The organism is Dactylosporangium maewongense (assembly GCF_039531485.1).
In the GTDB taxonomy this organism is placed as follows: domain Bacteria; phylum Actinomycetota; class Actinomycetes; order Mycobacteriales; family Micromonosporaceae; genus Dactylosporangium; species Dactylosporangium maewongense.
In genome coordinates this window covers 67,770-123,583 of record NZ_BAAAQD010000001.1, presented here as the reverse complement: position 1 = coordinate 123,583, position 55,814 = coordinate 67,770, and the positions used below count along the sequence as shown (strand labels likewise).

General features: G+C 72.7%; 53 protein-coding genes and 1 pseudogene (1 of these 54 only partly in view). 26 read left to right on the top strand and 28 right to left on the bottom strand.

Translation table 11 applies throughout. The annotated features are described in order from the left end of the window. A protein-coding gene (locus tag ABD332_RS00590; RefSeq protein WP_344498301.1) for a hypothetical protein crosses the window boundary here: on the top strand, positions 1 to 246 show its 3' portion. It extends 42 nt beyond the left edge of the window; 246 of the gene's 288 nt are visible here — the last part of the coding sequence; its start codon lies beyond the left edge, outside the window; the stop codon is at positions 244 to 246. Between the two features lie 310 nt (positions 247 to 556). After that, entirely contained in the window at positions 557 to 826 is a 270-nt protein-coding gene (locus ABD332_RS00585; RefSeq protein ID WP_344498299.1) for a hypothetical protein, read from the top strand. Here the strand turns inward: ABD332_RS00585 and ABD332_RS00580 are convergent. Continuing rightward, positions 781 to 1,407 (bottom strand): maleylpyruvate isomerase family mycothiol-dependent enzyme, encoded by a 627-nt coding sequence (locus ABD332_RS00580; RefSeq protein WP_344498297.1) that lies wholly within the window; start codon positions 1,405 to 1,407, stop codon positions 781 to 783. The two genes, ABD332_RS00585 and ABD332_RS00580, sit on opposite strands and share 46 nt — an antisense overlap. A 95-nt stretch (positions 1,408 to 1,502) precedes the next feature. Here ABD332_RS00580 and ABD332_RS00575 point away from each other — a divergent pair, with 95 nt between their 5' ends. From ABD332_RS00575 to ABD332_RS00565, 3 genes are all read left to right on the top strand, one after another. Beyond that, positions 1,503 to 1,826, top strand: a complete 324-nt coding sequence (locus ABD332_RS00575; protein WP_344498294.1) for a hypothetical protein — start codon at positions 1,503 to 1,505, stop codon at positions 1,824 to 1,826. A 79-nt stretch (positions 1,827 to 1,905) separates the two neighbouring features. Beyond that, complete coding sequence (locus ABD332_RS00570; RefSeq protein ID WP_344498292.1) at positions 1,906 to 2,268, top strand: DUF1304 domain-containing protein; 363 nt, start codon at positions 1,906 to 1,908, stop codon at positions 2,266 to 2,268. Between the two features lie 102 nt (positions 2,269 to 2,370). Next, complete coding sequence (locus tag ABD332_RS00565) at positions 2,371 to 4,101, top strand: ABC transporter substrate-binding protein (RefSeq protein WP_344498290.1); 1,731 nt, start codon at positions 2,371 to 2,373, stop codon at positions 4,099 to 4,101. Here the strand turns inward: ABD332_RS00565 and ABD332_RS00560 are convergent. From ABD332_RS00560 to ABD332_RS00550, 3 genes are read right to left on the bottom strand one after another with little or no spacing between them, the layout of a single operon-like run. Further along, positions 4,079 to 4,687, bottom strand: coding sequence for a GNAT family N-acetyltransferase (locus ABD332_RS00560; RefSeq protein WP_344498288.1), 609 nt, complete (start codon positions 4,685 to 4,687; stop codon positions 4,079 to 4,081). The genes ABD332_RS00565 and ABD332_RS00560 overlap by 23 nt on opposite strands. Further along, positions 4,684 to 6,225, bottom strand: coding sequence for an APC family permease (locus tag ABD332_RS00555; RefSeq protein WP_344498286.1), 1,542 nt, complete (start codon positions 6,223 to 6,225; stop codon positions 4,684 to 4,686). The genes ABD332_RS00560 and ABD332_RS00555 overlap by 4 nt, the downstream gene beginning before the upstream one ends. A gap of 35 nt (positions 6,226 to 6,260) precedes the next feature. Further along, positions 6,261 to 6,893, bottom strand: coding sequence for a GOLPH3/VPS74 family protein (locus tag ABD332_RS00550; protein ID WP_344498284.1), 633 nt, complete (start codon positions 6,891 to 6,893; stop codon positions 6,261 to 6,263). Positions 6,894 to 7,088: 195 nt separating this feature from the next. Here ABD332_RS00550 and ABD332_RS00545 point away from each other — a divergent pair, with 195 nt between their 5' ends. Further along, positions 7,089 to 7,997, top strand: a complete 909-nt coding sequence (locus ABD332_RS00545) for a Vgb family protein (protein WP_344498282.1) — start codon at positions 7,089 to 7,091, stop codon at positions 7,995 to 7,997. 16 nt (positions 7,998 to 8,013) lie between these two features. Here the strand turns inward: ABD332_RS00545 and serA are convergent, their stop codons facing one another. Together serA and ABD332_RS00535 are read right to left on the bottom strand one after the other, a co-directional pair. Beyond that, positions 8,014 to 9,234 carry a phosphoglycerate dehydrogenase gene (gene serA, locus ABD332_RS00540; protein ID WP_344498280.1) on the bottom strand — a complete coding sequence of 407 codons (1,221 nt, stop codon included), beginning with the start codon at positions 9,232 to 9,234 and terminating at the stop codon, positions 8,014 to 8,016. A gap of 29 nt (positions 9,235 to 9,263) precedes the next feature. Further along, positions 9,264 to 9,455, bottom strand: a complete 192-nt coding sequence (locus ABD332_RS00535; protein ID WP_344498278.1) for a hypothetical protein — start codon at positions 9,453 to 9,455, stop codon at positions 9,264 to 9,266. 20 nt (positions 9,456 to 9,475) lie between these two features. On the opposite strand from ABD332_RS00535, the gene ABD332_RS00530 reads away from it, so the two are divergent. Further along, complete coding sequence (locus ABD332_RS00530) at positions 9,476 to 10,108, top strand: hypothetical protein (RefSeq protein ID WP_425552097.1); 633 nt, start codon at positions 9,476 to 9,478, stop codon at positions 10,106 to 10,108. 30 nt (positions 10,109 to 10,138) lie between these two features. Here the strand turns inward: ABD332_RS00530 and ABD332_RS00525 are convergent, their stop codons facing one another. The 3 genes and pseudogenes from ABD332_RS00525 to ABD332_RS00515 form a co-directional block, all read right to left on the bottom strand. Further along, positions 10,139 to 10,387 carry a hypothetical protein gene (locus ABD332_RS00525; RefSeq protein WP_344498276.1) on the bottom strand — a complete coding sequence of 83 codons (249 nt, stop codon included), beginning with the start codon at positions 10,385 to 10,387 and terminating at the stop codon, positions 10,139 to 10,141. Between the two features lie 140 nt (positions 10,388 to 10,527). After that, positions 10,528 to 10,971 (bottom strand): SMI1/KNR4 family protein, encoded by a 444-nt coding sequence (locus tag ABD332_RS00520; protein WP_344498274.1) that lies wholly within the window; start codon positions 10,969 to 10,971, stop codon positions 10,528 to 10,530. Between the two features lie 330 nt (positions 10,972 to 11,301). Continuing rightward, positions 11,302 to 12,180, bottom strand: a pseudogene (locus tag ABD332_RS00515) (phosphatase PAP2 family protein); the annotation flags it as partial. A 101-nt stretch (positions 12,181 to 12,281) separates the two neighbouring features. On the opposite strand from ABD332_RS00515, the gene ABD332_RS00510 reads away from it, so the two are divergent. Continuing rightward, a complete protein-coding gene (locus ABD332_RS00510) occupies positions 12,282 to 12,506 on the top strand; it encodes a hypothetical protein (protein WP_344498272.1) in 225 nt (74 codons plus the stop codon). Here the strand turns inward: ABD332_RS00510 and ABD332_RS00505 are convergent. The 6 genes from ABD332_RS00505 to ABD332_RS00480 form a co-directional block, all read right to left on the bottom strand. Further along, complete coding sequence (locus tag ABD332_RS00505) at positions 12,470 to 13,921, bottom strand: GGDEF domain-containing protein (protein ID WP_344498270.1); 1,452 nt, start codon at positions 13,919 to 13,921, stop codon at positions 12,470 to 12,472. The two genes, ABD332_RS00510 and ABD332_RS00505, sit on opposite strands and share 37 nt — an antisense overlap. A 22-nt stretch (positions 13,922 to 13,943) precedes the next feature. Continuing rightward, the gene (locus tag ABD332_RS00500; RefSeq protein ID WP_344498268.1) at positions 13,944 to 15,107 is read right to left on the bottom strand and encodes an ArsB/NhaD family transporter; all 1,164 of its coding nucleotides are present in this window, start codon (positions 15,105 to 15,107) and stop codon (positions 13,944 to 13,946) included. A 61-nt stretch (positions 15,108 to 15,168) separates the two neighbouring features. Further along, the gene (locus ABD332_RS00495; protein WP_344498266.1) at positions 15,169 to 16,383 is read right to left on the bottom strand and encodes an EAL and HDOD domain-containing protein; all 1,215 of its coding nucleotides are present in this window, start codon (positions 16,381 to 16,383) and stop codon (positions 15,169 to 15,171) included. A 38-nt stretch (positions 16,384 to 16,421) separates the two neighbouring features. Continuing rightward, positions 16,422 to 17,651: an EAL and HDOD domain-containing protein gene (locus ABD332_RS00490; RefSeq protein ID WP_344498264.1), complete on the bottom strand. Its 1,230-nt coding sequence runs from the start codon at positions 17,649 to 17,651 to the stop codon at positions 16,422 to 16,424. Positions 17,652 to 17,711: 60 nt separating this feature from the next. Then, positions 17,712 to 18,374, bottom strand: coding sequence for a GNAT family N-acetyltransferase (locus ABD332_RS00485; RefSeq protein WP_344498262.1), 663 nt, complete (start codon positions 18,372 to 18,374; stop codon positions 17,712 to 17,714). Between the two features lie 63 nt (positions 18,375 to 18,437). Then, positions 18,438 to 18,968, bottom strand: coding sequence for a snapalysin family zinc-dependent metalloprotease (locus ABD332_RS00480; RefSeq protein ID WP_344498260.1), 531 nt, complete (start codon positions 18,966 to 18,968; stop codon positions 18,438 to 18,440). 63 nt (positions 18,969 to 19,031) lie between these two features. On the opposite strand from ABD332_RS00480, the gene ABD332_RS00475 reads away from it, so the two are divergent. Then, on the top strand, positions 19,032 to 19,508 hold the full coding sequence (locus ABD332_RS00475; protein ID WP_344498258.1) for an HAD domain-containing protein: 477 nt from the start codon (positions 19,032 to 19,034) through the stop codon (positions 19,506 to 19,508). Here ABD332_RS00475 and ABD332_RS00470 read toward each other — a convergent pair whose 3' ends face one another. Beyond that, complete coding sequence (locus ABD332_RS00470) at positions 19,509 to 21,920, bottom strand: GcvT family protein (protein WP_344498256.1); 2,412 nt, start codon at positions 21,918 to 21,920, stop codon at positions 19,509 to 19,511. It lies immediately after the preceding gene. Between the two features lie 17 nt (positions 21,921 to 21,937). Here ABD332_RS00470 and ABD332_RS00465 point away from each other — a divergent pair, with 17 nt between their 5' ends. Continuing rightward, positions 21,938 to 22,858: an NAD(P)/FAD-dependent oxidoreductase gene (locus tag ABD332_RS00465; protein ID WP_344498254.1), complete on the top strand. Its 921-nt coding sequence runs from the start codon at positions 21,938 to 21,940 to the stop codon at positions 22,856 to 22,858. 147 nt (positions 22,859 to 23,005) lie between these two features. After that, the gene (locus ABD332_RS00460) at positions 23,006 to 23,299 is read left to right on the top strand and encodes a DUF4193 domain-containing protein (protein WP_344500656.1); all 294 of its coding nucleotides are present in this window, start codon (positions 23,006 to 23,008) and stop codon (positions 23,297 to 23,299) included. Positions 23,300 to 23,321: 22 nt separating this feature from the next. Here ABD332_RS00460 and ABD332_RS00455 read toward each other — a convergent pair whose 3' ends face one another. After that, complete coding sequence (locus ABD332_RS00455) at positions 23,322 to 24,233, bottom strand: ribonuclease Z (protein WP_344498252.1); 912 nt, start codon at positions 24,231 to 24,233, stop codon at positions 23,322 to 23,324. A gap of 23 nt (positions 24,234 to 24,256) precedes the next feature. Here ABD332_RS00455 and ABD332_RS00450 point away from each other — a divergent pair, with 23 nt between their 5' ends. Beyond that, positions 24,257 to 25,105, top strand: a complete 849-nt coding sequence (locus ABD332_RS00450; protein ID WP_344498250.1) for a patatin-like phospholipase family protein — start codon at positions 24,257 to 24,259, stop codon at positions 25,103 to 25,105. Between the two features lie 50 nt (positions 25,106 to 25,155). Here ABD332_RS00450 and ABD332_RS00445 read toward each other — a convergent pair whose 3' ends face one another. After that, positions 25,156 to 26,928, bottom strand: a complete 1,773-nt coding sequence (locus ABD332_RS00445; RefSeq protein WP_344498248.1) for a VanW family protein — start codon at positions 26,926 to 26,928, stop codon at positions 25,156 to 25,158. Between the two features lie 218 nt (positions 26,929 to 27,146). Between ABD332_RS00445 and ABD332_RS00440 the strand changes: the two genes are divergently transcribed. Then, entirely contained in the window at positions 27,147 to 27,917 is a 771-nt protein-coding gene (locus tag ABD332_RS00440; RefSeq protein WP_344498246.1) for an ATP-grasp domain-containing protein, read from the top strand. Between the two features lie 46 nt (positions 27,918 to 27,963). Here ABD332_RS00440 and ABD332_RS00435 read toward each other — a convergent pair whose 3' ends face one another. Next, positions 27,964 to 29,184: an MFS transporter gene (locus ABD332_RS00435; RefSeq protein ID WP_344498244.1), complete on the bottom strand. Its 1,221-nt coding sequence runs from the start codon at positions 29,182 to 29,184 to the stop codon at positions 27,964 to 27,966. A gap of 86 nt (positions 29,185 to 29,270) precedes the next feature. Here ABD332_RS00435 and ABD332_RS00430 point away from each other — a divergent pair, with 86 nt between their 5' ends. The 11 genes from ABD332_RS00430 to ABD332_RS00380 all read left to right on the top strand — a co-directional run bounded on the left by ABD332_RS00430 (position 29,271) and on the right by ABD332_RS00380 (position 43,064). Continuing rightward, on the top strand, positions 29,271 to 30,206 hold the full coding sequence (locus tag ABD332_RS00430; RefSeq protein WP_344498242.1) for a GlxA family transcriptional regulator: 936 nt from the start codon (positions 29,271 to 29,273) through the stop codon (positions 30,204 to 30,206). Positions 30,207 to 30,567: 361 nt separating this feature from the next. Then, entirely contained in the window at positions 30,568 to 32,205 is a 1,638-nt protein-coding gene (locus tag ABD332_RS00425; protein ID WP_344498240.1) for a SidA/IucD/PvdA family monooxygenase, read from the top strand. Positions 32,206 to 32,208: 3 nt separating this feature from the next. Further along, a complete protein-coding gene (locus ABD332_RS00420; RefSeq protein WP_344498238.1) occupies positions 32,209 to 33,558 on the top strand; it encodes an NAD(P)/FAD-dependent oxidoreductase in 1,350 nt (449 codons plus the stop codon). Continuing rightward, the gene (locus tag ABD332_RS00415; protein ID WP_344498236.1) at positions 33,548 to 35,260 is read left to right on the top strand and encodes a class I tRNA ligase family protein; all 1,713 of its coding nucleotides are present in this window, start codon (positions 33,548 to 33,550) and stop codon (positions 35,258 to 35,260) included. The genes ABD332_RS00420 and ABD332_RS00415 overlap by 11 nt, the downstream gene beginning before the upstream one ends. Further along, positions 35,257 to 37,311: an ATP-grasp domain-containing protein gene (locus ABD332_RS00410; RefSeq protein WP_344498234.1), complete on the top strand. Its 2,055-nt coding sequence runs from the start codon at positions 35,257 to 35,259 to the stop codon at positions 37,309 to 37,311. Before ABD332_RS00415 ends, ABD332_RS00410 begins: the two co-directional genes overlap by 4 nt. Next, positions 37,308 to 38,003, top strand: coding sequence for an HAD family hydrolase (locus tag ABD332_RS00405; protein WP_344498232.1), 696 nt, complete (start codon positions 37,308 to 37,310; stop codon positions 38,001 to 38,003). The genes ABD332_RS00410 and ABD332_RS00405 overlap by 4 nt, the downstream gene beginning before the upstream one ends. Continuing rightward, positions 38,000 to 39,166 (top strand): SDR family oxidoreductase, encoded by a 1,167-nt coding sequence (locus tag ABD332_RS00400; RefSeq protein WP_344498230.1) that lies wholly within the window; start codon positions 38,000 to 38,002, stop codon positions 39,164 to 39,166. The genes ABD332_RS00405 and ABD332_RS00400 overlap by 4 nt, the downstream gene beginning before the upstream one ends. Before the next feature lie 26 nt (positions 39,167 to 39,192). After that, the gene (locus ABD332_RS00395; protein ID WP_344498228.1) at positions 39,193 to 40,410 is read left to right on the top strand and encodes an ATP-grasp domain-containing protein; all 1,218 of its coding nucleotides are present in this window, start codon (positions 39,193 to 39,195) and stop codon (positions 40,408 to 40,410) included. A gap of 46 nt (positions 40,411 to 40,456) precedes the next feature. Further along, the gene (locus tag ABD332_RS00390; protein WP_344498226.1) at positions 40,457 to 41,710 is read left to right on the top strand and encodes an MFS transporter; all 1,254 of its coding nucleotides are present in this window, start codon (positions 40,457 to 40,459) and stop codon (positions 41,708 to 41,710) included. A gap of 39 nt (positions 41,711 to 41,749) precedes the next feature. Further along, on the top strand, positions 41,750 to 42,505 hold the full coding sequence (locus ABD332_RS00385; protein ID WP_344498224.1) for a class I SAM-dependent methyltransferase: 756 nt from the start codon (positions 41,750 to 41,752) through the stop codon (positions 42,503 to 42,505). A 4-nt stretch (positions 42,506 to 42,509) separates the two neighbouring features. Continuing rightward, a complete protein-coding gene (locus tag ABD332_RS00380; protein ID WP_344498222.1) occupies positions 42,510 to 43,064 on the top strand; it encodes a phosphoribosyltransferase family protein in 555 nt (184 codons plus the stop codon). Here ABD332_RS00380 and ABD332_RS00375 read toward each other — a convergent pair. Further along, on the bottom strand, positions 43,052 to 43,747 hold the full coding sequence (locus ABD332_RS00375; RefSeq protein WP_344498220.1) for a nucleotidyltransferase domain-containing protein: 696 nt from the start codon (positions 43,745 to 43,747) through the stop codon (positions 43,052 to 43,054). The two genes, ABD332_RS00380 and ABD332_RS00375, sit on opposite strands and share 13 nt — an antisense overlap. 60 nt (positions 43,748 to 43,807) lie before the next feature. Then, positions 43,808 to 44,992 carry a hypothetical protein gene (locus tag ABD332_RS00370; RefSeq protein ID WP_344498218.1) on the bottom strand — a complete coding sequence of 395 codons (1,185 nt, stop codon included), beginning with the start codon at positions 44,990 to 44,992 and terminating at the stop codon, positions 43,808 to 43,810. 420 nt (positions 44,993 to 45,412) lie between these two features. On the opposite strand from ABD332_RS00370, the gene ABD332_RS00365 reads away from it, so the two are divergent. Further along, complete coding sequence (locus ABD332_RS00365) at positions 45,413 to 45,610, top strand: hypothetical protein (RefSeq protein ID WP_344498216.1); 198 nt, start codon at positions 45,413 to 45,415, stop codon at positions 45,608 to 45,610. Between the two features lie 63 nt (positions 45,611 to 45,673). Here the strand turns inward: ABD332_RS00365 and ABD332_RS00360 are convergent, their stop codons facing one another. Together ABD332_RS00360 and ABD332_RS00355 are read right to left on the bottom strand one after the other, a co-directional pair. Further along, complete coding sequence (locus tag ABD332_RS00360; RefSeq protein WP_344498214.1) at positions 45,674 to 47,890, bottom strand: terpene synthase family protein; 2,217 nt, start codon at positions 47,888 to 47,890, stop codon at positions 45,674 to 45,676. A 7-nt stretch (positions 47,891 to 47,897) separates the two neighbouring features. Beyond that, positions 47,898 to 48,548 carry a bestrophin-like domain gene (locus ABD332_RS00355; protein ID WP_344498212.1) on the bottom strand — a complete coding sequence of 217 codons (651 nt, stop codon included), beginning with the start codon at positions 48,546 to 48,548 and terminating at the stop codon, positions 47,898 to 47,900. Between ABD332_RS00355 and ABD332_RS00350 the strand changes: the two genes are divergently transcribed. Continuing rightward, on the top strand, positions 48,523 to 49,683 hold the full coding sequence (locus tag ABD332_RS00350) for a hypothetical protein (protein WP_344498210.1): 1,161 nt from the start codon (positions 48,523 to 48,525) through the stop codon (positions 49,681 to 49,683). The genes ABD332_RS00355 and ABD332_RS00350 overlap by 26 nt on opposite strands. A 70-nt stretch (positions 49,684 to 49,753) precedes the next feature. Here ABD332_RS00350 and ABD332_RS00345 read toward each other — a convergent pair whose 3' ends face one another. The 5 genes from ABD332_RS00345 to ABD332_RS00325 form a co-directional block, all read right to left on the bottom strand. Continuing rightward, complete coding sequence (locus ABD332_RS00345; protein ID WP_344498208.1) at positions 49,754 to 50,683, bottom strand: 4-hydroxy-3-methylbut-2-enyl diphosphate reductase; 930 nt, start codon at positions 50,681 to 50,683, stop codon at positions 49,754 to 49,756. Positions 50,684 to 50,694: 11 nt separating this feature from the next. After that, positions 50,695 to 51,744: a family 2 encapsulin nanocompartment cargo protein polyprenyl transferase gene (locus tag ABD332_RS00340; protein ID WP_344498206.1), complete on the bottom strand. Its 1,050-nt coding sequence runs from the start codon at positions 51,742 to 51,744 to the stop codon at positions 50,695 to 50,697. A 4-nt stretch (positions 51,745 to 51,748) separates the two neighbouring features. Continuing rightward, positions 51,749 to 53,149, bottom strand: a complete 1,401-nt coding sequence (locus ABD332_RS00335) for a family 2B encapsulin nanocompartment shell protein (RefSeq protein ID WP_344498204.1) — start codon at positions 53,147 to 53,149, stop codon at positions 51,749 to 51,751. After that, the gene (locus ABD332_RS00330; protein ID WP_344498202.1) at positions 53,124 to 54,551 is read right to left on the bottom strand and encodes a family 2B encapsulin nanocompartment shell protein; all 1,428 of its coding nucleotides are present in this window, start codon (positions 54,549 to 54,551) and stop codon (positions 53,124 to 53,126) included. Before ABD332_RS00330 ends, ABD332_RS00335 begins: the two co-directional genes overlap by 26 nt. A gap of 272 nt (positions 54,552 to 54,823) precedes the next feature. Further along, positions 54,824 to 55,204: a VOC family protein gene (locus ABD332_RS00325; RefSeq protein ID WP_425552096.1), complete on the bottom strand. Its 381-nt coding sequence runs from the start codon at positions 55,202 to 55,204 to the stop codon at positions 54,824 to 54,826. Positions 55,205 to 55,814: the final 610 nt, after the last annotated feature.

The window sequence follows — 55,814 nt, the reverse complement described above, 5'->3', positions numbered from 1 at the left end:
GAGGGACGCGGCGTCGTCGAAGCCCAGCAGGCAGCGCATCAAGTTCGTCTTGGAGATGCGCAGGCACTCCTGCTTGAGGTCGAACGGGTCCCCGCCCGGCGCGGCGAACCGGGACCGCGCGAACGTGTCGGCGAACACCTCCCGGTTGTGCGCCATCGCGGTGCGGTGCACGGCCGGCATCAGCAGCTTCCGCCGGCGGGTGTGCTCGGCGCCGTTGGCGGTGATGACCGCGTCGAACATGCCTGACCACGGCCGGCCGGGCGGCAGGTCGAAGAGCCCGTCGGCCCGGTGGAACGCGGTGTTGTCGGTGAACACCTGGCGCACGCCGTCGCGGCCGCGGACCACGACGACGGATCCGTTGCCGGCGGTGACCGGGTCCACGCGCAGGAGCTGCGGCTGGGGCAGACGTGGTGCTGGAGCCCGGGTTCTGGGTCAGGGCCGAGCGCGACGAGAAGCGGCTCGCCGCCAGCGCGCTCGGCGCCGGGACCTCACCGCGCCGGTCGACGAGCTGGCCCGCCGGATCGCGACGCGGGCCGCGGCGGGCGAACCGGGTGCGGTGCCGATCAGCCGCGAGCTCCTCGACACCCGCGTGCCGCTGTTCGAGGCACCCGACGTGCCGCCGTTCGAGGCACCCGACGTGCCGCTGTTCGAGGCACCCGACGTGCCGCTGTTCGAGGCACCCGACGTGCCGCTGTTCGAGGCACCCGACGTGCCGCTGTTCGAGGCACCCGACGTGCCGCTGTTCGAGGCACCGACGGCCGAGGAGCTCGCGCTGTTCGATCAGCCGGCAGACGTGAACCGGGCGGCCGGCTCGCCCGACAGATGACCCGGAGGCAACCGCCGCCCGCAGACGACGAGGAGCAGGTCCTGCGCGAGGCCTCGCAGCGGCGTACCGCCGCCGCCGAACCGCCAATCGAGATCCGTGGCCTCCAGCGTGACGCCGCTCAGGTCCACGCCGAAGTATTCGACGTTGCGCGGCCGCATCGCGTCCAGGACCAGCCGGAGCCGGTCGAGCGGCACCCGCCGGTCGAGCCCGAGCGCGACCGTGCTGTCGAGGCCGTGGATGATCTCGTGCGACAGCGCCCCGGTCGCGCCCCCGCCCGGCGGCGCCCACGGGTGCTCGATGTTGTCCCGCAGCGACCGCAGCAGCGCCTCGGCCGGCATCCGGGCGGCGTCCCGCCGGGCGACCCGGTCCGACATCGCGTTGAACCGGCCGCCGGAGCGCACCATCTCCCACACGAACCCGCCCAGCCCCATCCGGAACGGCATCGTGGTGTGCGCCACCACCTCCCGGACCCGCCACCCGGCGCACAGTGACGGCGCGTCCCATTGCGCCGGGGTCAGCGCCCCGAACACCTCCGCCAGCTCCGACCGCTCCGCCACGACCGCGGCCCTCTCCTGCGACATGCGACATCCTCCTCGTTCGGCGTTTCCGGAGGGTGTACGAACGGAGCGGGCGAGACTCATCGGTCACGAGCATGGGTTGGCTACACTGCCGAGTCATGATGACCTTGACCCGCCGCCTCGCCACGGTCGCCGCCGCGCTGGCCATCGGGCTGGGCGCGCTGACGGCGTGCAGCTCCGACAACGTGACGTGCTCGACCAGCGCGTGCACCGTCACCTTCGACCGCGGCGTGGACGCCGAGTCCAAGGTCCTCGGCATCAAGGTCAAGCTGATCAGCGTGGACAACGGCAACGTGAAGGTCGACGTCGGCGGCACCACGGTCAGCGTCCCCGTCGACGGCAGCGCCGAGGCCCAGGGCTTCACCATCGCCGTGCAGAGCGTCACCGACTCCAACGTCGTCGTGCGGGTCACGAAGAACTGACCGGTGGCCGGCGGCCGGTCTGCGGACCGGCCCCCGCCGCATGGCAAGCGGGCGGATACCGACCGGTAGGGTGTCCGGCGTGAACATCGCCGCTCTGGTCCTCGTCGGCCTCGTCGCCGCGCTCCACGCCTACTTCCTGGTGCTGGAGATGTTCCTGTGGACGGCCCCGCGCACGCGGGCGGCGTTCGGCACCACGGCCGAGTTCGCCGAGTCCAGCAAGGCCCTGGCCGCGAACCAGGGCCTGTACAACGGCTTCCTCGCCGCCGGCCTGGTCTACGGCATCGTCGCCGACGACCCGGTCGGCTTCGCGATGCGCGTCTTCTTCCTCGCGTGCGTGATCGTCGCCGGCCTGTACGGCGCCGCGACCGCCAGCCGCCGCATCCTCCTCGTCCAGGCCCTCCCCGGCGCCCTGGCCCTGATCGCCGTCGTGCTCGCCCACTAGGCCGCGCCAGGCCGCGCCAGGCCGCGCCACCCTGAGCCCCCGCGCCGGCGGGCTGAGCCGAACCACCGCGCGCACGTCGCACACGGGCCTACGCTGAGTTAAGTGAAGATCACTCGCTGTGCACTGGTGCTGTGTCTGAGTCTCGCCGTCGGGGCCTGTGCCGACAAGGACAAGCCGGGTGGCGAAGGGACGGCCACGGCGGCGTTCAACGCGGGGCTGACCGAGGTCGTGAACCCGTCCACGGCGACCGGCGGCACGTTGAAGCTGGCCAGCGCGCACGACGTGGACTCGTGGGACCCGACGCGGTCGTACGTGACGGCGGTGTACAACCTGCAGCGGCTCTACGTCCGGACGCTGCTGACGCCGGACGCGAAGCCCGGGGCCGACGGGCTGAAGCTGGTCCCGGACCTCGCCACGGCGGCGCCGGAGATCTCGGCGGACAAGCTGACGTACACGTTCAAGCTGCGCGACGGGATCAGGTTCGAGGACGGGTCGGCGATCACGGCGAAGGACGTGCGGCACGGCATCGAGCGGCTGTTCGCGCAGGAGGAGCTCAGCGGCGGGCCGACGTACCTCATCGACCAGCTCGACCAGGGCCAGCACTACCCCGGTCCGTTCGCCGACAAGAACGGCCTGAAGAGCATCTCGACGCCGGACGACAAGACGATCACGTTCAAGCTGGCGGAGCCGTTCGCCGACTTCCCGTACCTGCTCGCGATGGGCGTCGCCGCGCCGGTGCCGGCGGCCAAGGACACGGGCGCGAAGTACGGCGACAAGCCGGTGTCGAGCGGGCCGTACCGGTTCGAGACGATCGACCCGGGCAAGGAGGCCGTGCTGGTCCGCAACGAGCAGTGGGACCGGGCCACGGACACGGTGCGCAAGGCGCTGCCGGACCGCATCGAGCTGGCCGTCGGCACCGCGCCCGACGAGATCGACCGGCAGCTGCTGGACGGGGACCTCGACGCGGACGCCGGGCAGGGCGGGGTGCAGTCGGCGTCGCAGCCGAAGGTCCTGCTCGACCCGGTGCTGAAGGCCCGCGCCGACGAACCGACGACCGGGTTCGTGCAGTACGCGGCGATGAGCACGGCGGTGAAGCCGTTCGACGACGTGCACTGCCGGCGGGCCGTGCAGTACGCCGTCGACAAGACCACCGTGCAGACCGCCCGCGGCGGGCCGGACGCGGGCGGCGACATCGCCGGCGCGATGCTGCCGCCGGGCATCCCGGGGCACGACCCGTCGCTGGACCCGTTCCAGACGAGGAGCGGCAAGCCGCAGCCGGACAAGGCCAAGGCGGAGCTGACCGCGTGCGGCAAGCCGGACGGCTTCGAGACCGTCATCGCCACCACCAACAGCCCGAAGGCGTCGAAGACCGCCGAGGCGATCCAGGCGGCCCTGGCGACGGTCGGCATCAAGGCCCGCATTGACGCGTCGGACCCGTCGATCTACGCCCGGTCGGTCGTGGGCTCCCCCTCGAACGTGCACACCAAGGGGTACGGGCTGATCATGGGTGCCTGGTCGGCGGACTTCCCGACGGGCTACGGCTTCTTCCCGACGCTGATCGACGGGCGGCTCATCCTGCCCAGCGGCAACAACAACTACGCGGAGCTGTCCGACTCGGCGATCAACGCGCTCATCGACCGGGCCCGTGACACCACGGACCCGGCCGAAGCGGCGAAGCTGTGGTCGCAGGTCGACGCCGCGGTCATGGACTCCGCGACGATGTTGCCGCTGACGTACGACAAGGTGCTCAACTACCGCAACCCGCGAATGACGAACGTGTTCGTGAACCAGTACTACGGCATGTGGGACGTCACGGCACTCGGGGTGGCCTGAGCATGGCGTAGAGGGGCGGCCCGTCGCCGATGTGGAACGGCTGGGTGTCCGCGTACCCGTGCCGGCCGTACAGCGCCGCGTTGCGCCGCCCGGTCGCCTCCAGGTAGGCGGGCAGCCCGGCCTCGTCGGTGATCCGGTGATGCTCGCGCAGCAGCCTGCTCCCCAGGCCCTGCCCCTGCCGCTCCGGCCGGACGCCGAGGAACGCCAGGTAGTCGTGCGCCAGGCCGTCCGGGTGCGCGGCGAGCATGTCCTCGTCGAGCTGGACGAACCGGCCGGTCGCCTCGCCGCACGCGGCCGCGAGGCGCCGGTCGTAGTCCGCGATCTCCGGCTCGAACTTGCCGTCGAGGCGCACCCACGCCGCGACCGCCGCGCCGTCGGCGGTGACGTACACCGTCCCGTGCTCGACGAACCACGGCGTCACGAGGTCGAAGTACCGCCGGTACACCTCGATCCGCTCCGACCGGTCGGGCACCAGCCAGTGCGCGATGTCGGTGTCGTCGAGCGCGGTGGCGAGCACCGCCGCGACCGTGCCGGTGTCGCCGGCCCCGGCGACGCGGATCGCCGGGGCCGTCGAGGTCGACGTCATCGGGACGGACCGGCCCGGTGCGCGGCGGTGTCCTCGGGCTGGACCGTGAGCAGCGCCGCGCTCACGCCCTGGCCGATGCCGCGGTACGTGTCGGGGTTGCCGGCCCGCAGGAACGCCGCCCACGCGGCGCCGACCAGGGCGGCGGCCAGGAACAGGCCCGGGAACAGGTACCGCGCCAGGTCGGTCGGCTTGACGCCCAGCAGCGTGTCGAACTCCAGGATCGTCACGATCAGTACCCCACCCAGCAGCACCGCGCCGATCGCCGGGGCGATGAACCGCCGCCACGGCGACACCTGGGCGACCTCGCCGTCGCGGGTGCGCAGGAAGAACGCCAGCACCGCCACCGACGTCACGGTCATCAGGATGAGCACGCCGAAGCCGCCGGTCACGGTCCACCAGAAGAACAGGTGGACGAACGGGTCCAGGCCGTCGCTCGCGGCGAACACGGCGAGGACGACGGCGGCCAGGATCGTCTGCGTGAGCGAGCCCCACAGCGGCGCCCGGAAGCGGCGCCCGGTGGTGCCGAAGAAGCTGAACAGCACCCGCTCCCGGCCGAGCGCGAACGTGTAGCGGGCGGCGGTGTTGTGGAACGCGAGCAGCGCCGCGAACAGGCTGGTGATGAACAGCGCGTGGCCCAGGGTCAGCCAGATCTCCGCGAGGTGCGGGCTCACCAGCACGAACATCGTCTCGCTGGAGTTCTCCGTCGACAGGCCGATGATCTTGTCCGGTCCGGCGGCGACCGACATGGCCCACGAGCAGAACGCGTACAGCAGGCCGATGATGATCAGCGACAGGTAGGTGGCGCGGGGGATGTTCCGCTTCGCGTTGCGGGTCTCCTCGCTGTAGACGGCGGTCGACTCGAAGCCGACGAAGCCGGCCACGGCGGTGGCGAGCGCCGCACCCGTGCCCGCGCTGAACAGCTGCGACGGGTTGACCGTGTCGAAGGTGACCGTGCCGCCGGCGGGGTGCGCGAGCTCCACGACCGAGAAGATCAGCGCGATGATGACCTCGGCGCCGAGCAGGACGCCGAGCACGATGCCGCTGAACTCGATGCTCAGCACGCCGAGGACGGCGATGACGGCCCAGGCGATGAACGCGCACGCCCACCACTTCAGGTCGATGCCCCACTGGTCGGCGAGGAAGCCGCTGAGCACCGGGCCGAACCCGCCGTACAGGCCGATCTGCATGAAGTTGTACGCGAGCACGGCGACACCGGCGGCGCCGAGGCCGGTCACGCGGCCCAGGCCCTGCGCCACGTAGGCGTAGAACGCGCCGGAGTTGACGATGTGCCGGGACATCTCGGTGTACCCGACGCTGAAGATGCCCAGCATGGCGGCCATGGCGATGTACGCGACGGGGATGCCGAGCACGCCGGTGACGGCCCAGCCCGCGGTCGCGCCGCCGGCGATGACGGTGAACGGCGCCGCCGCCGCGATCACCATCAGGATGACGGTCAGGACCGTCAGCTTGTTCTGGTCGAGTGCCGAGTCGACCTTGCTGGTGTAACCGCCTGTTGGCGGCGCGGTGCTGACAGGCATGACATCCTCCGGGGGAAGCGGGGGTGGGGGGTGTTTCAGCGTCCGTTCATCACCTTGTTGCCGATGACGACCCTCGTTTCCTGGATGAGGGTCTGCACATCCGCGTGGGACTGCTGGATGAGGTGGTCGAAGTATGCGTACGCGGCCTGACCACCGCCGTCGAGAATGCTCGGGAGCAGCCCCGTCGCATCGGCGATACCCAGCAGGTGGACATCGATCTGGTCGACCGGTCTGCGCTGCGCCAATGCCGTCCCCAGCCGCACCCTCGGCCACACGAACTCGTTCGTGTCGGTCGGCTGATAGAACGTGAAGCGGCGCAGCAGCCGCCGGCCCTCCTGGGGAATGACATGATTCCCGGCGACCATCCTGCGGGCGACCCGTTCATAGGCCTCCATCGACAGATATGCCAGCCAGGTGCGCACGTCGCGGGGCGTGCGCTCGCCGCGGATGTCGTCCAGGACCGCGTGCGCGACGGAGTCGCCGGGCGTCGACCCGCTGCGCACGAACAGCAGCCCGTCCTCGACGGTCAGGATGCCGGCCCAGCCCAGCTCGCCGATCAGCGCGGAGGCGAGACCGATCCGGGTGGCGTCGTCGGACAGCCGCAGTGTGCCGCTGCGGTCGTCATGACAGAGCCGGAAGAAGTCGTCGGCGAGCGGCTCCCGGCGCATGCGGTCAGCCAACAACCGCGTGCCATTCCCGCTGGTGCCGCACAGTCGTCCCCCGTGAATGAATGGTCCGTGACCGAGTCCGCACAGCACCGTAGCGGTTGGTCACGACACACTTCAATCCCGAACGACGTTTTAACGACTTGGAAACGGATCGGTCCAAGCGCGCGTGACCCGATTTGCGAGGTCAGCACCACTATGACGAACTTCGATCGCGAAGATTTCTTTCGTTCCATACGGGTAAAATGGATCTTCATGGACGTGTTCACGATCGCCGCACCAGGTGACGGCCCCTACGGCATCACGACCGGCCCCGACGGCGCGCTGTGGTGCACACTGGTCCACGCGGGTGCGGTAATGCGCATAGCCCTGGACGGGACCACGACGCGCTTCAATGTGCGGGACGGCGGCGGGCCCGCGCTGATCACGCCCGATCTCTGGTTCTCGTTGCTGCACACCGGCGCCGTGGGGCGGATCTCCCCCTCCGGCGAGGTGTCGCTGGTACCGCTGCCGGGTGTCCAGGGGTCGTACGGCGTCGCCTCCGGCCCGGACGGGGGTTGCACGTACACCACGATGCAGCCGCCACACATCGGATTCATCGGAAATGACGGATCTGTCGCGACCGTGTCCCTGCCGGAGGGGTCGATGCCATCAATGGTGACGGTCGCCGGCGGCTCGACCTGGTGCACGCTGAACCAGGCCGGCGCGGTGGCTCAGGTCGGGCCGTCCGGTGCGCTGACGATCCACCCGCTGCCCACGCCGGACGCCGGGCCGGTCGGCATCACCACCGCGGGCGACGGCGCCGTCTGGTTCACGGAGATCGCCGCCGGTCAGATCGGCCGTTTCACCGCCGACGGCACGATCACCGAGTTTCCGCTCCCGGACCGCGCCGGCCGTCCCCACGCGATCACCGCCGACCCGGCCGGGGGCTGCTGGTTCACCGAATGGGCGGGCAACCGCATCGGCCACATCACCGCGGCCGGCGCCGTCACCACCTACGACCTCCCGGTCGCGGGCGCCGAACCGCACGGCATCACGGTCGCCCCCGACGGCACCGTCTGGACCGCCCTGGAGACCGGCGCCGTCGCCCGCCTCACGCGAACGTGAGGCGGGCGTTCCCGGCTTACGACAGCACGCGCAGCTGGACCGTGGTGGCCATGTTGGACAGCTGGGCGAGGATCTCCGCCGGGTAGTCGATCGCGATGTCGGACAGCAGGTAGCCGAACTCGCCGCGGGTCGCCAGGATCTGGCCCTCCACGTTGACCTTGTGGCCGGCGAGGATGCTGTTGACGTCGGCGAGCACGCCCGGGACGTTGTGGTGCAGCAGGGCGATGCGGTGGGTGCCGGGGGCCTGCTGCAGGGCGAGCGACGGCAGGTTGACGCTGAGCGTGGTGGAGCCCTCCTGCACATACTTGTGCAGCTTCTCCGCCACGAACGAGCCGATGTCCGACTGCGCCTCCTCGGTGGAGCCGCCGATGTGCGGGGTGAGGATGACGTTGGGCAGGCCGCGCAGCGCGGACTGGAACTCGTCGCCCTTCGCCTTCGGCTCCTTCGGGAAGACGTCGACGGCGGCGCCGGCCAGGTGCCCGTTCTCCAGGTGCTTGCGCAGCGCCTCGTGGTCGATGACGAAGCCGCGGCTCAGGTTGAGGAAGATGCTGCGCGGGCGCATCCTGGCGAACTGCTCCTCGCCGAAGAACCCGCTGTTGCCCGGGCGGCCGTCGACGTGCAGGGTGACGATGTCGGACAGCTCCAGCAGCTCGTCGAGCGTGGCGCACCGCTGCGCGTTGCCGAGGGCCAGCTTGTCGGCGGTGTCGTAGAAGTACACCTTGAGGCCGAGGTTCTCGGCGAGGACGGACAGCTGGGTGCCGATGTTGCCATAGCCCACGATGCCGATCGACCGGCCGCGGACCTCGTGCGACCCCTCGGCGTCCTTGTCCCAGACGCCGTTGTGCATCCCGGCGTTCTTCTCGGTGAGCCGCCGGGTCAGCGCGATGATCTCGGCGACGGCGAGCTCGACGACGCTACGGGTGTTGGAGAACGGCGCGTTGAAGACGGCGATCCCGGACTCGGCCGCGGACCGCAGGTCGATCTGGTCGGTGCCGATGCAGAACGCGCCGATCGCCCGCAGGTGCGGCGCGGCGGCCAGGGCCGCGGCCGACACCTGCGTCTTGGACCGGATGCCCAGCAGGTGAACCCCTTCGGAGAGCTTGGCGATCAGCTCGTCCTCGTCGAGCGCGCGCCCGAGGGTCTCGACCACATATCCCTCGGACCGCATCCGCTCGACGGCGACGGGGTGGATGTTTTCGAGGAACAGGACCCGCACCGGGTCGCTCTGGGAAGTCATTGACTGCACCCCACCTACCCTAAGTGACCTCAGGTGCCACTGGTACGTGACCCGCGACTCGTCCCGCCCTGTGCGACCGCGTGCCGCTCCTGCAGCTTGGCCCGGATCTGCTCAGGCGTGTAGGCCCGCCGCCGGCGCTCCGCCCGCGCCACCACCACTCCCGTGGCCGCGACACCCACCACACCGGCCAGGCCGAGGACCTTCCACCACTTCGCCTTCATGGGCATCTAGGGTACTGGTCGTGCAGGGAGCTATCGATCTCGACGACGCCGTCCGGATGACCCGGACGGGCGACCTCTGGGTGTTCCGCGGCCGTTCCAAGGCCGACCGGGCGATCCAGACGCTCACCAACAGCCCCGTCAACCACGTGGGCATGGCCGTCGTCCTGGACGACCTGCCACCTCTCATGTGGCACGCCGAGCTGGGCAAGTCCCTGCCCGACATGTGGACCGGCGGCCACCAGCGCGGCGTCCAGCTCCACGACCTGCGCGACGCGGTGCTGGTCTGGGGCCGCCGCTACGGCCAGCGCCCCTGGCTCCGCCAGCTGCACTACGACGTGTCGCCCCCGATGGAGGAAGCGGTGCTGCGCACCATCGCCCGCCTCGACGGCACCCCGTTCCCGTCCACCGCCCGCCTCGCCGGCCGCTGGTTCTCCGGCCGCGTCCCGAACATCCGCAAGCGCAACGAGTCCTCCCTCGAGACCGCCTACTGCGCCGAGGTGGTCGCCGTCACCTACGAGGAGATGGGCCTGCTCCCCAAAGGCCGCCGCGCCAACTGGTACGACCCCGGCAAGTTCTGGAGCGGCGACGACCTCGACCTCCAGCACGGCGCCACCCTCGGCGACGAGATCGCCGTCACGCTCCCACCAGCCTGACCCGGCCGTCCTTCCCCGGCTCGGCTCGGCTCAGCCGGCCAGGGCGGTCGCGGGCATCAGGGTGGCGGCCAGCTCCCGGGCGAACCGCATCCGCGGCGCGGCCGTCTCCGGACGCTCCCCGTACTCCCGGGCCAGGACGTCGACGCAACCCTGCGCACCGTGCCGGGTGACGGCGACGGTCACCGCGGCCCACGCCTCCGCGACGGTGACGGGGCGCGACGGCTGCAGGTCGGAGGCGAAGACAGCTTCCGCGATGAACTCCGTGACGGTGCCGATCATGTCTGCCTCCCAGTGCTGTTCCCCCGTGTGTGCTGCCAACCACAACTCAACGCTCCAACGGGAGCAGCACCACACCCCAAACGGGTTCCGGATGGTTGCGGACCAACCGTTCACCCGACACCGGTGGGCGCGACGCCGGCTCAGTCGTAGGTGACGTACCAGTCGTCGCCGTCGCCGGTGAGGACGCGGGTGAGGTAGTCGGCGAGGTCGTCGGCCACCGTGCGGCGCGTGTCGGTCTCGTGCTCCCAGACGAAGACGCCCTCGGCGGGGGCGTCGGCGAGGTACGCGAACTGGTCACCGCCGCCGTTGTCGCCGAAGAACAGCAGGCCGTCGAACGGGGCGTAGAGCTCGGCGAACTCCCCGAACGTCCGGAACTCCTGGTTGCCGGCCAGGATCCGGGCGGCCGGCCAGATCACGTCGAGCCCCCACTCGCCGCGCAGGCCGTCGGTCTCCGCCAGCAGGTCCCGCAGGTCCGCCGGCACCGGCTGGCCCAGACCCCGCTCGACGGCGTCGATCGCGGCCGCGTCGGTGGGCGGGGAGAACTCCGCCGCCGGGAAGAGCTCGGCGGCCAGCTCGATCCACATGGGCTCGACCGGGTCCTCAGCGGCCCGAGCGGCGCTTGGCCACCATGGTGACCACCACGACCACGACCACGGTGACGACGACGGCGGTGCACAGGCCGCAGAGGACCAGCACGTGCCATGGCTTCAGCGCGCCCATCGGTGGTTCCTTCCGCCGGTGCCGGACATCGACGAGCGATCCTAGCCAGGGAGCTTGACGGTCGGGTCGTCCGGGTGGCCGCCGAGGCGCTGGGTGGTCGGTTCCTCGGCGGTGAGGCGGATGGTGGCCTGCTCGCCGATCGGGTCGGGCGCGGGGGTCGGGAGAGCATCGTCGTCGTCGAGGGGCGGGACGAGCTGCGGGACGACGCGGTGGACGGTGGACAGGACCGCGGCGACGATGAGGCCCGCGGTGCCGGCGATGCCCAGGGCGCCGCCCGCGTAGGCGGCGAAGAGGCGGCGGCGGCTCAGGTCGTCGACGGCGACGTCCAGGGCCTGATTGGTCAGGTAGAGGGCGGCCGCGGCGCCGAGCAGCAGGCCCAGGGAGATGAGGGTGAGGAAGACGGTGGCGTAGGTGCTGGGGGCGCCGTACGTGACGCCGCCGTGGCGGCGCTGGACGAGGACGATGAAGACGCTGGCGAACGCGGCCCAGGCGCCGACGACGAGGAGGGCGGCGACGGCGTCGCTGGGGCGGTGCCAGCCGGCGGAGAGGGTCGCGACGCCGGCGAGGGCGGCGAAGCCGGCGGCGATCAGGGCGCCGGTGGCGCGCGCCTTCGCCGGCAGGACCAGGACGAAGGCGACGGCCACGGAGGCGGCGATCGTGGTGTGGCCGCTCGGCAGGCTGTTGCCGACGCCGGAGCGCTCCAGGTCGACGCCGAGGTCGGGGCGGGTGAGGAGGGCCTTGATGACCTGGGTGGTGACGTTGGCGCCGCCGATGAGCAGGATGGCGCCTACGGCGAGGGCGACCCGGCGGCGGATGAGGGCGATGAAGCCGACCGTCACGGTGGCGACGGTGAGGGAGAGCACGGAGATGCCGTTGAGGACGCGGTCGACGATCGTCTCGACGCGGGCGCGGCCGATGCTGTTGCCGGTGATGGCGAAGTAGTCCAGCAGCTGCCCGTGCTCGGTCTGGACGAAGAACTGCCAGACCCGGGTGGCGCCGTAGGCTTCCGCGGCGCCGAGGAGAAGCAGCCACACCACGAGCCCGAGCGGCCATCCACGCATGGCGTGCAACATAGCCGATCCGGCGGCGATACAAACCTGGCAGGTGACCGGAATGCGTGGCCACGCACCAATCAGGGTAGAGAGTCGTTGCTGTCCACGAGAAGGAGGCGGAAATGATCACCAGAGTGCGGCCGGCCGGTGTCCTGGTCGGCTATGCGGTCGAGGCCGTCGACGGTCCCGTGGGCACGATCGACCGGGGCACGTACGACACCGGCCGCCTCGTCGTGAAGACCCGCGGCGGCGCGCCGGTCACGCTGCCGGTCGACGCCGTGCACCGCATCGACCACCGCCGCCGGACGGTCTACCTCGGGGTGAGCCGGGCGTCGGTGTCGGGCTGAGCGGACGCGACCTCGACACGGTTCCGGCCGGCGCGCTTGGCGTCGTACAGGGCGGCGTCCGCACGGGCCACCAGCTCGTCGGAGGTCTCCACGCCGTTCCACTGGGCGAGGCCGGCGGAGAACGTCTGGCCCAGCGGCGTCGCCGCCATGAGCCGCCGCAGCACCGCCACGGACTCGGCGGTGTCCGCGCCCGGCAGCAGCGCGATGAACTCCTCCCCGCCGTAGCGGGCCAGGTGGTCGGTGCCGCGCAGCTGCCCCGACCAGGCCGCGGCGGCGGACTTCAGCAGCCGGTCGCCGGCCGGGTGACCGTACTCGTCGTTGAAGCGCTTGAAGTGGTCGAGGTCGATCATGACGACGGCCAGCCCGGCACCGTCGCGGCGGGCGCGTTCGAGGGCCGCAGGCAGCTCGGCGCCCCAGGCGCGCCGGTTGGGCAGGCCGGTGAGCTCGTCGGTGCGCGACAGCTCACGGACCCGGGCGGTCTGCGCCTCCAGCTGCCGCAGCAGCTGCGCCATGCGGATGACGACCAGCAGGAACAGCACGATGGAGCAGATCGCGATCGGCAGCGCGTCGGTGACCTCACCGGCCGCGATCTGGCCGAGCAGCAGCAGCGGCGCCATCAGCGACGCGAGGGTGAGCAGGACGAGCAGGCCGGGGCCGAGCTTCGGCGGCGGGCCGGCGGTCTCGCCGATCTGGGCGGCGGAGCGGTGCAGCGCGGCGTGGCCGACGAGGACGTACGCGAGGAGGAACACCGCCCCGAGGACGCGGTGCGCGGCGGGGCCGGGCTCCACGCCGATCGTGTTCAGCACGGCCCAGGTGACGTCGCCGGCCAGGAAGAGAAACGCCGAGGCGATCATCAGGCGGAACGCGGCGCTCCGGGCGCCGCCGCCGAGCAGCAGGCGGGTCAGCATCGCCAGGACGAGCACGTCGCCGACCGGGTACGCGACGCCGGTGAGGTGGGCCAGCGGTGACAGGTCGGTCTGGTCGATCGCCGGACGGATCATGAACACCCACGCGAGCAGGCCGAGGCCGGTGGTGACGGTGGTGGCGTCGACGAGCGCGCCCCAGTCGTGCCCCTCGGACCGGCGGCGGATCAGCAGGACCAGGCCGATCGCGAGCCCCGGGTAGAGCGCCAGGTAGCCGACGTCGGGCCAGCCCGGCGACTCGTACTCGGCGTTGACGTGGAAGCTGTAGGCCTCGACGAGGATGCCGGTCGCGTTGCCGCCGACCCCGGCCGCGAACGCCAGCCAGGCCGCCCGGGCGGTCCCCCGGTGCCGCAGCGCGCCCGCGATGATCGCCGAGACCGCCAGGTAACCGGTGAGCACCTGCACCGCGACCTGCCACCAGCTGCCGTCGGGCACCAGGAACGACAGTGCGACGCAGGTCCCAGCGGCCACCAGGTACCACCGCAGCATCATGTCACTTAGCGTAACCGCACAATCACACCAGTAGGGCCGCGGTGGCGAGGCCCGTGCCCGCGACCGCGACGGCGGCCCCGGTCAGCAGGAACCGCAGCGGCGGCACCCGCAGGCCGGCCGCGCGGCAGCGCTCCCACCACAGCAGCGTGGCGAGGGACGCCCACGGCACGGCGAGCGGCCCGACGTTGACGCCGACGAGCAGCGCCAGCAGCTGCGTGCGGTGTCCTGCCTCGATGCCGCGTTCTCCGGCGATGTACGCGGGAAGGTTGTTCACAACGTTGGCGAGGCCCATCCCGGTGGCGGCAGACCGGAACGCCCCGGCGGCGCCGCCCTGGTCGCCGATGAGGGTGGCCGCGAACCGGTCCAGCCCGTGCGCGCCGAGCGTCTCGACGACCAGGAACATCCCCGTCACGAAGACCAGCAGCCGCCACGGGAGCAGGCCCGGCCGCAGCGCCGCGCGGTCCCGCAGCGCGAACGCGCCGGCGACCACGACCGCGGCGGCCCCGGACGCCAGCCACAGGGGCACCTCGATCAGCACGCCCGCGACGAACACCAGGCACGCGCCCAGCGCGACCCGGAACAGCACGGGGTCCCTGGGCCGGTGCGCCGGAGGCGGCGCGAACCGTCGGGGCGTGCGCCGCCAGTACGCGAGCCACAACGCCAACGCGGTGACACCGATGGCCGCCAGTTGCGGCAGCCACATCCGTCCCGCGAACGCGACCGGCCCCAGCCCGACCCGTCCGGCGGCGAGAAGGTTCGTCAGGTTGGACACGGGCAGCAGGAGGCTCGCGGTGTTGGCCAGCCACACGGTGGTCACGGCGAGCGGCAGCGGCGGCAGGCCGAGGCGCCGGGCGAGGGCCAGCATGACCGGCGTGAGCAGCACGGCGGTCGTGTCCAGGTTGAGGGTGATGGTGGTCAGGGCCGCGAACCCGACGCAGACGCCGAAGAGCGCGACGGTCCGCCCGCGGGCGAGCGTGGCGAGGCGGTCGGCGAGCACGTCGAACACCTCGGCCTGCGCCGTCAGCTCCGCCAGGATGATCACCGCCCCGAGGAACGCGAGCAGCGGCGCGATCCGCCGCACCGTCGCCTCCGCCTCGGTCACCGGCAGCAGGCCGGTCGCGACCGCGACGCCACCGGCGGCGAACAGCCCGATCCCGACCCAGTCCAACGCATGCAGCCGCCTCATCGCGGATGATCGTCGCACCGCGCCGAACCTGCGCGCGCCTCGGGTCAGCCTCGGGTCAGCCTCAGCGCGCGGCGGCGTCCTCGCTCTCCGGCTCGGCCAGCGACGCGTTCGTCCAGCGCAGCGCCGACAGCATGTCCTCGGCCAGGTCGGGGACCACGGCGGTCGCGGCGTCCCGCTGATACGTGCGGACCTCCGTGAGCACCGCGCCCAGCTGCCCCCGGCCGTGCACGACGGCCTCCGCGACGTCCTCGGTGAGCGGCAGCTGGTCGGTCAGCTCGCTGGCGGGGCGGCCGAGCAGGTCGCCGAGCGCCGACAGGAGGCCGACCGTGAACGCCGCCGGGCCGGGTGCGCCGCGCCGCTCGGCGACCGTCTGGCACATGCGGGCCCGCAGGACGGCGTCGGTGAGCTGCGCCTCGTCGCCGTCGGCGAAGTCGGCGACCATCATCAGCGTCGCCCACTGCCGCACCTGCGGGATGCCCAGCATGACCACGGCCTGGAAGATCGAGGAGACCGGCTGCGGCAGGCCGTTGGAGGCGGCGTTGACGCCGCGCAGGACGCGGACGGCGAGCGCCGGGTCGCGTTCGATGGTCTCCACGGCCCGGTCCAGGTCGACCTCGTCGGCGGCGAGCTCCGCGAGCAGCCGCATGCGGGCCAGCCGCGACGGGCTCAGCGTGTGCGTGGTGATGAGGTGCGGCCGGCTGAGCACATGGCCCTGGAAGAGCTGGAACTGCAGCTTGCGCGCCAGGTCGAGCAGCTCCTGCGTCTCGACCCGCTGGGCGACGAGCCGGATCCGCGGGAACCGGCGGCACTGCCCGGCGATCGCACCGATCTCGGCCCGGTCGCCGGCGAGCATGTTGACCTTCACGTAATGCGCGAACGGCAGCAGCCTGGCCCGGGACGCGTCACCGGCGAAGTCGTCGACCGCGATGCGGTGGCCCTGCTCGACGAGCCGCCCGACGCCGTCGAGCACCTCGTCGTCGACGGCGACGTCCGCCATCAGCTCCAGCCCGACCGACCCCGGCGGGAACGGCAGCGGCAGCTCCCCCACGATGAACTCGCGGGTCAGGTTGATGAAGCAGCGCCGGTCGCCGACGAGCTCGGTGATGCCGAACGCGGTGAACGCCTCCACGATCACCCGGCTCGTCGCGGCGCTGTCGCGGACCGAGGCGTGCATCGCCTCCGGGCCGTCGCGGAACAGCAGCTCGTAGGCGGCGACGTGACCGTGCCTGTCGTAGAGCGCCTGCCGGCCGATGTGTACGGGTCGCGTGCTGTCCACGTCCGCCTATCGGCAGGTCGCGCCGCCGGTTGCGCGTTTTACGGCGTCGCCGGGCGGGTCCTGGGCGCGATGATGTGGCCGGTGTACGCGACGGCGTCCAGGTAGGCCAGGGCGGTCTCCTCCACCGGCACCGGCGCGGCCAGCAGCATCGGCAGGTCGGACGCCTCGTATGCGGCGACGAGCGACAGCAGCTCCCCGAGCGGCCCGACCCCGTCGACGAGGGCCTCGGTCACCTCGTGGCTGAGCGACAGGCGCAGCGCCAGCTCGGCGGCGCGCTGGCCGAGCAGCTCGGCGACGGCGGAGACGAGGCCGACGGTGAACGCGGGCTCCGGCGGCACCCCCATCCGCTCGGCGATGTTCTGGCACATGCGGGCCCGGGTGATCGCGCCGCTCAGCTGCGACGCGCCGGGGTCGTCGAGGTCGCTGACCAGCATCAGCGTGGCCCAGTCGCGGAGCCGGTCGACGCCGAGCAGCAGCACCGCCTCGTGGACGGAGGACACCTTCACCGGCAGGCCGAGCGCGTCGGCGTTCGCGGCCGCCATGAGCCGCAGGCTGAGCGCCGGGTCGCTGGTGACCAGGCCGACCACCCGGTTCAGCGGGATGCCGGGGCCGACGAGGAGGCTGAGCAGCTCGACCCGGGCCAGCCGCGACGGCGACAGCGCGGTGGTGGAGACGACCTGCGGGCGGCCCAGCACGTACCCCTGGAAGAGGTCGAACCCGAGCGCCCTGGTGTGCTCCAGCTGCTCCTGTGTCTCCAGGCGCTCCGCGACGAGGGTGAGGCCGGGGTACTTGCGGCAGCGCTCCACGGTCGCGACGAGCTCGTCCGGGGGTGTCTCCAGCACGTCGATCTTCACGTACGCGGCCAGTTCGAGCAGCGGCTCGTGGCCCAGCCCGAACACGTAGTCGTCCAGGGCGATGCGGTACCCCTGCGCGACGAGCTTCCCGACGGCCTCCACCACGACGTCGTCGATCGTGACGGTCTCGAGGATCTCCAGCACGACCTGCTCATGGTCGAACGGCAGCGGCAGGTCGCCGACGAGGAACTCGCGGGTGAGGTTGACGAAGCACAGCCCGCGCCCGCACAGAGGCTCGATCCCGATCTCGGTGAAGGCGGTGATGAGGACGCGGCTGGTGGCGTACGCGCCGCGCTCGTCGGCCGCCACCGCCCCGGCGTCGCCGCGGAAGAGCAACTCGTAGCCGTGGACGTCACCGTGCCGGTCGAAGATCGGCTGACGTCCGACGTGCACTGCGCCGGAAGGGGGGAACATACCGCACTCATCGACTCCGGCGGCGCGACACTGACCCCTTTGCCGCGGAAATGTTCCGCTTCAGGCCGCCCCGGCCATGGCGTGGATCTTCCAGCCGTGGTCCGGGAAGCCGGCGGCGTCGGCGACGTGGGCGCTGGCCGTGTTCGCCGGGTCGTGCAGGTAGGTTGCGACCGCGCCGCCCGCGACGATCCGCCGGGTGGCCTTGGCGACGAGCCGCCGGGCCAGGCCCTGCCCGCGGGCCCGCTCGTCGGTGCCGACGGAGATCTCGACGCCGGAGACGTCGTGCGGCTTCAACCCGACCCCGGCCAGGTAGGCGCCGCCGGCGTCGCGGGCGATGAGCACCTCGCCCGGGAACGGCCGCAGCCAGTCGGGGATGCCCGGGCCGTCCGCCGGCTCCCAGTCCCCCGCGTCGGGCAGCTCGGCCGGCGCCTGCGACCAGCGGAACACCCCGGTGAAGCACACCTGCTCCGGGCGCCCCAGCAGCCCCGGCAGCCGCTCCAGGAGGTCTTCGAGGGGCATCCGCGCCAGCAGCGCGGCGACCTCGTCGCGGTGCGCGGGCGGCACGGACAGCACCCCGCGGCCTCCGGCGTCGGTCACCCCGAGCATGAGCTGCTCGGCGCCGTCCCAGCGGGGCTTGTCCCGCGCCGGGTGCCCGACGACCGTGATCCCCTGGTCCGGTGCAGGCCACGCGCCGAGCCAGACCTGCAGGAACCTCGCCAGCACGCACGCCTCCGCGGTAAAAGATCGAGAGCCCAGGCACATCCTAGGCTCTCGATCTTCAATCGTTCAGCCCACGAAGAGGACTTCCTGGACTTCGGCGGTCACTCCCGAGGCGAAGTTGCGCTGGACCTGCGCCGCCTCGGCCGCGCTCGGGTTGGCGTTGGTGCAGGACACCGGCGCGCTGCTGCCCGACATGAGGTCCGAGCACAGCCCGGTCCTGCGGTCCGGCAGGCCCAGGATGTGCCCGAACTCGTGCGTGGCGATCCGCAGCTGGTAGTAGCCGTCGTCGACCGCCTCACGCCCCATGTACCAGCGACCGTTTCCAAGGCTCGTCGAATACGTCCTGGGCCAACCGTTGTCGGCGTAGACCCGGATGTTGGGCGTCCGGCCGGCGGTGACCGGGACCAGCCGGACGTTGCTGACCTTGCCGTTCCAGAGGGTGGCCGCCTGGTTGACCACGGCCACGAACTCCTGCGCCTGGCTCGCGTCGTAGTAGAGGGTACGGGTGGCCGCGTGCGCGGGGACCGCGCCGACCAACTGGACGCCGACCAGCGCCGCAATGGCGAGCAGCACGGTGGCGAATCTGCGTCTGACCATGCCGCTCAGGCTAGATGGCATCGCCAGTCATCGATATATACCAGATGACCCATACTGGATGCCGTGGCGTACGTCTGGCTCCTGGACGTCGACGGCGTCGTCAACGCCCGCAAGCCGGCGTGGCACGCCGCCCCGCATCATGGCCGCGCGTACGCCGAGGGGGTCGGCTGGCCGATGCGCTGGGCGCCGGCCCTGACCACCCGCATCCGCCGCCTGCACACCTCCGGCGCCGTCGAGGTCCGCTGGTGCTCCACCTGGTGCCCGTGGGCGGACCAGCTGGAGCGCCTCTTCCGCCTGCCGCCGCTGGCGTGCGCGTTCACCACCGTGGCCGACGCGCCCGCCGCGAAGCTGGCCGCCGCCCGCGCGGTCCTGGCCGGCGGTGACCACCTGGTCTGGACCGACGACGATGAGGTCCCGGCCGCCGGGCCGCTGCTGGACGAGCTCACCGCCGCCGGCCGCGCCCTGCTGATCCGGCCGGACGCCCGCCGCGGCCTCACCCCGGCCCACCTGGACGACATCGAGGCCTTCGCCACGCCGTGATCAGGCGCGGACCCGGGCGCTCGCCGGGTCGTACAGTGGCCGCAGCGACGCCTTGAGGGGGTATTCGCGGTCCGCGACCACCACGGTCAGCGGGGCGGCGTCCAGCCAGGCCTGGTCGAGCGGCGAGGTGCCCGCGTCGAGGAACGCGAGGCCGACGGCGCCGCCGAGGGTGTGGCCGTAGGAGGCGGCGCGCACGTAGCCGACGTCCCGGCCGTCGCGGCGGACCACCTCACCGTGGAAGAGCAGCGCGGACGGGTCGGTCACGAGGATCTGCACCAGGCGGCGCGACAGCGGCCCCGCGTCGCGCACGGCGAGCAGCGCGTCGCGGCCGATGAACGACGGCTTGTCGAAGGCGACCGCGAAGCCGAGGCCCGCCGACAGCGGGTCGTCGGTGTTGTCGATGTCGTGGCCGTAGTCGCGGTAGCCCTTCTCCAGCCGGAGGCTCGCGAGGGCCTTGAGGCCCGCGTGCCGGAGGCCGAACTCGGCGCCGGCCTCGACGAGCCGGTCGTGGACGTGCACGGCCTGCTCGGTGGGGATGTAGAGCTCGTAGCCGAGCTCGCCGACGTACGTGATGCGCAGGCACAGCACGCGGGCGTAGCCGATCTCCAGCTCGCGGGCGCCGCGGAAGGGCATCGTCACGTCCGTGTCGCTGACGGCCGCCAGCAGGTCGCGCGACCGCGGGCCCTGCACGTTGAGCTGGGCCCACCCGGAGGTGACGTCGGTGACGACCGCGCCGTGGCGCCGCAGGCGGGTCAGGACGTGCCGGTGGGCGGTGTCGGAGGCGACCACCCAGAAGCGGTCCTCGGCCAGCTCGGTGACGGTGAGGTCGGCCTCGATCGTGCCGCGCTCGTTGAGCCACTGGGTGTAGGTGACGAGGCCGCTGCCGGTGACCCGGTTCGCCGACAGCCGCTCCAGGACGGCGCCGGCGTCGGGGCCCTGGACGAGGAACTTCGCCATGAACGACATGTCCATGAGCGCCACCCCCTCGCGCACCGCCCGGTGCTCGGCCTCCCACTGCGGGAACCATGACGGGCGGGACCAGGACGGCACGGGTTCCGAGGTGACGCCGTACACGTCGGGCATCTCCCAGCCGGAGACGTCGCGCAGGTGCGGCGACAGCCCGGCGAGCCGGTCGTGCAGCGGGGAGCGGCGGGCGCCCCGGGCCGACCGCATCGCCCTGTCGGGGTAGTGCGTCTTGTACACCGTGCCCAGCGCCTCGACGGTGCGCTCCGAGCGGTACCGCAGGTTGCGCTGGTACGGCTGCAGCCGGTCGATGTGCATGCCGGTCACGTCGACGTCCGGCTCGCCGGCGGCGATCCAGTGCGCCAGGGCGCGGCCGATCCCGCCGCCGGTGAGGATGCCGATCGAGTTGAGGCCGGCCGCGACGAAGTACCCGCGCAGCTCCGGGGACTCGCCGAAGATCGGCGCCAGGTCGGGGGTGAAGCTCTCCGGCCCGCAGAAGAACGTGCGGACGCCGGCGGTCGCGGTCACCGGGATGCGGTTCATCGCCGCCTCCAGGTAGGGCGCCATCCGGTCCCAGTCCGGCGGCAGCGTGCCGAAGGAGAAGTCGTCCGGCACCCGCTCGACGCTCCACGGCGCCGCCTCGCCCTCGAACAGGCCGATCATGAGCCCGCTGCCTTCTTCGCGGAAGTACCCGTAGGCGCCGGGGTCCTCCAGCACGGGCAGCCCGGCGTGGACGCCGTCGATCGGCTCGGTGATGAGGTAGTAGTGCTCGGCGGCCTGCAGCGGGATGCTGACGCCGGCCTCCTCGCCGAGCTGCCGCGCCCACATCCCGGCGCAGTTGACGACGACCTCGGCCTCGATGTCGCCGTACGCCGTCCGCACGCCGGTGACGGTGTCCCGCTTGCGCAGCACGCCGGTCACCGGGACGCCTTCGAGAATCTTCACGCCGCGCTGCCGGGCGCCCTTCGCCAGGGACATGGTGACGTCGACGGGGTTGGCGCGGCCGTCCTCGGCGACGTAGAAGCCCGCGAGGACGTCGTCGACCCGCGCCAGCGGGAACAGGTCGAGGACCTCCTTCGGCGAGATCTCGTGCACGTCGACGCCGAGGTGCCGGTTGAACGCGGCCACCCGCCGGTACTCCTCCAGGCGGCCGGGGTCGGCGGCGAGCTCGATGAACCCGCACTGCCGCAGCCCGGTGGACAGGCCGGTCTCCGCCTCGAGCGACGCGTACAGGTCGCGGGTGTACTGCCGCATCCGCGTCGAGGTCTCCGACAGCGACCCGAAGGTCACCATCAGCCCGGCGGCGTGCCAGGTGGTCCCGGCGGTCAGCCGGTCCCGCTCCAGCAGCAGCACGTCGGTGACGCCCTCCTTCGCCAGGTGGTAGGCGACCGACGTGCCGATCACCCCACCGCCGATCACGACGACGCGGGCCCGCTGTGGAAGCTGCATCCTGAGAGACTAAGCGGATGGCGGTCGTCGTGATCGGGGCGGGCGTGGCCGGGCTGGCGTGCGCCCGGGCGCTGCACGACGCGGGCGTCGCGGTCCGCGTCCTGGAGCGCGCCGCGGCCCCGGGCGGGCGGCTCGGCGGCGACGTCCTCGACGGGCGGCCGGTCGACCTCGGCGCCGCCTACTTCACGGTGTCCGACCCCGGGTTCGCGGCGGTCGTCTCGCGGTGGCATCGCGCCGGTCTGGTGCACCCTTGGTCCGGGGATTTCACGGTGTACGGCACGCCGCCCGCCTCCCCGCGGCCGGCGCCGGTGCGGTGGGCCGCTCCCGGCGGGCTGGCCTCGCTCGCCGCGGATCTGGCGGTGGGGCTTAACGTCACCTGTGGGTCCGCTGTCAAAGACCTGACAGTTCTCGGCGGCACGGTCGTCCTGGCGATGCCGGCGCCGCAGGCGGCCCTGCTCCTGCCGGCCGCCGCGCCGCTCGCCGAGGCCCAGGACTGGCAGCCGTCCCTGGCCGTCGCGCTGCGCTACCGCCGCCGCTGCTGGAAGCCGCTGACCGGCGCGTTCGTCAACGATCACCCCGTCCTCACCACGGTGTGCGACGACGGGTCCCGTCGCGGCGACGGCGCTCCGGTGCTGGTGGCGCACACCACACCCGCGTTCGCCATCGAATCGGCCGTCGCGGACGTTGAGGCGGCCGTGAGGGAGTTGCTGGAGCTGCCCGACGCCGCGGTCTCCGTGGCCGCTCGGCGCTGGCCGGCGGCCCGCCCCACCCGGCCCTCGGAGTCCACGTTTGCGCAGGTGGATGGCGTGTTCCTGGCCGGCGACGGGTTCGGCCGGCCGCGGGTCGAGGCGGCCTGGCTGTCCGGCCGCGCGGTTGCCGCCGCGACAGTCGGAAACCAGAATCCGAAAACTCCACGAACGGCCAGCCGGGCGAGGTAGCCTCGTGGGCGCCAACGCTGTTGATATGTCCACAGTGGACCGATTTGGTCCCGGCATTATTCATTCATGTCGGTCGGGGAACACATCCGAGGCCGGCGGCGTTCGTTACACAACCACAGTCACCAAGAGAGGGTGAACGCCATGGCCATCAGCACCGACTACGACGCGCCACGCCACCCCGTCGGCACTGACCTCGCCGAGGACAGCCTCGAGGAGCTCACCGCCCGGCGGGCCAACGCCCAGTCGCCGTCCGTCGACGTCGACGACAGCGACACCGGCTTCGAGCTGCCCGGGGCGGAGCTTCCCGACGAGGAGCTCACCGTGCCGGTCGTGCCGATGCGGCTGGACGAGTTCCGCTGCTCCAGCTGCTTCCTCGTGCACCACCGCAGCCAGCTGTCCCGCGAGAAGAACGGCGCTCCGGTCTGCCGCGAGTGCGACTGAGCTCGGTGAGGTCCCTGGTCGTTCAGGGGCGGCGGGCCGGCACCCGGATCCGGGTCAGGTCCTCCGCCACCACGACCTCACCGCCGAACACGCTCGCCGCCTCCTCGGCGAAGCGTGTCGGGTCGTCGTACCGCTGTGAGAAATGGGTGAGCACGAGCGTGCGCACCCCGCACTCGGCCGCGACCCGGGCCGCCTGACCAGCCGTCAGGTGCCCGTGCGCCGCGGCCAGACCGGCGTCGGCGTCCAGGTACGTTGACTCGATCACCAGCAGGTCGGCGCCGTCGGCCAGCGCGTACACGCCCTCGCACAGGCGGGTGTCCATGACGAACGCGAAGCGCTGACCTGGTCGCGGCACGCTGACGTCCTCGACGGCCACCGCCCGGCCGTCGACCGTCACGCTGCCGTCGCGCTGGAGCGCCCCGACCGCGGGCCCCTGCACGCCGTGCCGCTTGAGCAGCTCGGGCAGCATGCGCCGGCCGTCCGCCTCGACGAGCCGGTAGCCGTAGGTCTCGATCCCGTGGTCCAGCTGCCGCGCTTCCAGCACCCAGTTCTTCGCTGTGGCGATTTGCCCGCCTTTATCAACTTTGACCGGATTTATCGTAGCGGCGTCGTAGAAAACGGACGCGTGCCGCAGGCGGTCGAAGTACACCTGGCCGCTCGCCGGGAAGTACGCCTCCACCGGCCGGGCCGCGTTGTCCAGGGAGATCCGCTGGATCACCCCCGGCAGGCCGAGGCAGTGATCGCCGTGGAAGTGCGTGACGCAGATGCGGGTGATGTCGCTCGCCGCCACCCCCACGCTCGTCATCTGCCGCTGGGTCCCGTCACCGGGATCGAACAGGATGCCTTCCTCGTCCCAGCGCAGGAAGTACCCGTTGTGGTTCCTGGCCTTGGTCGGCACCTGACTGCTGGTCCCCAGCACGACGAGCTCACGCATCTGGGGGACCTTACAGTTGGCGGATGGTCGATGACTCCAAATTTGCGCTCGTGCTGGGCGGGGGCGGCGTCACGGGCGTCGCCTGGGAGATCGGGATGATCGCCGGGCTGGCCGCCGCCGGTGTCGACCTCACCGAGGCGGACCTGGTCGTGGGCACCTCCGCCGGCTCCGTCGCCGGCGCCCAGATCACCAGCGGCAGGCCGCTCGAGGAGCTCTACGAGCGCCAGCTCGCCCCCGCCACGGGTGAGATCGCCGCCCACTTCGGCGTCGGCACCATGCTCCGCTACGCGTCGGCCGGCCTGCGCCCCGGCGACGACCGGCAGGCCCTGCGACGGCTGGGGCACGCCGCCCGTACCGCCGAAACCGTGCCCGAGCAGAGCCGCAGGGACGTGATCGCCGGGCGGCTCCCCAGCCACGACTGGCCGGACAGCCCCCGGCTCCTCATCACGGCCGTCGACACCGAGACCGGCGAGGAGGTCGTCTTCGACCGCGACAGCGGCGTCGACCTCGTCTCCGCCGTGACGGCCAGCTGCGCCGTGCCGGTCGTCTGGCCACCCGTCACCATCGCCGGCCGCCGGTACATGGACGGCGGCTCGCGCTCCGCGGCCAACGCCCACCTCGCGCGCGGGTACGACCGCGTGGTCGTCCTCGCCCCGACGACCACGTCGCTGCGCCGCTCCGGCCGGGTCGCCACCGAGCTCGCCGCGCTCGGCCCCGCCGTCCGCTCCGCCGTGGTCACCCTCGACGCCGAGGCGAGGGCCGCCATCGGCCGCAACGTCCTGGACCCCGCGAAGCGCGCCACCGCCGCCCAGGCCGGCCGCCGCCAGTCCGCCGCCGCCCTGGCCGCCGTCACGGCCGTCCTGGCTGATTGACCGACGGCGACCGGCCGTCCTGACCGACCGCTCGATGGCGGCCCGGCCGGTCAGCCCGCGGGTGCGACCGGGGCGGTGCCGCAGATGAAGTGCGGCTCCGGGTCGTAGCGCCAGGAGAAGCGTTCCCGGCGCAGCTCCTTGCCGCCCTGCTTGAACACGCGCCACGCCTCCTGGGTGAAGCCCGGCAGGCCGTCGGTGGGATTGCAGTCGGTTTCGCGGAGGTACGTCGTGGGCGGCTGGACCATCTTCGTCCGCGGGCCGTACTCGAGGGCGATGTCGTAGCGCTTCGTGCCGTACAGGGTGACCGTGACCGACGTGTCGGTGGTGGCGGTGTCGATGAGCACCCCGGTCGGGGAGTCGTTGCGGAAGCGCAGGTCCAGCGACGGGTACACCACGGTCGCCTCGATCACCGACGGGTAGCGGTCGAACCAGTACGTGTGCGGGCGGTGCTCCACGTCCTGCAGGCCGGCGTGGAAGACCGCGTTGAACAGGGTGGTCGCGACCTGCGACACGCCGCCGCCCGGCGAGTTCTTGATCTTGCCGTCCTCGATGCCGGGGGCGTCGACGTAGCCCTTCGCGTGGGTGCGCTGGCCGACGTGGCCGTTGAGGGAGAACGTCTGGTCCGGCAGGACGACCGCGCCGCGCAGGGCCTCGGCCATGGTGCGGATGTTGACGACGCGGGGCTGCCCGGCGACGAACTTCGTGGTGAAGGTCGACAGCTGCTCCTTGACGCCGAGCGCGCCCAGCTGCGCCGCGGTCACGGCGGCCGGCTTCACCGCGAGCCCCACCTCGACCCGGCGCGGTGTCGCCGACGTCCGCAGGACCGCCAGGATCGCCGGGCTCGCCGCCACCAGGTCGGCCTGCTGGCCGTCGACCTGCGGCCGCACGACCGGCCGGCCCCGCTCGACGGTGAACGTGGCGTCGGTCGCGGCGACCTCGACCTTGCCGAAGGCCGGCACCGCCTTGCGCAGGGCGGCCACGTCCAGCGACGGCTGGATGAGCCCGTCGGCGTCGGACTCCAGCTTCAGCGCCGCCGCGATCGCCGTCGCCGGGACGGCGACCTCACCCCGGGGCGTGGCCACGACCAGCGGCGCGGCGACGGCGGGCGTCGCCAGCTCGCCGAGCAGCCGGTCGACGTCGGCCTTGGTGCTGCGCGGCACGAGGTCCACGACCGGGAAGTCGACGGTGCCGCGGCGCAGCCAGCCCGCCTCCATGATCGCGCCGACCTTGTGCCGGTCGATGCCGCGGCCGCTGACCGGGTACACGGCGACGGGCTGCTGCTTGTCGAAGCGGACCGCGGGCAGGACCGGGGCGTCGCCCTGGGTGCCGAGGTGCGCCATCAGCGCCTCGTAGAGCCGGGTCGCGTCGGCGCGGACGACCGGGGCGACGCTGATCCCGCCGTGCAGCCACGCGAACGGACCGGGCGTCGCGGCGACGGCGCGGTCGACGGTCGCCTCCACGTCCAGCACCAGCCCGACGGCGGCGGGGTCGACGGTGGCGCCGGCCGTGCCGACGCGGACCGCGACCGGGGCGGTGACCCGCTGCCGGAGGGTGTCTCGCAGCAGCCGCACCGCCTCGCCGCGGGAGTGGCCGCCGAGGTCGACGCCGAGGACGTGCACCCCGCGGTCGACATCCTTCGCGTACGTGCTGACCGCCGTCACCACCGGCACCACGACCACGAGGGTCAGGGTCGCCGCGAGACGCCGCCGCCGGCGGGCCCGCGCGCGCCGCACGATCGGCGGCACCACGACACCCTCACGGGGACGATCCTGCGGGGCGGTGGGAGCCAGCCGGCGCAGCCGGGACAGCAGGTCCGTTGCCATACGACGAACAATGCCCGATTTGTACTGTCTGTCTGGCTCGATCGGCCCCGATGTCCCCCAACGTGTCACTGTGATGGCGGCGCGTACTGCGGATATGCCGATCTCGGCCCGGGTCGCCGACCGGCAGCGACACTGATGGGCCTCGCTGGCAGGATGTACGGGTGCGGCAGTTCCGGACGTTGGCCATGCGTGTGCGCTCGCCTGAGGCGAGTGCCGCGATGACCCATGCCGCGCGCCGGATCGGCCTGCCCGTCGCCCAGCTCCCCGGCGACCCCGCCGAGGTGACCGGACTGCGCTCCGCCGACGGCGTGGCCTGGCGGGCGGCCGGCGGCTACCTGACCACCCTCATCGCCGGCGGCGTCGACATCCGCCTGCACGGCGCCAACCCGAGCTGGTTCGCGGGCCTCCCCCGCGACGTCACCGGCCGCGACGTCAGCCTGGTCACCGTCGGCGAGGCCCCCGACCTCGTCGGCCCCCGCCCCGCGGTGGCGAAGCTCGCCGACGAGAAGCACCCCGCCTTCTCCGCCGCCTGGGTCCGCGACGCCGACGACCTGCGCAACCGCCTGCGCAGCGCCCGCCTGCCGGCCGATAGCACGCTGATCATCATGGACCACTGGCTGGACCTCGCCTCCGAGTACCGCGTCTTCACCATCGGCCGCGAGCCGGTCGCCTGGTCGCCGTACGTCGTGGAGGGCGAGGAGTGGAGCCCGACGCTGCGCCACCACCGCGCCTCCTGGCACGACGAGGCCGCCACGTTCGTCGCCCTGATGCTGGCCGCCCTCCCCGACGGCGACGTGCCCCCGACCGCCGTCATCGACGTCGGCCGCACCGACGCCGGCGACTTCGCCGTCCTCGAGGTCAACAACGTCTGGAGCTCAGGCCTCTACAGCTGCGACCCAGACGGCGTCCTCCGCGCCGTCCTCGCCGCCAACGACCCCGACTGCGCCCCCCGCTGGCGCTGGCAACCCGCCCCCGCCCTCGGCGCCTGACCGGCCCGCCCTTCCCCGGACGCCGGGCGCGATGCCTTGCGGCGGGTCAGGCGCGGTGGAGACGGCGGACCGGGTGGATCAGGAGCAGGGCGGCGCAGACGCAGACGGTCACCGCGGTCGACAGGTACAGCAGGTCCAGCGGGGGGACGACGGTGGAGACGGGGCCGACCAGGGCCTGGCCGACCGCCACGCCGGAGACGGAGCCGGCGACCTCGTAGGCGGTGACGCGGTTGAGGACCTCGGGGGCGACGAGGGTCTGCACGCTGGTGGACCACATCACCGACCAGAAGGCCCATGAGACGCCGCCGAGGAGGTGGCCCGCGATCAGGAGCGGCAACGGTGGTTGCAGGGCTACCGACAGCGGGATGCAGGCGAAGCCGATCAGGCCGGCGGCGCCCGCGGCGAGCGGGCGGGCGGGGCGCAGGCGGATGGCGATGAGGCCGCCGAGGACGGTGCCGCAGCCGAGGCCCGCCATCGTCCAGCCGTACGCGGCGTCGCCGAGGCGGTCGCCGATCAGGCGGGAGCTGAGCGGGATGTACGGGCCGAACACGAACACGCCGAAGAACAGCCAGACCACGATGACCGACCACATCCAGCTGCGGGAGCGGAACTCGGTCCAGCCGCGACGCAGGTCGTGCAGGACCGTCGAGCCGATGGTCCGGCCGGCGGCACCGCTGGGCGTCCGGCCGATCAGGGCCAGGCACGCGCCGCTGAGCACGAAGGTCGCGGCGTCGACCGCGTAGACCGCGCCGGGGCCGGTCAGCGTCATCAGCAGGCCCGCGAGGACCGGGCCGCCGAGCTGCGTCGCCGCGTCGGCGATCTTGAGGGTACCGTTGGCGCGCTGCGGGTCCGTCGCGACGAGCGGGACCATGCCGTTGACGCCGGGCTGGAACATCGCGGCCGCCAGGCCGGCCAGGGCCGAGGTCGCCAGCAGGAGCCAGAGGGGCGGCGTACCGGCGAAGAACGCGATGGCGACCACACCCTGTGTGGCGACGCGCACCACGTCGGCGCCCACCATCATCGTCCGTGCGCCGATCCGGTCGGAGAAGACGCCGCCGAACACCACGAAGAGCACGAACGGCGCCGTCCAGACGGCAAGAACGTACCCAACACCCGACACGCCGTAGATCGCCCCGACGGCGAGCGCGGCGGCGACCGGCATCATCGCGTCGCCCAGCAGCGACACCACCCGCGCGCCGAAGTAGTACGTGAAGTCCCTGTTCCAAAGGGGTTTCGTGAGGACGGGCTCCGCCAGGACGGCGGTCATCGGTAGCACTCCATGATCACCCATTCTTGCCGCGGCGCCACGGGTGCACAGGCGTCCGGCGCGACATCATTGGGTACATTCGTGCCATGCGTCAGCGGGTGGTGGCCCTCCTCGGGCAAGGGCAGGAGCTGTACCCGGTGACCTGCGCGTCGGCCGTCTTCGGCGACCACGGGCCCGACATCCCGCGGCACTACGAGTTCGAGCTGTGCGCCGAGCACCCCGGCCCGGTCCGCACCACGATGGGCGTCGACATCGTCGTCGAGCGGGGGCTCGAGGCGCTGGACGACGCCGGGACGATCCTCATCGCCGGCTGCCCCTCCCCGTCGCTCACCCCCGCCACCTGCGACGCCGTCCTGGCCGCCCACACGCGGGGCGCCCGCATCGTGGCGGTGAGCTCCGGCATCAAGCTGCCGGCCCACCTCGGCCTGCTCGACGGCCGCACCGCCGCGGCGCACTGGGAGATCACCGGCTGGCTCGCCCGCAACTACCCGAAGGTCCGCGCCGACGACACCGTGCTCTACGTCGACCACGGCGACGTCGCGACCGCCGGCGCCACCGCCACCACGCTCGACCTGTGCCTCAACCAGGTCCGCCGCGAGCACGGCGCGGCCCTCGCGATGCGCATCGGCCGCCAGTTCGCCGCCGCCCCGCAGCGCGAGGGTCACCAGCGGCAGTTCCCGGCCCTGCCGACGACCGGCCCCGTCCCCGACTCCCTGGCGCCGCTGCTGGACTGGATCGCCGCCAACCTCGACCGCCCGCTCACCCTGGCCGACATGGCCACGAAGTCGGGGATGTCCGCCCGGACGCTCAACCGGCACTTCCACGAGCAGCTCGGCATCTCACCGGGCCGGTGGCTGCTCGACCGGCGCATCGCGAGCACCCGGGCGCTGCTCGAGGAGACCGACCTGCCCGTGGAGACGATCGCCGAGCGCGTCGGCCTCTCCTCGGCGGTCAACCTCCGCCGCCGCTTCCGCAGCGCCGTGAACACCACCCCGGCCGCGTACCGCCGCGCCTTCCGCTGACCTGCCTTACTCACACATGTGGGAGCTGTCAATGCCCCACCGCTGGTGGTTCGAGATATGAAAACCACTCCGAGACAGTTGGTGGCGGGCGGTGACGGTAGGAGGATGGCCTCGACACCAGCGAAAGTATCGGGGGATATCGCGTGTCTGCCTTTCGGATCATTGTGCCGGCGCTGACGTTGCGCGCCGAGAAGCCGCCGCAGTCGCCGTGGAGCTTCCGCGTCCCGTGATTTCTTGATCGACCTCCTGCCCTCTGTGTCGAGGTTCCGCTCACTGCTGCCCTGATGGCGGGCGGTGACGCGGTGTATTCACGTGCGCGAAAGGGCCTGACTGCATGCCAAGATTCGGCAATAACGCATCGATGTCTATCGATAGTGATGTATTAGATCTCTGCGGTATCGGACTCGGGCCTTCGAACCTGAGCCTGGCCGCGCTGCTCGCACCGCTGGACGACGTGGAAAAGGTTTTCCTCGAGGCCCGGCCGTCATTCTCCTGGCACCCCGGGATGCTGCTGCCCGGTGCGCAGCTGCAGGTGTCGTTCCTGAAGGATCTGGTGACGACGGTGGACCCCACCAGTCGCTACTCGTTCCTGAACTTCCTCGCCCAGCACCAGCGCATGTACCGCTTCCTCATCGCCCGGCGCGACGCCCCGGTCACCAGGGAGGAGTTCCAGCAGTACTACGCCTGGGTGGCGCGGAGCCTGCCGTTCGTCCGGTTCGGACAGCGGGTCGGCGCCGTCGAGCACGACGGCGACAGCTTCGTCGTGCGGGTCGGCCAGCAGCAACAGGTCCACGCCCGTAACCTCGTCGTCGGCGTCGGCCACCAGCCGTTCGTGCCCGCGTGCGCCACCGGGCTCGGGCCGCAGGTGATCCACGCCAGCGAGTTCGGCACGGCCGACCCGCCGTCGGCGGGCCGGCGCGTCGTCGTGGTGGGCGGCGGCCAGAGCGGCGCCGAGATCGTCGACCACCTGCTGGGCCGCGGCGACGAGCTGCCCGCACACATCACGTGGGTCGCCCGCCAGCACGGGTTCCTGCCGCTGGACGACTCCGCCTTCGCCAACGAGTGGTTCAACCCCCAGTTCGTCCACCAGTACTTCCAGCTGCCCGACCAGGTGCGCCGGCGGCTGCTGGAGCGGCAGCGCACCGCCAGCAACGGCATCTCCGAAGGGCTGCTGGAGCGCATCTACCGCCGCCTCTACGAGGTCGACTACCTCAGCGCGGCACGGGTCGCGTATCGCCTGCGCACCTCGACCGAGCTCGTCGGGCTGACCAGGACGGGCCAGGGCCTGCGGGTCACGCTCGACGACCTGATCTCCCGGCAGCGCGAGACGCTCGACGCCGACCTGGTGGTCCTGGCGACGGGCTACCGGCACGTGGTGCCCGACTTCCTGCGGCCGCTGCTCGGCGCCGACGACCTCGCCGACGTCAAGACCAACCTGGACTACAGCGTGCGCTGGAAGGGCGCCGCGCTCGGCGCGATCTACCTGCAGAACGGGGCCGAGCACACGCACGGCATCGCCGATCCCAACCTCAGCCTGGGGCCGTGGCGCAGCGCCACCATCGTCAACAGCCTGCTGGGCCGCGAGGTCTACCGCACCGGCGCCGCGGAGTCCGCCCTCTGGCCGGCCGCCGGTGCCGCGGGCTCATCCGCAGACGGAAAGGACGCACCGTTGATCGTGTCACTGGCCAAGGAGCTGACGGAGCGCACCGACGAGGGCGACGAGCTGCACCTCATCGACCTGACGTCCGCCACCGACCTGCCCACCGCGCCGTTCCAGGCGTCCTGGTGGACGGTCAGCCCGGGCAGCGCGACCCAGGTGGACCGGCACGACGCCCACGAGATCTGGCTCGTCAGCGCCGGCGTGGGCCGCTTCACCTGCGGCGGCGAGACCGCCGAGGTCCGCGGCGGAGACGTGCTGAGGATCCCGCCGGACACCGCACACCGCATCGAGAACCATGGCACCGAGGTGCTCAGCGTGTACTCCGTCTGGTGGGGCTGAGCGGTGCGCGGCCACCGGGACCTGGTGATCGTCGGCGCGGGCATGACGGGAGCGCTGGTGCTCGAGCGGTACCGGCGGATCCACCCTGACGCGTCCGTGCTGGTCCTCGACCGTTCGACGGCCGCGGCCGGGGCGACCGGCCGGTCGGCGGGTGTGTGCGTGCCGCTCGGCGGGGTGCCGGGCAGGACGCCGCTGGTCGGCCCGGGCCAGGCCTACTTCGCCGGCGCGGCCCGGTGGCGGGAGGCCGGGCTCGTGCGTCCGCTCGAGGTCTGGTTCGTGCTGCGCCGCCACAACGTGCCGGGCTTCCTCGACGCGTGGCAGGGCGGGCCGCTGCGACCGGTCGCCGCGCAGCGGGTCGCCACCGTCCGCGAGCGCGCCGGCGACCTGCGCGTCGACCCCGACGAGGCGGTGCTCGCCTCCTCCGGCGACTGCTACGCCGTGGACGCCGCCCGGCTCACACGTGCGCTGCTCGACCTCCATCTGAGCGGGCCGGGTTCGGCGCTGTGGGAAGGGAGCGAGGTGGTCGCCATCTCGCCTGAGCCGGGCGCGGTGCGGGTGGTCCTGGCGTCGGGGCACGCCGTGCGCGCCCGGGCCGTGGCCGTGGCAGCGGGCGGCTGGTGCCCGGAGTGGCCCGGCGCGGCACCGGCTCAGCCCGTGAAGCGCATCGCCGCCCTCACCGTGGACCACCCCGGCGACGGCCTGCCGATGCTCGACTTCATCGACGACGAGCTGTTCATCCTGCCCGGCGACGCGGGCCTGACGGTGAGCTTCCGGCGGGAGTCGTTCGCGGTCCCCGGCGCCCCGCTCGACCCGACGGTCACCGCCGCCGACCTCGACGAGGGCCGGCGCGCCCTCACCAGGCGCAGCCCGGCACTGGCCGCGGCGGTCGTGGGCGCCCACGTCGGCCACGACGCCTATCCGCACGGCGGCGCACCCGTGGTGACGGTCACCGCGGCGGGCCGGGTGGTCGACGCCCGCGGCATGGGCGGCTCGGGCGTCCGCCTCGGCCCAGCGGTCGCCGACCGGGTCGTCGCCGCCCTGACCGCCGCCTTCCCGCCACCTGCCGCTACACCGCCGCCGGCCACTACACCGCCGCCGGCCACTACACCGCCGCCGGCCGCTGCACCGCCGCCCGCCGTGCCAGCTGCGTCCGCGCCTGTCCCAGCGGCCATCCTGCCGACCGCCATCACGCCGGTAACGAGCAAGTCGGCCATGCCCACCACGCCGGCCATCACCGCGCAGTCATCCGTCCCCTCGACCGGCGCCGCGGCGGGGTCCGTTCTGCCGGCTCCGGTCGCGCCGGTCGCCACAGTCGTTCCGGGCAGCGTTGCGGGGGGTCGGGATGTTCGGTGAGCTGCGCCGCCAGTACGCGAGCCGGTCGCGGCACCTGGTGCTGGCCGGGTATCCGACGCCGAACGGGCCGCTGCACCTCGGGCACATCGCGGGGCCGTTCCTGCGTGGTGACGTGCTGCGACGATACCTGCGCTCACGCGGGCACGACGCGCTCGCGGTCGGCACGTCCGACTCGTGGGAGTCGAACATCCTCTTCACCGCGGCGAAGGAACGCCGCGACCCGATGGCCGTGGCCGGCGACTACCAGGGTCGTATCACCGCGGCACTGGCCGACTTCGGTGTCGTGCAGGACGACTACCTCGACGTGCACGCGGCGCCGCACCGTGCCGAGCACCGGCGCTACAGCGACGCGCTGGTCCATGCCCTGCACGCCGAGGGACGGCTGCGGTTGCGGGCGGAGCGGCTGTGGTTCGACGCCGCCGCCGGGCGCCCGCTCGTCGGCTGCTGGCTGAGCGGGAAGTGCCCGAAGTGCGCGGCGCCGGCCACCGGCAACTCGTGCGAGGAGTGCGGGACCTGGTTCGGCCCGACGGACCTGCGCGAGCCGGCGCCGCGAGCGGTGCCGGGCCTGAGGCCGGGCCAGGGGGCCGGTGCGCCGCCGGGCGGGACGCTCTCGGCCGTCACCGTCACCAGCGCGTTCGCCGCCCCGGCGGCCGGGATGCGGGCCGAGCGGTGCGCCGAGCGGATCGGCCAGGTCGACACGTACCTGCCGATCGTCGAGGAGTACCAGCGGTGGAACCCGGCGGGCATCCGGTTGACGTACCCGATCGGCTGGGGCGTGCCGTGGCCCCTCGCCGGCCCGGATCACGGGTCCGTGCACTACAGCTACGGCACCGGCCTCGTCGCGGCGAGCAAGGTGATCGGTGACTTCGCGGCCGACCGGCACGGGGTGCCGAATCCGATGTCGGCGGGCTCCGACGTGATCACGGTGGCCGCCGGCGGGCTGGACGCCGTCATGCCGTGGCTGGTGCTGCTCGGCCTGACGACCCGCGGGCTGGACTTCCGGCCGTTCGACTTCTTCCTGTTCAACCAGTTCCTGGACCTGCACGGGGCGAAGTTCTCCACGTCGCGGCGGCACACGATCTGGGTCGGCGACTACGTCGCGGCCGGGCTCGACGTCGACTGTGCCCGGCTGTACCTGGCGAGCCTCAGCCCGCTGACGAAGAGCCAGGACTTCCGCTGCGACACGTTCGCCCGGTTCGCCGCCGGGTGGGCGGAGCGGCTCGACCGGGTCGTGGCGGACCGCTCGGCCGCGCTGGTCGACGGCCCTCCGGCGACCCCCGCGGAGGCGCCGGGTGCCGTCGAGGCGCTCGCCGCCCAGGACCGTTGCCTGCGCCTGCCGGTCACCGACCCGGCCGCGGCGGTGGGCGTGCTCGGCGACTGGGTCGACCGGCTGGCGGCGTCCGGCGGCGACGCCGGTGGGCGACCGCACGACCCGGGCACCGCCTGGTCGCAGTTGTGGACGCTCGCGGTCCTCGCCGCGCCGCTGGCACCGGGCTGGGCGGGACGGCTCTGGGCCGCGCTCGGGCTCGCCGGCGACCCGGACGTCCACACCACGTCCGGCGAGGCGTGCTGGCGGCCGGGGCGGTACACCGGCCTGCGCCCGCCGGCCGAGGCCGCGGTGCGGTTCCTGATGGACAACCCCTCCCTGGGCGGCTACCCGGACGCCCCGACGCCATCCGATGCAAAGGCGGTCCCGCAGTGACATCCAGCGTGATGTTCGTCAATCTCAGGCCGTACCAGCTCGAAGCGAACGCGGTGCTGCTCGCGGCCCGGCGGGCCGGGCTGCGGGTGGCGCTGCTCGCCGACCGGATCCCGCGGGGCACGGTGATGTCGCTGGTCGACGACGTCGAGCTGGTGGACACGTTCGACGTGCCGGCGGCCCGGCGGGCGGCCGCGGCGCTCGTCCAGCGGGCGGCCGTGCGCGGCGTCGTGACCTGGTCGGACCGGGACGTGCGGCTGGTCGCGCGGATCGCGGAGGACCACGGCCTGCCCGGGTTGCGGGACAGCGCGGCCCGCCTGGTGCGGGACAAGCACGCCGGGCGGCAGGCCCTCGCGGGCCGGCCCGATCTCATTCCCGCGTTCCAGCTGGTCGACGGTGAGGCGAGCCTCGCCGGGGCCATCGCGCGCATCGGCTTCCCGGCGGTGCTCAAGCCGCTGACCGGATCCGGCAGCAAGGGCATCTTCGAGGTCGCCGACGAGGCCGGCGCCCGCCGGGCGTGGGACGTCCTGCGGCGGTACACCACCGGGTCGGGAGACCCGATGTTCGCCGGGACCGAGCACCGCTGGCTGTACGAGGAGTGCCTCGACGGCACCGAGCACAGCGTCGAAGGCCTCGTCCAGCGCGGGGAGGTCCGCCTCGTCGCGGTCACCGACAAGGTCACGACCGCGCCGCACCACATCGAGGTCGAGCACGTGCAGCCCAGCGCGCTGGGCCCGGCCGCGCTGGCCTCGGTCGGCGAGCTGACCCGGGCGGTCGTGGCCGCGTTCGGGATGGACGACTGCGCGTTCCACCTGGAGTGCAAGGTCGACGGCCGGGGCCGCGCCCGCCTCGTGGAGATCGCCGGGCGGGCGGGCGGCGGCATGATCGCCTCGCACCTGGTGCCGCTCGCCACCGGCGTGGACTACTGCGCCGACATCGTCCGCGTCGCGACGGGAAGCCCGATGGCACCCGCCGGCGCCCCTTCCGGCATTGTCGCCGGGGTCCGGTCCGCCTTCGCCCGGACCGCCGGTGAGATCGACGAGGTCACCGGATACGGCGCCGCGCTCGCCGTGCCCGGCGTCGTCCAGGTCGCGGTGCTGCTCGGCGCCGGCGACCGGGTGAAGCTCCCGCCCGAGGACTTCATGAGCCAGCGGGTCGCGACCGTCATCGCCCAGGCCGGCGACCGCGAGGAGCTGCGGGCCAACCTGGTCGCCGCCTGCGACCACCTGCGGGTGCGGCTGCGTGACCCGGGGCGGGACGAGACCCTCGAGGAGGTGGCCGCGGGCTGGGACCGGCTGCAACGCGTGCGGGCCATGGACGAGGCGCGGGCGGCCGTGCTCGGGCCGGGCTTCGTCGGGCAGCACAGCAACGTCACACCGCACTACGTGCGGGCCCTGGCGGAGCGCCTCGGGCTCGGGCCGGGCTCCCGCGTGCTCGACGCGGGCTGCGGCACCGGCGGGCTCAGCCTCGCACTTGCCGCGGCCACCGGCTGCGAGGTGGTCGGCGTCGACCTGAGCCCGGCGGCGGTCGAGGTGGCCACCGAGCGGGCCGCGGGGCACCCCGGCGGCCCACGGACCACGTTCGTCGTCGGGGACCTGGGCGAGCTGAGCGGGTTCTGCGACGAGTTCGACGCGGTGCTGGCGTTCGGCTCCGGGTACTGGTCGGCGCCCGAGACCGCGGTGCCGCGGTGGCGGCGGGTCCTCCGCGACTCCGGCAGCGCCGTGCTGCTGCTCACCCGGATCCTCGCCGACCGGTCCGACCGGGACCGCGAGGTGGACCTGCAGCCGGGCCTGTTCCTGCCGCACGCCGACTGGGAGGGCGTCCTGGAGAAGGCCGGTTTCACCGTCGCGACCGCCGACCGCACCGACATCGACGGCCTGTACTTCCGGGCGTACCTCGACCGGCTCCGCGAACGGGAGGCGGCGTTGCGCGCGGAGATGGGCGACGAGGACGGCGCCAACTACATCGGGATGTTCGAGCAGTTCCTCGCGTACCACGACGCGGACCTGCTGCGCCGGTGGGAGATCGTCGCGACCCTGCGGGACGCGGCATGACCGCCGCCGAGCTGCTCGTCCTCGACCTCGACGGGGTCCTCGTGGAGAGCCAGGACGCGGAGTCGCGGGCGCTGTGGGAGCTGGCGGGCCGGGCCGGGGCGGCGCTGACGCTCCAGGAGGCGGAGGTCGAGTTCCGGGGCAAGAAGATGGCCGACTGCGTCACCTTCGTCGAAGGCCTGATCGGCGCCCCCGTCGAGGACGGGTTCGTGGCCGCGGTACGGGCGCGCTGCGAGGAGCTGACCCGGGAGAGCATGCGCCCCGTCGACGGGGTCGCCGACGCGCTCGAACGCATCGACCTGCCGATGTGCGTCGCGTCGAGCAGCCCGGCGGCGATCATCGAGCAGCGGCTGCGCGCCACCGGGCTGTGGGCGCGGTTCGCCGGGCGGGCCTTCTCCGCGTACGAGGTGGGCAGCTGGAAACCGGACCCGGGCCTGTTCCTGTACACGGCCGCGGCGTTCGGGGTGGCGCCCGAGGCGTGCGTCGTGGTCGAGGACAGCCTCGTCGGTGTGCGGGCCGGGCTCGCCGCCGGCATGCGCACGCTCGGGTACGCGGACGGGCCGTACGCGGACCTGCTCGCCGCCGAAGGCGTGCCGACGTTCGACGACATGCGGCAGCTACCGCGCCTGGTGTCCACGCCCGCCGGAACAGGACCCACCGGGACAGGGCACGGCGGGACAGGAGGTGCCTGGTGACGGAGCCGATGCCCCGCCTGCTGATCGTCGGCGCCGGCGACCTCGCCGGTCAGGTCCTGTACCAGCTGGCCCGCGACCTCCGGCCGGTCGCCGTCACGCTCGGCGGCCGCCGTGACGCCGAGGTCCGCGGCAAGGTCAACCTCGCCCGGCTGGCCGCGCTGCAGGTCGGCCGGCAGCCCGTCGTCGACGGCCGCCGGGTGGACCTCGACGACGTCGACGCCACCGCCGAGACCATCGCCGCGCTGCGCCCCGACGTCATCTTCAACGCGGCGAGCCTGCAGTCGTGGTGGGTCATCGGCACCCTGCCGCCCGCGGCGTTCCAGCGCCTGTACCGGGCGAACTTCGGCCCCTGGCTGCCGATGCACCTGACGCCGGCGCTGCGGCTGATGACGGCCGTGCGCCGGTCCGGGGTCAGGCCCGTCGTGGTCAACGCCGCGTACCCCGACGCCGTCCACCCGGTCCTGCACACGGCCGGGCTGGCGCCCGACGCCGGCATCGGGAACGTGGCCAACAACGTGCCGGCGCTGCGGCTGATCGCCGCCGAGCGGCTCGGCGTGCCCGTGCGCGACGTCGGCGTGCGGTTCGTGGCGCACCACTACGTGAGCCATCACGTCTCCCGTACCGGCGACGCCGAACCAGACACGTTCCGGCTGCAGGTCACCGTCAAGGGTGCGGACCGCACCGCCGACGTCGACGTCGGCACGCTGTTCCTGCCGCTGACCAGCAGCCACCGCCGGCTCGGCGGGATGGCCGGGCAGCTGATGACGGCCGCGTCGGCGCTCAGCGTGCTGCGGCCGCTGCTGCACGGCGACGCCGCGCAGGCCCACGCGCCGGGGGTCGGCGGGCTGCCGGGCGGATATCCGGTGCGCATCGGCCACGGCGCGGTCGCCCTCGACCTGCCCGCGTCGGTCGGCCTCGGCGACGCCGTCGCGGTGAACGAGGCCGGGCAGCGCCGCGACGGCATCGACCGGATCCGCCCCGACGGCACGGTGGAGTTCACCGAGGAGTCGGCCGGGATCATGCGGGAGTCGCTCGGGTACGACTGCCGCACCATGCGGCTGGCGGACTGCGCCGACCACGCGCTGGAGCTGGGCGCCCGGTACCAGGAGTACGCGGCCCGCAGCGGCCAGGACCGGACGGCCGCCCCGACCGCGGTCGGCTGAAACCCTTCCCAGGCAAGGAGAAGACCATGTCCGCAGACGACCGCCGGCGGGTGCTGCTGATCGACCGGATCGGCTACAGCCACTACCGCCGCCACGACGGCTCGCCGTTCATGCCCGCCGACCGGTTCGCGGTGACGGTCCTGACCGACCGCGCCAAGGTCGGCGAGGTGTCCGGCGCCGAGATCGACGCGGTGATCGGCATCGACCTCGACGACGTGCCGCTCATGCTCAAGGCCGGGGAGATGGTGCACCGGCACCGCCCCCTGGACCTCGTCGTCGCCATCTCCGAGCGGCTGCTGCTGCCCGCCGCGCGGCTCCGCGACCGGCTCGGGATCCCCGGGCAGAGCGAGGAGCGCACCCTGCTGGTGCGCAACAAGCTGCGGATGAAGGAGCACCTGGGCGGGCTCGGCGTCAGGGTGCCGCGGCACGAGCCCTTCAGCCCCGAGGCGGTCGCCACGCTGCTCGAACGGCACGGCCGGGTGGTGCTCAAGCCGACGGAGGGGATGGCGTCGACCGGGGTGTTCGTCCTCGACCGGATCGAGCAGCTGCGGCCGGTGCTGGACGCCAACCCGGGCCTCGATCGGGCGAACTACGAGGTCGAGGAGTTCATCGATGGTAATCTCCACCACGTGGACAGCGTCGTGCGGGACGGCGAGCCCGTCGTCGCCACGGTGTCCAGGACGGTCGACCCGACCACCAGCTATCACGACGCGGCGCCCTGCCGGGACCACAACATCGGGCCCGGGCCGGACCGGGAGGCGCTGCTGGCGTTCAACGCCGCGGTGCTGAAGTGTTTCCCGTGGTTCAGCGGGGTCACCCACCACGAGATGTTCCTCGACCGCGCCGGCGAGGTGGTGTTCTGCGAGATCGCGGGCCGCCCGGGCGGCGGCGGCATCATCCCCGGCTTCCGGCACCAGACGGGCGTCGACCTCGACGAGGCCGCCGTCATGGCGCAGCTGGGCGACGCCCTGCCGGTCCCGGCGAAAGACCCTGCGACGGACCCGGTGCCGCTGATCGGTTACGTGATGGTCTACCAGCCCGGCGGCGTGCTGGAGGCGACCCCCGCGGCGCCGGACGTGCCGTGGCTGGTCGACCTGGCGTACCTGCGGCGCCCGGGCGACGTGCTGCCGGTGCCGACCCGGTGGAGCGACGCCGTCGCCGCCGTCACGGTGGAGGGCGCGACCGAGTCGGAGGTCCTCGACCGTCTCGACCACATGGTGCGGCACGTCCGGGGCACCGGCTGAAAAGCAGCAAAGACGAGCAGCGAAGACGAGCAGCGAAGGAGCTGTCATGGGCAAGGCTCGACCCGGCCGCGCGGACCGGCGGCTCAGCCGCCCCGCGTGGTGGTTCGTCGGCGGGTACGGGCTGTCGGCCGTCGGCACCGGGCTCTGCTACCCCTTCCTGGCGATCTACCTGCACCAGTTCCAGGGGCTGCCGGCGGGCGAGACGGCGGTGCTGCTGCTCGTGCTCGCCGGCGCCGCGGTGCCGATGTCCGTGTACGGCGGTGCGCTCGTCGACCGGCGCTCGCCCAGGGCGGTCGCCGTCGGCGCGCTGCTGGTGCAGACGGCGGGGTGGCTGCTGCTGGCGGCCGGGCGCGGCTACGCCGCCCAGCTGGCGGCGCTGCTCGTCATCGGCGTCGGCACCGGCCTGTTCCTGCCGGCCGTGGTCCCGATCATCGCCAGGCTCAGCGGCAGCGAGGAGGTCAAGGTCCGCACGATGTCGATGCGGTACCTGCTGCTCAACGTCGGCCTGGGCGTCGGCGGCGGGCTCGGCGGCCTGCTGCTGGGCGCCGCGACCGACGCCACCTACCGGTGGCTGTTCGCCGCCGACGGCGTCAGCTGCGCGCTGTACGCCGTGGTGATCGCCGTGTTCGTCCCGCTGCCGGAGGACGCCGACGCGGTCGGGTCCCAGCGCAAGACCCTGGCCCGGTTCCGGCCCGGGCGCAGTTACGTGCTGCTGCTGGTCGCGCAGCTGCTGCTGGTGACGTTCGGGATGGCGCAGCTGGAGAGCGGCGTGCCGCTCGCCGTGCGCACCGAGATGGGTGGCTCCACGACGCTGGTCGGCGCCCTGTACGCCGTCGGCACGTTCGTCGTGCTGGCCGGGCAGCTGCCGGTGTCCCGCTGGGTGGAGCGGGTGCACAAGACCCGTGCGCTGATCGCGATGAGCCTCGCGTGGGCCGGTGCGTGGCTGGTCGGCTACGCCGCGGGCGCCGTGAGCGGCGGGGCGAGGACCGCGCTGCTCGTCGTCATGATGGTCACGTTCGCGCTCGGCGAGTGCGCCTACAGCCCGGCGTTCTACACGCTCGTGGAGCGGCTGGCACCCCCCGGCACCCTGGGCCGGGCCACCGGCGCCGCGTGGGCGACGTTCCAGGTCGGCAACACGATCGGGCCGCCGGTCGCGGTGTACCTGCTCAGCACGCCCGTCCCGTTCTGGCTGGTGCTCGCGGTCGCGGCGACGGCCGCCGCGGGGCTGGTGTTCGCCGTGGACCGGCGGATGCACACGCCGGCGGAGCCGGAGCGGGCGCTGAGCACGGTCGCCGGGTAACGCTGGACATCGATCCGTCCGGTAACTAGCGTGATAGGTATGACTCCTTACGTCGCCGACCCCGGTGCGTGGCAGGAAAGCTGGGACCTGCAGCAGTCCGCGTTCATGCCGGACCGGGAGCACCGCATCGCCGCGATGATCGACGCCGTGGAAGCGGTCACCGAGGATCCGCCCCGGGTGCTGGACCTGGCCGGCGGCACGGGATCGATCGCGCTCCGGGTGCTGCGCCGCCTGCCCGGCGCCCAGGTCACCCTGCTCGACGTCGATCCCGTGCTGCTGTGCATCGCCCGGGCGTCACTGCGCGACCGGGCGCAGATCGTGACCGCCGACCTGCGCGACCCGGCCTGGACCGGCGCGCTGCCGCACGCCGGATACGACGCCGTGCTCGCCGCGACGGCCCTGCACTGGCTGCCGGCCGAGCGGCTGCGCGTGCTGTACGGCGAGATCCGGACCGTCCTGCGCCCGGGCGGCCTGCTCGTCAACGCCGACCACATGCCGGACCCGCAGCTGCCCGGCCTCACCAAGCAGCTGGTCGCCTCCGCCGACGCGCGGCGGGACGCCAGATACGCCGCCGGCGCCGCGCCGACCTGGTCCGCGTGGTGGGACCTCGCCGCCGCCAACCCGGTGCTCGGCCCGCTGGCGGCGGACCGGGCCGTCATCCACCCCAAGGGCGCGAGCGCGGAGTTCCTGCCGCCGGTCAGCTGGCACCTCGAGGCCCTGCGCGACGCCGGTTTCACCGAGTCGGGCACGCTGTGGCGCGGCGGACCTGACGCGGCGGTCGCTGCCGTACGGTAGCCGCGTGGTTGATCTCGTGGGCCGGCTGCAGGTCGGCTTCCACTGGCGGCGCGCGCCGTACTCGGATGTGGCCTGGGCGGACGTGACGGAGTGGTGGCGGGACCCGGTGGTGCTGCGGGACCTGCCCGCCGCCGTCGCGGGGCTCGTGCCCGGGTCGCCGACGCTCGTCGCCGGGCCCGTCTCGCGCGGCAGCCTGCTCGGCGCGCTCGTCGCGGCGCACCTCGGCGTCGGGCTCGTCGAGGTGCGCAAGAACGACCGGGCGGCGTCCGGCCCCGATCCGGGCTTCGTGCGCCGAGCGCTGCCCGGTTCGTACCATGGCGGCGGCGGTGTCATGAGCTTCCGCCGCGGCCTGGTCCGGCCGGGCGACCGGGTGCTCTGCGTGGACGACTGGGTGGAGAGCGGCACGCAGGCCGAGGCGACCCGGGACATGGTGCTCGAGGTCGGTGCGGATTTCGTCGGTACCGCCTGCGTCGTCGACGACATCGCCGATACCCCGGAGGGCGACGCGTTACGGACGGCGCTCGGCCTGCGCGCCCTGCTCCGCGCTCACGACCTCTGAGGCAGGAACGCGGCCCGGACGCGCAGCAGCCAGTCCTCGGCGACCCGCTCGTCCGGCGACGCCGGCAGCACGCCGGGCGTCGCGTCGAACTTCGCCTCGTAGTCGGCGAGCATCGTGCGCGCGGCGTCCACGTCACCACCCGCGACCCGCTCCCCGAAGTCGAGGAACCGCTGCGGCTCCTCCAGCCGGATGTGGATCACGCCGGTCGTGTACGCGGTGTACCCCTGCCAGCACAGCCGCAGCAGGTGCCGGGCGTGCTTCGCGGTCCGGTGCCGCGTCTCGGACGAGAACGACCCGTCGCCGCGCGACTCCAGCTTCCGGAACTGCTGCGTCGCGTAGCCGAGGTACGCGTCCCGGATCCGCTTCGACGACAGGAACGACGACCGGATCGCGATGAGCTCGTCCCCGAGCGGCGTGCGCGTCTCGTACAGCTCCTGCGGCAGCCACATGAGCTCCGACACCGTCGGGTTGCCGCCGAGCGCCAGGCCGCAGTACTTGCGGGCCTCGTGCAGCGTCACGTCAGGGTGCGTCGACACCACCGACTCGACCGGCTGGTGCAGCCCGTGAAACGCCACCGTCGGCGCCGCGAACACCCCGAGCCGGTCCACATCGGACCCCGGCCCCGCCAGCCCGTACGCGGTCGAGCCCACGATCCCCGCCAGCAGCACATTCTCCGGTGTCATGCCCCCCAGTGTCCCGGACGTGTCACCCGGGTTTCACCCCCGCCGCCCCGGTCCGCCCGGTCACCCGGAGCAGCGGGTGGTGGCGGGGTCGGTCAGCTGCATCAGCAGGCACAGCGCCCGGTCCGCGTCGACGTCGTCGGTCGCGTCCTCCGGGATGAGCGGCCCGAGCGCGACGAGGGCCAGCACGGCGACCACCCCGACCATCACGGAGACCCGGAACCAGGCCGGCACCGGCTCGACCCACTGCCGCAGCGCACCCGCCCGGCCGGGCGCCGCCGCACCGGACCGGTTCAGGTCGCGCAGCGGGGCGAGGCCGAGCACCCGCCAGAACTCCTCGTCGGCGACCTGCTCCGGCGGGTCGGGCAGCTCGCCCGGACCGGTGTCCAGCAGCCGCAGGTCCCGGTACGCCGGCGACCCGTCCGAGAGATAGTCGCGGACCGTCCAGAACTCCTCGTCGTCGCCGTCCTCGACGAACCCGGTCGCCATCCGCCGCGGCCGCGGCACGGTCGGCGCCTGCGCGGCCCGCTGCCCGGCCGCCTCCCACCCGGCGGGGGCCGGCGCCGACCCCGCCGCGGTCCACTGCCGCCGGGTGCCTTCGGAGCGCCACAGCCTGAGCCGCTCGGTCAGCGCGCCGATCTGCGCGGTGAGCTCCGCGACCTGCGCTCTGAGCAGGACGTTCTCGGCGAGCGCCTGGTCCCGCTCGACGGTGATCTGGGTGAGGGTCGACTGCGCGTGCTCGACCCGCCCGGCGAGCTTCACCACCTCGGAGACCAGCGGGACCTCCGACACCAGCGGCACCGCGTCGGCGACGTCGGCTTCCGCGACCGGTGCGGGCTCCTCGCCGTCCGGGGCGGCCCCGTGCACGGCCGTGTACAACCGGACCAGGTCCTGGTGCACCTGCCCGGGGTCGTCGAGGTCCGCCCGCAGCGCCCGCTCCACCCGCTGGCAGGTCTCCCAGGTCGGGCCGCCCTTCAGCAGTTGCTCCGACACCCGCCGGCTGATCCTGCGCCGCTCCTTGCCGGGGTCCAGCTTCTCCAACCGGCAGACCGTCTGCGCGAACCTGCTGAAGGTGTCCTGCTCGCCGTAACCCTTGATCAGCAGGTCACGGACGTAGCCGGCGAGCTCGACGACCCGGGGGTCCCGGTCCTTCTCGAACTGCTCCTTGGGCGACAGGTAATGCGTGCGCCGCCTGTCGACCGCCGGCAATGGATCACCGTCGACTCCGACGTCTTCCCGGTCGGCCATGCTGGGTCCCTCCGACGCTGTGCCATCGAGCCTGCACGCCGCCACTGGCGCACCGGGAAAGCATCGACAGATTGTTACCATCACGTGCAGCGACACGCGAATCCGTTGTCCTTCTTTTGACCGTCGTGTTGACCGTCCGGCCGTTTGAGCAGCTCAGCCCGTCGCCCGCCAAAGCCGCTGCAACCTGCGGCAAGACCGGACAAGTTGACTGGTGCGACGACCGCACGTTGTCCGGTCGCCTGTTGATCTCGCGCCGGACGTAATGATGCGCCGCGACGTTTTCAATCGTCGCTCAGCGTGTTTGCATCGACCGTGTGGCGGTGCGTTCGCGCACCGTTCACTGCGCTCCGCCCATGAATTGGCGCGACGGACCCCCGGCGCGCCACCAATTGCGCAATTGAAAGGAAGTGAACCCACCTCATGCCTGAGCAGATCCCGCTCCGGCGGGTCCGGACACTGCGGGGGATCACCTTGATCGCCCGGCAGGGATCGCTGATTCTCGACGGCGTCGGTCTCACCGCCGCGATGACAGCGCACGAGAGCGCCGCCCTGGTCGGCGGCGCTCTCGCGATCGGGCTCCGGCTCGCTGCTGACGGTTTGGACGGCCTCGGCAGCTGAGATCGAAGCTCTCCTGGTGGCAGGGCCGGATCGGATCCGACCCTGCCGCCGCTCAGCACGAACCTAGGCCGATCCTCCGGTGGTCGCAACGGGGCGCTGGAAGGAGAAGCCCTTCGGGGCGGTGGGGATGCGGATGGTGGTCGCCAGTGCCGGGGCCGGGTCCTCGGTGCGCAGGAGGGCGGACTCGGGATAGCGGTCGGTGGCCTCGTGCCAGGCGATGATGCCGGACATCCAGTTCTGCAGCTGGACGACGTAGGTGTCGATGCCGGCGCGGGCGGCCTCCGGGAGGCGGAGGTGCTCGTAGAGGGCGGGCAGCTCGACCGCGACGATCCGCTCGAACTGCTGCATGCGGGCCGTCATCAGGTCGCGGACGACGAGCGCGGCCTGGTCGCGGGAGATGTCGAGGAAGTTCTCGACGACGAGGACCATGTTGTGCAGCTCGCTCTCGAACTCGATCTCCTTCTGGTACGAGAACAGGTCGTTGACGAAGCAGGCGTAGTCGCTGGCGGCGGCCTCGAGGTTCTGGATCGGGCGGGTGCCGTAGACGTCCGGCGGGACCTGGCGGCCCTGGCGGAAGCGGGCCAGGCTCATCGTCAGGTCGGAGCCGAACGTGCGCCGGCGCATCTCGATGTAGTCGACGGGGTCGGGGATGCGCCGCTCGTGCTGGTTCTGCAGCTCCCACACCCAGCTGTCCAGCATGACGTCCACGGCCGCGCGGAACTCCTCCCGGTGCGCGGCGCCCATGGGGCCGGCGGTCCGGGGCCACAGGTCGGCGAGGCCCCGTTCGAGCGGGCTCACCGGTACCGACGCGGAAACCAGATCCAGAGGCATGAGGGACTTCAGTCGGGCCACCATCGCGCGGGCCCCGGTCAGGTCGCCGGTGGGGCCGTAGACCTGCGGGAACCAGTCGTCGCCGTAGGTGCCCCAGCTGAGCCACTGGGTGCCCAGCTCCAGCTCCGCCGCGGTGCCGTCGGGGTTGAGCGCGCCGGCGCAGACCGCGAAGTCGTAGCCGGCCAGCTTCCGCTCCGTCCACACCGACGGCGACGGACCCGGCCGCGGCACCGCATCGAAGAAGCCCATCGCGCGGGACCACTCGATGACGCCGCGACGGGCCGACTCCAGGTGACCGTTCTGCCGCGAGACGTAGGGCATGTACAGCTCGGGCACCGGCAGCGGGCCGGTGGTGCGGGCCGGGCGGACGTCGTGCTGACGGGCCCGCACGGACAGGCCCAGCCTCGCCGCGGACGTGCCGATCCCCATCGGCCCGCCGAGCGTGAACTGCCCCGTCGGCCGGACGTCGGCGTTCATGTACCGGCTGGAGCGCAGGTGCCACTCGTGCCCGCCCGCCTGCCAGTCCTGCAGCCCCTGGGCGTACTTGAGGACCCGCAGCCGCTCGACCGGGTCCAGGGCGTGCTCGGCGAAGAGCGGCTCCAGCTCGGTCACAACCGTGTGCTCGAACTGCTGCAGGCGCGACGTCAGGATGCTGTTGACGGCGTCGGCGGCCTCCTGCGGCGCGTAGCCGAGGAAGCGCTCCAGGACCAGCACGCAGTTGGCCAGCTCACCCTCCTGCTGCGTTTCGCGCTCGTACGAGAAGAGGTCGTTGCGCAGGTGCACCCCGTCGGCGAAGGTGTCCTTGAGGACCCGCAGCGGCCGGCTGTGCGCGACGCGCGCCGGGATCTCCGCGCCCGCGGCGAACTCGACGAGGTTCGCCGACCAGGGCGCGCCACCGACCTTGCGCCGCATCTCGATGTACTCGATGGGGTTGGAGACGCGGCCGGCGTTGATGTTCGCCAGCTCCCACAGCGACTCGTCGAGCAGGTTGCGGGTGCTGTGCACGAAACGCTCCCGCCAGTCGGCGGACATCGCCGGCACGGTGCGCTCCCACAGCTCCTTCAGCCCCTTCTCGACCGGGTTCGTGGGCTCGTCGACGACGGCGCCGTGCAGCGGCATGAACAGCCGCAGCCGCTCCAGGTAGGCCTCCGCCCCGCGCATGTCCTGGGTGCGCTTGAAGACGTCGAGGAAGTGGTCGTCGAAGAAGAACACCCACACGTACCAGTCGGTGACCAGGTCGAGCGCGGCCGCGGACGCCTCCGGGTGCGTGTAGGCGCACAGCAGCGCGTAGTCGTGGTCGTCCAGGTCGCGCTCGTCCCAGATGCCGGAGCCCTCCACCATGCCCATCTCGCGCGCCCACGCCTTGGTGTGCGTGCGGGCGCCCTCCAGGTTCGGGTTCAGGCGGGCCGGGTACGGCTGGTAGAAGTCGGGAAGCGTAAACGGGCTCACTGTTGTCCTATCGTGCTGTGCCGTCGTCGACGACATCGGTGAAAACGTCGACGGTGACGCTCTCGCCGCGCTGGAACGGGAACTCCAGCTCGTAGACCGCGAAGAGCATCAGCGCCGACATGGCGGCGAGCAGGGCGATGATCGTGAGGTACTCGCCGCTGCCCTTGACCCCGAACATCAGGGCGTTGGCGAGGGTGAGCACGTCGCCGACGATCAGGGCGAGCCACATGACCTTCGGCAGGCCCGCGTCGGCGGCGGCGAGGCGGGCGTCCCGGTTGAGGGTGAGGGCGCGCAGGTCGGCGCGGGCCTCGGACTGCCGGTTCGCGGCCGCGTCGGCACCGTCGGGCAGCGGCGCGTCGACGCACTTCCACAGCTTGGAGATCACGGCGCTGCCCGCCCTGCCGACCGGCTGCCCGCCCGCCATCGCCGGCCACTCCTGCTGCTCGACGATGTGGATGTACTCCCCGGTCAGCTCCCGCATCGCGGCGCCTTCGGCGGCGGGCAGCGTGTCGGCGTAGTGGTTGAGGTCGACGACGGCGCGGGCCTCGGCGCGGCTGCTGTCCTGCGCGCCGTCGCCCGCCTCCCAGACGCTCACGATCACGAACGTCATGAGGATGGCGTACAGGACACCGATGATCGCGAATGCGATGCCGGCCACGTCGTTGTTCTCCGGTGCGCCCGCGACTGCGCTGCCCGAGGGGCTCGTGTGGGTGTCGCGGGGGCCCGGCGACGCCGGTTCGACGCTGCACCGGGTCACCGCCGGCGGCACCGTGGCCCGCACGCCGCTCGGGTACGCGGTCAACGCCATCGGCTGCGCCGGCGACGGCACGCTCTTCGCCCTCGCCACGGCCCGCGCCGGGCGAAAGCTGCGCGCCGGTCCGCACGTGGTGCGCATCGGCGGCGACGGCCGCGTCACCGACCTGGGCGCGGTCCCCGGCACCCGGCGCGCGTCCGGATATCCGCTCGCCGACGCGTACGGCGGCACGGTCGTCGCCGCCGGCGGTGTCGTCCGGCTGCTGGTCGGGACGGCGTCCTCGGTGCGGCCCGTGCAGCTCTCGCCGGGCGCGCCCCGGCTGCTGCCGTCGCGTCCGCTGCCGTCGCTGCCGTACGCCGGTGACTGGGCGGTCGAGCCGTCCAGCGGTGACCTGCTCACGGTCGCGGCCCGCGGCGGCCGGGCGCAGCTCGTGCGGGTGGGCTCGCGGGTGTCGTTCACGCCGCTGCCGGCGGTGCTGCCGGGCCGGTCCGCGTACGGCGGCGTGGCCGTGCACCCGGACGGCACGCTGACCGCGCTGTTCAACCAGGCGTCCGGCCCGGGCGCGGGTCCGGGGACGGGGCACGCGCCGGGTGGCAGCGCCCTGTTCCGGATCCCGCTGTCGGACCCGTCGCGGGCGGTGAAGCTCGCGGACCTCGGCTCGGTCGCGTCGTCGGACGCCACGGCGTGCCCGGTCCAGCCTCCCCCGGCCGTCGCCGGCGAGCCTGATCCGGTGCTGCCGTCGCCCACGCCGACGCGCCGGCCGGTGCCCTCGCCTTCTCCCGCGGCAGCGGAGGTGCCGGCCCCGATGGTGACGATGGCGCCGCCGCGGCCCCAGGTGCGCAAGGCAACCCCCGCCCCGCCCTCCTCCGTGCCCCCGCCGCCCTCCACGCCGGCCCACCGGTCCAACGTGCGCCCCGCCGAGCCCGTCGCCGTCCCGGCCTCGGCGTCGTCACCGGTCGGCAAGCGGTTCATCCCCGTCGCCGCCGGGTTCATGATCGCCGCCGTGGCGATGACCCGCCTGTTCCGCCGCCGCCGCTGACCCCGCCTCTCGGCCGCTGTCCACCGCCGCGGGTCCTCGCCCGCGGCGGTGCGGGCCGCCGTCCGCCGGTTCATGAGCGGACCGTCGACGGGAGGGAGAACTGCAGCCGCTCCACGGCGACGCGGCGCTCCTCGACGGTCAGCGGGCCGAGGGCGCGCAGGGCGGCGATGACCTCGTCGACCAGGTGCGGCGGGGCCGAGGCGCCCGCGGACAGGCCGATGACGCGGGCTCCGGCCAGCCACGCCGGGTCGATCTCCGACGCGTCGTCGATGAGGTGGGCGGGTGTGCCGAGGCGGCGGGCCAGCTCGACCAGGCGCAGCGAGTTGGACGAGTTCGCGGAGCCGACGACCAGGACCAGGTCGGCGTCGCGGGCGACCGCCGCCACCGCCTCCTGCCGGTTGGTCGTGGCGTAGCAGATGTCGTCGGATCCGGGCCCCCGCAAGGCCGGGAACCGTGCCCGCAGCGCGTCGACCACCTCGCCGACCTCGTCCGCGGCGAGCGTGGTCTGCGTCAGGTACGACACCCGCGACGGATCCTCGACCCGCAGCCGCGCGACGTCGCCGGCGGACTCGACGAGGACCGTCCGCTCGGGGGCCTCGCCGAGGGTCCCGTCGACCTCCTCGTGGCCGGCGTGCCCGACGAGCACGACCGTGTCGCCCCGGGCGGCGAACCGGCGGGCCTCGGCGTGGACCTTGGTGACGAGCGGGCAGGTCGCGTCGACCACGCGCAGCGACCTGGCCTCAGCCTCGGCCCTGACCTGCGGGGCGACGCCGTGCGCGGAGAACACGACGGTCGCCCCGTCCGGCACCTCGTCGAGCTCCTCGACGAAGACGGCGCCCCGGGCTTCCAGATCGGCCACGACATGACGGTTGTGGACGATCTGCTTCCGCACGTACACCGGACGATCGGCAGCGTCGAGGACCCGCTCCACAACCTCGATCGCCCGCTCGACGCCCGCGCAGAAGGACCTCGGGGCGGCCAGCAGGACCGTCCGTCGCATCGCCGCCACCGTCACCGGTCCCGCCGCGTCGCGAACCGGGCGAGCTCGCACAGCTCCGCCTCGACGAGCGGGTCGGCCTCGGCGGCGGCGAGGGCGTCGAGGGCACGGACGAGGAGCTGGTCGGCCTGCGCCTGGCTCCACATCCGCGCCCCGGCCGCCTCCACGAGGGTCGCGGCCCGGCCGACCCGGGGCTCCGGCAGCGCGCCGGCGCCCGTGTAGAACGCCGCGAGCTCCAGGCCGGCCGGGGTGCCGGAGGTCAGGGCAGCGACCACCGGCAGGGACTTCTTACGGCTGCGGAGGTCCGAGTGGACCGGCTTCCCGGTCGTCGCCGGGTCGCCCCAGATGCCGAGCAGGTCGTCGGCGAACTGGAACGCCAGGCCAAGGTCCTCGCCGAACTGCGCCAGCCGCAGCACCTGCGCGGGCCGGCCGCCGCCGAGCAGGGCGCCGATCGCGCACGCCGAGCCCAGCAGCGCCCCGGTCTTCGCCTGCGCCATGGCCAGGCACGCCTCGACGTCGACGTCCGCGCGGCGCTCGAAGTCGAGGTCCGCGCTCTGGCCGTCGATGAGCCGCTGTACCGCGGCGCCGAGCATGCCGGTGGCCCTGGTCGCGGCCGGGTGCCCGCTCGCGAGCAGCGTGTCCATCGCGAGGGTGAGCAGCGCGTCGCCGGCAAGGATCGCGACGCTGGTGCCGAACACGCTCCACGCCGTCGGCCGGTGCCGGCGGGTGGCGTCGCCGTCCATGACGTCGTCGTGCAGGAGCGAGAAGTTGTGCACCAGCTCGACGGCGACGGCGCCCGTCACGGCCTGCCCGGCGCCGCCGACGGCGGCCGCGCTGAGCAGCACCAGCGCGGGCCGCAGCGCCTTGCCGGGGTCCGCGTCGACGGGCCGGCCGTGCTCGTCCCACCAGCCGAAGTGGTACCCCGCGACGTGCCGCATCGTCGCCGGCAACGTGTCGACGGCGGCGCGCAACGCCGGTATGACGGCGTCCCGGCTCTGCGCGAGGACCACGCCCGCGGATCTGGGCTGGATGGCGCTGGGACCGACGACGTGGGCGGCGACCATCCGGTCAGCCTCCGATCTCGACGTGTTCGAGGATGCCGAGCGCGTCCGGGACGAGCACGGCTGCGGAGTAGTACGTGCTGACGAGGTACGAGCTGACCGCGTGCTCGTCGATGCCCATGAACCGCACGTTGAGCCCCGGCTCGACCTCGTCGGGGATGCCCGTGCGGCGCAGCCCGATCACGCCCTGGTCGTCGGCGCCGGTCCGCAGGACCAGGATCGAGCTGGTCCCCCGGTCGCTGATCGGGATCTTGTCGCACGGCAGCAGCGGCACCCCCCGCCACGACTGGACCTGGCGGTTCTCGAGGGCGATCGTCGGCGGGTACAGGCCGCGGCTGTTGCACTGCCGGCCGAACGCGGCGATCGCCTTCGGGTGGGCGAGCAGCAGCCGCGACTTGCGCCGCCTGGAGAGCAGCTCGTCGAGGTCGTCGGGGGTCGGCGGGCCGGTGCGGGTGGCGATGCGCTGCTTCAGGTCGGCGTTGTGGAGCAGCCCGAAGTCGCGGTTGTTGATCAGCTCGTGCTCCTGCCGCTCGCGCAGCGCCTCGATCGTCAGCCGCAGCTGCTGCTCGAACTGGTTCATCGGCTGGTTGTAGAGGTCCGCGACGCGCGTATGGAGGCGCAGGATCGTCTGGGCGACACTGAGCTCGTACTCGCGCGGCGTGGTTTCGTAGTCGACGAAGGTGCCCGGCAGGACCGGCTCGCCCTCGTGCCCGGCCGCCAGGTCGATCGCCGCTTCGCCGTGCTTGTTCTGCTTTTTGCCCGCTTTTTGCTGATATTTCGTGACGTGCGCGCCGATCGTGTCGCTGAACCGGTCGATCTCCTGCCGGCGCAGCGCGAGCAGCGTCGTCGGGGTGCTGGTGCGGATCGTGAAGCCCCAGCTGTGGTGCGTGCCCTCGAAGACGCCGTCGCCGAAGAAGTCGCCGTCGGTGAGCACGCCGAGGAGGGTCTCGTCGCCGTACTCGCCGACGCCGAGCTGCCGGACCTTGCCCCTGACCAGCAGGTACACCCGGTCGGCGGGCTGCCCGGCGGTCACGACCGTCTCGTCGGGGCCGAGCTCCAGCTGCTCGAACCGCTCGGCCATCTGGTGCAGGACCGAGTCGTCCGGGAACTCGCGCAGCGCCGGCAGCTCCCGCAGCTCCTGCGGGATCACCTTCACGTCGGCGCCCTGGTTGGTGAACGTGACCCGACCGTCGCCGACGGTGTAGGTGAGCCTGCGGTTGACGCGGTACGTGCCGCCCTCGGCCTCGACCCACGGGAGCATCCGCAGCAGCCAGCGGGGCGAGACGCCCTGCATCTGCGGGACGGATTTGGTGGTGGTCGCAATGGTACGTGCGGCGCGGGTACCGAGGCTGCGCCGAACCTCTTCCTCGGTTTGCACGACGTCAGTTCTCCCGCCCGATTTCCACATTCTCGAGAATGCCGAGGGCGTCCGGCACCAACACCGCGGCGGAATAGTAGGCGCTCACCAGATACGAAATGATGGCCTGCTCGCTGATGCCCATGAAACGCACCGAAAGGCCGGGCTCGTACTCGTCGGGAATGCCGGTCTGGTGCAGGCCGATGACACCCTGCTGCTGCTCACCGACGCGCATCAACATGATGGACGTGGTGCGGGTGTCGCTGACCTCGATCTTATTGCTCGGGAAGATCGGCACGCCGCGCCACGCCGGGACCTGGTGCCCGCCGAAGTCGATGTTGCCGGGGTAGACGCCGCGGCGGCTGCACTCACGGCCGAACGCGGCGATCGCGCGCGGGTGGGCGAGGAAGAACGTCGGCTCCTTCCACACCAGCGACAGCAGCTCGTCCATGTCGTCCGGGGTCGGCGGGCCGGTGCGGGTGTAGATGCGCTGGTCGTACGCCGCGTTGTGGAGCAGGCCGAAGTCGCGGTTGTTGACCAGCTCGTGCTCCTGCCGCTCGCGCAGCGCCTCGATCGTCAGCCGCAGCTGCTGCTCGACCTGGTCCATCGGCTTGTTGTAGAGGTCCGCGACACGGGTGTGCACGCGCAGGACGGTCTGCGCGACGCTGAGCTCGTACTCCCGCGGCGACGCCTCGTAGTCGACGTACGTGCCGGGCAGGACCGGCTCGCCGTCATGCCCCGAGGCCATCTCGATGGCGGCCTCGCCGTGCTTGTTCTGCGGCTTCTGCGGCTGGTCCCGCATCCGGCGGATGTGCTCGCGCAGCGCGTCGGCCTGCCCGTTGAGCTGCTGCATCGCCTGCCACGACAGCGCGAGCACGGTGCAGCTGGTCAGCGCCTTGGCGGTGAACTCCCAGTTCGTCGCGCCGCCGGTGAGGACCTCGGCGCCGAAGTAGTCGCCGTCGGCCATGACCCCGAGGACGGTCTCGTCGCCGTACTCCCCCGCGCCGATCTTGTTGATCTTCCCGTGCGCGATGAGGAACACCCGGTCCGCCGGCTGCCCCTTGGTGACGATCACGTCCCCGGGCGCGAACTCCTGCTGCACGAACCGGTCCGCGAGGCTCCGCAGCGCGTTGACGTCCTCGAACCCGCGCAGCGCCGGCAGCTCGCCCAGCTCCTGCGGGATGACCTGCACCTGCGAGCCGGTGGACACGAACGTGACCCGCCCGTCGCCGACCGCGTAGCTGAGCCGGCGGTTGACCCGGTACGCGCCGCCGCCCGCCTGCACCCAGGGCAGCATCTTCAGCAGCCACCGCGAGGTGATCTCCTGCATCTGCGGCACCGACTTGGTGGTCGTCGCGAGGTTCCGCGCCGCACCGGTGCTCAGGCTCAGGCTGCGCTGCTCCTGCTCGTCATTGCCTTGCGCATTCGATCCGATGGATTCCAGCAGGGTCATTTGTTTGCTTCCAATCACGCATTCGGCGCCGATTGACACGGTTGAACCGCCACCCGACTACATTCGGCGGCGGCAACGTTCAGAAAGGGGATTGATCGCAAGCGGGTCCAGCAACTCCGCCATCCTTGCGAACGGTTCAAGTATGCCGCCGCACCTGGCCGAACGGGCGATAAACCAAAAATGGTCAGCCATTTTCCGACCAATACCGCTAGCGCCGCTCTTCTTTTCGTGCAGCGCTTTCCACCACCCGCAACTGTCGGGTCCCCGACAGTTCACCGACCGCTGACGAGCTCCACCTCAAACCCGTCCGCATCCTCGAGATACGCCGCGTAGTGTCCAGCCCCACCCGCATACGGATGCCGCTCGGGAAACATCAACACCCACCCGTGCGCCCCCGCTTCGGCGACGATCGCCTCCACCCGCTCCCGCCCGTCCACCCACAACGCCAGATGGTTCACCCCAGGCCGGCACCGCTCATGCTTTTCCCCCGTCAACCCCGGCGACTGCTCGAAGACGATGTACGTCCGCTCGAACCGCCAACTCCGCCCGACCGCCCACTCCTGGTACACCTCCCACCCAAGCTCTTCCAGCAACCACCCCCAACTCCGCACCGCCCGCCCGAGATCCGGCACCCAAACCTCAACGTGATGCAACACCGCACACCCCTCCCATCCTTCGAACACCGCTCCCCGCAACCAGCAGCCCCTCACCCCCACAGCACCCACCAGTCCACAACCTCCCACCGACCACCCCCACCGCCAGCCCCGCAACCTCTCCCACCGACCGACCCCACCGCCAGGCCCACAACCTCTTACCCACAGCACCCACAAGCCAGGTCCGCAGCCCTCCTCCCACATCGCCCATGCCAGACCCACAACCGCCACTCGGGCGCCGTGCCCTACGCGAGGTCGCCGAGCAGCGTGATCGACCCGTCAATCCCGCAGCATCCACGCCACGCCCCCAGCGTCTCCACCCGCGGCACTCCACGCCACCGCCCCAGCGCCCACCCGCGGCACCCATGCCACACTCGCAGCACCCCACCTGCAGAGCGCCCACCAGGCCCAAACCCTCCCAGCCGCACCCACGCCACCTCCGAGCACACGCCACGTCCGCAGGACCCCACGCCACCGCCCCAACGCCCACCCGCGGCACCCATGCCACACTCGCAGCACCCCACCTGCAGAGCGCCCACCAGGCCCAAACCCTCCCAGCCGCACCCACGCCACCTCCGAGCACACGCCACGTCCGCAGGACCCCACGCCA

Bases quoted from the DNA above. Each gene is read 5' to 3' on its own strand.
- ABD332_RS00580 (WP_344498297.1), bottom strand. From the start codon at position 1,407: ATGTCGCAGGAGAGGGCCGCGGTCGTGGCGGAGCGGTCGGAGCTGGCG.
- ABD332_RS00575 (WP_344498294.1), top strand. From the start codon at position 1,503: ATGATGACCTTGACCCGCCGCCTCGCCACGGTCGCCGCCGCGCTGGCC.
- ABD332_RS00560 (WP_344498288.1), bottom strand. From the start codon at position 4,687: ATGACGTCGACCTCGACGGCCCCGGCGATCCGCGTCGCCGGGGCCGGC.
- ABD332_RS00555 (WP_344498286.1), bottom strand. From the start codon at position 6,225: ATGCCTGTCAGCACCGCGCCGCCAACAGGCGGTTACACCAGCAAGGTC.
- ABD332_RS00550 (WP_344498284.1), bottom strand. From the start codon at position 6,893: ATGCGCCGGGAGCCGCTCGCCGACGACTTCTTCCGGCTCTGTCATGAC.
- ABD332_RS00545 (WP_344498282.1), top strand. From the start codon at position 7,089: ATGACGAACTTCGATCGCGAAGATTTCTTTCGTTCCATACGGGTAAAA.
- serA (WP_344498280.1), bottom strand. From the start codon at position 9,234: ATGACTTCCCAGAGCGACCCGGTGCGGGTCCTGTTCCTCGAAAACATC.
- ABD332_RS00535 (WP_344498278.1), bottom strand. From the start codon at position 9,455: ATGAAGGCGAAGTGGTGGAAGGTCCTCGGCCTGGCCGGTGTGGTGGGT.
- ABD332_RS00525 (WP_344498276.1), bottom strand. From the start codon at position 10,387: ATGATCGGCACCGTCACGGAGTTCATCGCGGAAGCTGTCTTCGCCTCC.
- ABD332_RS00520 (WP_344498274.1), bottom strand. From the start codon at position 10,971: ATGTGGATCGAGCTGGCCGCCGAGCTCTTCCCGGCGGCGGAGTTCTCC.
- ABD332_RS00510 (WP_344498272.1), top strand. From the start codon at position 12,282: ATGATCACCAGAGTGCGGCCGGCCGGTGTCCTGGTCGGCTATGCGGTC.
- ABD332_RS00505 (WP_344498270.1), bottom strand. From the start codon at position 13,921: ATGATGCTGCGGTGGTACCTGGTGGCCGCTGGGACCTGCGTCGCACTG.
- ABD332_RS00500 (WP_344498268.1), bottom strand. From the start codon at position 15,107: ATGAGGCGGCTGCATGCGTTGGACTGGGTCGGGATCGGGCTGTTCGCC.
- ABD332_RS00490 (WP_344498264.1), bottom strand. From the start codon at position 17,651: ATGTTCCCCCCTTCCGGCGCAGTGCACGTCGGACGTCAGCCGATCTTC.
- ABD332_RS00480 (WP_344498260.1), bottom strand. From the start codon at position 18,968: ATGGTCAGACGCAGATTCGCCACCGTGCTGCTCGCCATTGCGGCGCTG.
- ABD332_RS00470 (WP_344498256.1), bottom strand. From the start codon at position 21,920: ATGCAGCTTCCACAGCGGGCCCGCGTCGTCGTGATCGGCGGTGGGGTG.
- ABD332_RS00465 (WP_344498254.1), top strand. From the start codon at position 21,938: ATGGCGGTCGTCGTGATCGGGGCGGGCGTGGCCGGGCTGGCGTGCGCC.
- ABD332_RS00455 (WP_344498252.1), bottom strand. From the start codon at position 24,233: ATGCGTGAGCTCGTCGTGCTGGGGACCAGCAGTCAGGTGCCGACCAAG.
- ABD332_RS00450 (WP_344498250.1), top strand. From the start codon at position 24,257: ATGGTCGATGACTCCAAATTTGCGCTCGTGCTGGGCGGGGGCGGCGTC.
- ABD332_RS00445 (WP_344498248.1), bottom strand. From the start codon at position 26,928: ATGGCAACGGACCTGCTGTCCCGGCTGCGCCGGCTGGCTCCCACCGCC.
- ABD332_RS00440 (WP_344498246.1), top strand. From the start codon at position 27,147: ATGACCCATGCCGCGCGCCGGATCGGCCTGCCCGTCGCCCAGCTCCCC.
- ABD332_RS00435 (WP_344498244.1), bottom strand. From the start codon at position 29,184: ATGACCGCCGTCCTGGCGGAGCCCGTCCTCACGAAACCCCTTTGGAAC.
- ABD332_RS00430 (WP_344498242.1), top strand. From the start codon at position 29,271: ATGCGTCAGCGGGTGGTGGCCCTCCTCGGGCAAGGGCAGGAGCTGTAC.
- ABD332_RS00425 (WP_344498240.1), top strand. From the start codon at position 30,568: ATGTCTATCGATAGTGATGTATTAGATCTCTGCGGTATCGGACTCGGG.
- ABD332_RS00415 (WP_344498236.1), top strand. From the start codon at position 33,548: ATGTTCGGTGAGCTGCGCCGCCAGTACGCGAGCCGGTCGCGGCACCTG.
- ABD332_RS00405 (WP_344498232.1), top strand. From the start codon at position 37,308: ATGACCGCCGCCGAGCTGCTCGTCCTCGACCTCGACGGGGTCCTCGTG.
- ABD332_RS00395 (WP_344498228.1), top strand. From the start codon at position 39,193: ATGTCCGCAGACGACCGCCGGCGGGTGCTGCTGATCGACCGGATCGGC.
- ABD332_RS00390 (WP_344498226.1), top strand. From the start codon at position 40,457: ATGGGCAAGGCTCGACCCGGCCGCGCGGACCGGCGGCTCAGCCGCCCC.
- ABD332_RS00385 (WP_344498224.1), top strand. From the start codon at position 41,750: ATGACTCCTTACGTCGCCGACCCCGGTGCGTGGCAGGAAAGCTGGGAC.
- ABD332_RS00375 (WP_344498220.1), bottom strand. From the start codon at position 43,747: ATGACACCGGAGAATGTGCTGCTGGCGGGGATCGTGGGCTCGACCGCG.
- ABD332_RS00370 (WP_344498218.1), bottom strand. From the start codon at position 44,992: ATGGCCGACCGGGAAGACGTCGGAGTCGACGGTGATCCATTGCCGGCG.
- ABD332_RS00365 (WP_344498216.1), top strand. From the start codon at position 45,413: ATGCCTGAGCAGATCCCGCTCCGGCGGGTCCGGACACTGCGGGGGATC.
- ABD332_RS00350 (WP_344498210.1), top strand. From the start codon at position 48,523: ATGATCGCGAATGCGATGCCGGCCACGTCGTTGTTCTCCGGTGCGCCC.
- ABD332_RS00345 (WP_344498208.1), bottom strand. From the start codon at position 50,683: ATGCGACGGACGGTCCTGCTGGCCGCCCCGAGGTCCTTCTGCGCGGGC.
- ABD332_RS00340 (WP_344498206.1), bottom strand. From the start codon at position 51,744: ATGGTCGCCGCCCACGTCGTCGGTCCCAGCGCCATCCAGCCCAGATCC.
- ABD332_RS00335 (WP_344498204.1), bottom strand. From the start codon at position 53,149: ATGTGGAAATCGGGCGGGAGAACTGACGTCGTGCAAACCGAGGAAGAG.
- ABD332_RS00330 (WP_344498202.1), bottom strand. From the start codon at position 54,551: ATGACCCTGCTGGAATCCATCGGATCGAATGCGCAAGGCAATGACGAG.